This window comes from Pseudomonas sp. PDM03 (genome assembly GCF_014852385.1).
In the GTDB taxonomy this organism is placed as follows: domain Bacteria; phylum Pseudomonadota; class Gammaproteobacteria; order Pseudomonadales; family Pseudomonadaceae; genus Aquipseudomonas; species Aquipseudomonas migulae.
Genome location: NZ_JACVBM010000013.1, coordinates 57,672 through 113,500, shown reverse-complemented (window position 1 = coordinate 113,500; position 55,829 = coordinate 57,672). Strand labels below are relative to the sequence as shown.

Sequence of the window (55,829 nt, the reverse complement as noted above, 5' to 3'; positions counted from 1 at the left end):
GATCCACATGAGGATTCCCCTTCAGTTCGCGCGAGATGGCCAGGGTGCGCGTGACGCAGGTCGCGGCAGAGCCGATGGCGATAATGACCAGCGCAATCAACAGCACGTAGTGAGTGGCATAAACGCTCGCTTCGACGGCATTCAGCAGCAGCCCGACTGTCATGACTGCCATTCGGTGTTGCTTGGCCATCGGGCCGATGAAGCTCTGCTTGAGACCGATCGAACCGCCAAACACCCTGACGTAAGCCGTCAATGCCGCAGCCAGCGCGGCGAACCAGCCAAGGTCAGCGTAGCCGATGGCGTAGCCCAGGCCGACAATCAGCAGGCTGTCGGCAATCCGGTCGGGGAATTCGTTGTAGAGGCTGCCGATGTCGGATTTCTTGCCGCCTTCAATCGCGACCATGCCGTCGAAGAGGTTGCACAACAGGCGCAACTGAATGCCGAGGGCGCAGAGGATCGAGCCGATGACGCCCGTGTCGATATTGAGCGCGACGATGCCAGCGAGTGCGAAGGCGATGCTGGCTACGGAGATCTGATTGGGGGAGAGGTCCCTTTTCACCAACTGGTCGGTGACGTATTTGGCCCATCCCGCAGAACGCGTTTTGATGGGTCTTCTGTTTTCATCCATGTGCAATGTCCATATCAATGATGAGGTGCAGAGCTGTGTACCTAGATTTTGCAAACGACGCAACCTTGTAGGAGCCGGCTTGCTGGCGATGGCATCACCGCGGTGAATCTGACAGACCGCGTTGATGCCATCGTCGGAACGCCGCCCGCAGCAAGCCGGCTCCTACAGGGGTTTGGTGGGGAGTTTTAGCTCTGCGCAGAGTCCGCCGCCTTCGCGGTTGCTCAACGTCAACGACCCGCCGAGGGCCAGCGCCAGTTGCTGGGCAATCGCCAGGCCCAGGCCGGTGCCGCCGGTGCTGCGGTTGCGTGAATTCTCCACGCGGTAGAACGGCTCCATCACGTGGGCGAGTTCTTCTTCCGCAATCCCGGGGCCGCGGTCCATCACCTTCACCGACAAGCTGCCGCCAGGTTTCGATTCCACTTGCAGTTCCGCTGCGCCGGCGAACTTGAGTGCGTTGTCCGTCAGGTTCACCAGCACGCGACGCAAGGCGTGCGGCCGGGTGTCGATGACAGTGTCACTTTTTCCGCTGAGCTGAACATCCTTGCCCATGTCCTGATAGTCGAACACCAGGCTGTCGAGGAACGAATCCAGATCGGTGCGGCGGCTCTCTTCGGTGGCGCCATGGACGCTGCGGGCATAGGCCACGCCTTCGCGCACCAGGTGTTCCATCTCGCCGAGGTCGTTCCACAGTTTGTCTTTTTCGTTGCAGTCGTCCATGAGCTCGGCGCGCAATTTCATCCGAGTGATGGGGGTTTGCAGGTCGTGGGAAATCGCCGCCAGCAATTGCATGCGTTCTTTGAGGTACGCCGCGATGCGCGCCTGCATGGCGTTGAAGGCCATGGCGGCATGGGCGACTTCGGTCGGGCCTGTTTCGTCCAGGTGCACCGGGTGGGTGTTGGGGTCCAGCGTTTCGACGGCCTGTGCGAGGCGGGTGAGGGGGCCAACGGCGATTCTCACCGCCAGCCAGGTGCACAGAATCATCAGCAACAGTTGGCAGAGCAAGACGACCGGCAACCAGGGCGACAACGGCACCATCGACGGGCGCACGTCGATGGTGACCGGGCTGCCATCGGCCAGTTTCAGATGGACCTGGAAGTGTTTGACCGGACCGGGAATGTCCGTAACCGTCATCGGGTAATCCTTGCCGATGGCGTCCTTGATCGAGGTCATCGCGATAGGCGTATCGCTCATCGCCGTGCCGGGCGAACCTTCATCCAGCAAATAGCGGTAGTTGCGGCGATCGAGTTGTTTCAGCCAACTCATGCGTTCTTCAGCCGGCAAGCGGTCGAGTATGGCGATGGATGTTGAAACGTCGGTTTCCAGATTGCCCAGCATGGTGTTTTTCGCGCTTTCGTAGCGCTCGTAGTACTGCGCACCGAAAGACAGGACTTGCGCCAGAATCAGACCGATCAGGAATATCAGCGACAGGCGTGAGGCGAGGGTGCGGGGCCACCGCAGGGAAAGGTTCATGCGGGCGCCCCGAGGACTTCCACCGGCAGCGAAAACACATAGCCTTCGCTGCGCACGGTTTTGATGTAGGCCGGTTCCCGTGCGTCGTCGAGCAAGCGCTGACGCAGGCGGCTGACCAGCAGATCGATGGAGCGGTCGAACAGATCGGCATCGCGGCCCTGGGTCAGGTTCAGCAACTGGTCGCGGTTGAGCACCCGTTGCGGATGATCGAGGAACACCCGCAGCAGTCGATATTCCGCGCCGCTGAGCGCGACCATGGTGCCGTCGTCATCGAGCAGATGGCGGGCCGAGGTGTCCAGGCGCCAGCGACCGAAGGCCAGCAGGCGACCACTTTCGGTGACCACCAGGTTGGGCGGCAGCATCCGCGTACGCCGCAGCACCGCGTTGATCCGCGCCAGCAGTTCACGGGCGGCGAACGGCTTGACGAGGTAATCGTCGGCGCCCATTTCCAGGCCGATGATGCGGTCGGTTTCATCGTTGCGCGCAGTGAGCATCAGCACCGGGGTGGTCTTGTGTTTGCCGGCGCGGATCTCGCGGCACAGCATCAGGCCATCGTCGCCCGGCATCATGATGTCGAGCACGATCAAGTCCACCGGCGTGGTCTCCAGGAACGCGCGCATCTGCCGGCCGTCCGCCACGACGGTGGTGCGCAGGCCGTTCTTCTTCAAGTAGTTGCCTACCAGCTCTCGAATCTCGCGGTCATCGTCCACGATGAGGATGTGATCGACGTGTTCCATGGGGCCAGGCCTCTTCAAATAGGGAATGCGCACAGTCTATCGAGCCTTTGCCCGCTCGCCCGCCACCCTTTGTATTGCAGTGTATCTGGTGTGTCGGCGGATACACATGGACTTAAAAAGCCGGAATTCCAGGGGTTTTGTATCGCTGTGTATCGGCAGGCCCCTTTGATACGTACCGATTTACACGCGCCGCTTCTCGACACAGACGAGATACCTCAGGGCCTTCTAATAGGTTCCATCGAGGCAAACCCAACCGCCTCGGCTCAATTGAACGATCTACCCATTGAAGCCTTGAGGACACCACCATGAACACCAAAGCCATCTACGCCGCTTGCCTGTTTGCCGCCCTGAACATCTGCACCCTGTCGGCCCGTGCCGAAGCCGACGTCAGCACCAGGACCTACAGCTACGGCACGCACCTGGACATCAAGAAAGTGGTGTCGTTGACACAGGACACCACGAACACCTGCGGGATTGTCGATGCCCAGCTGACTTACCTGGACTCCCAGAACAAAACCCAGGTGCTGGATTACCGAAAAATTGCTGACTGCAACGAAGACAACTGAGTCCTTCGCTGACCGATTGCCAATCCCCTTTGATACAGGAATAACGCCATGAACAACGTAACCCGCTTTTTGACCGCCGCTGCCTTCGCCCTTGCCGGCGCCGCCGCTCACGCCAACGCCGCCGTTGAACAAAGCAATTGCGGTAGCAGCACCTGCTTCCAGCTGACCCCGGTGAACGAGCAGGGCGCCAATGACTTCCTGGCACAGGACGGTTCGAGCCGTACGCCGCAAGGGCAGATGGTTGCCGAGAACGGTGGCAGCCGCACGCCACAAGGCCAATTGCTGGATGAGCAAACGGCCTGAAGCCCCCTGTAGGAGCCGGCTTGCTGGCGATAGCGATCTGTCAGTCACCTATAAGTTGCATGTGATGACGCCATCGCCAGCAAGCCGGCTCCTACAGGGGACGTGTTGCCACCCTCGCATTTAATAAGGTGATCCCCATGATTCTCATCGCTTTCCTGGGCGGCATTTTGACCGTCCTCAGTCCCTGCATCCTCCCGGTCGTGCCGTTCCTGTTCGCCGGGGTCGACCGCACTCGCTCCTCGATCCTGCTTACCCTCGGCGGCATGGTCCTGACCTTCGCCCTGATCTCCAGCCTGGCCGTGGTCAGCAGTGAATGGGTGGTGCAAGCCAACAACACCGGTCGCCACGTGGCCCTGATCGTGATGGCGCTGTTTGCCCTGTCGCTGATTTCGGCGCGGGTTGGCGGCTGGCTGGCACGCCCGTTCGTGCTGTTGGGCAATCGCCTCGACCCCGACACCCGCAAAATGTCCGGCCCGTTGGGTTCGGTGATGATCGGTGTCGCCACCGGTTTGCTCTGGGCGCCGTGTGCCGGGCCGATCCTCGGCGTGATCCTCACTGGCGCCATGCTGCAAGGCGCCAACGCGCAGACCAGTCTGTTGCTGGTGGCGTACGGCCTGGGCAGCGCGTTGTCCCTGGGCACCTTGATCTTCGCCGGTCGCGGCCTGGTCAATCGCTTGAAAGCGTCGATTCCAGTGACCGGCTGGTTGCGACGCGGTACCGGGTTTGCGGTACTGGCGGCTGCGGTGGTGATTTCCACCGGCGCCGACAAGACCCTGCTGGCCGGCACTTCTTCCGAGGGCGTCAGCAGTATCGAGAAAGGCGTGCTGGAAAGCGTACCGAAAGTGGTCGATTACCTGGTCAGCAAGGTCAAGGCCGATACAAGCCTGGACAATGCCCAGGGTCCGATGCCGTCGCTGTCCGGCGCCGTCGAATGGATCAACTCGCCAGCACTGACCAATGAGTCGCTCAAAGGCAAAGTGGTGCTGGTGGACTTCTGGACCTACGACTGCATCAACTGCCAGCACACCCTGCCTTATGTGAAGGATTGGGCGAAGAAATACGAGAAGGATGGCTTGGTGGTGATCGGCGTCCACACCCCGGAATACGGCTTCGAACGCATCATCGCCAACGTCAAGGATCAGGTGAAAAAGCTCGGCATTACCTACCCGGTGGCCATCGACAACAACTACGCGATCTGGCGCAACTTCGATAACCAGTACTGGCCCGCTCACTACCTGATCGACGCCAAGGGGCAGGTGCGTTTCACCCACTTCGGTGAAGGTCGCTACGAAACCCAGGAGAAGATGATTCAGCAGTTGCTGGAAGAAGCGAAAGCACCCGCTGCGTAACCCGTCAACTCAATGGCTCACAGGCTCCGCGCCGTGGGCCATTGTTCGTTTCTCCTGTCCTCGCCGCCACGCCGCGGGCGGTGCACCGAACTCCCGCCGAAACGCCCGACTGAACGCCGTATCGGTCTGGTAGCCGACCTCTTCGGCGATGCGCATCAATGAGCTGTTACTGCTGCGTAACAGGTTGGCCGCCAGCAACATGCGCCATTGCGTCAGGTACTGCATCGGCGAAATCCCCACCAGTTGCTGAAAGCGTTCCGCCAATACCGATCTTGAGGTGCCGGCGGTGCGCGCCAGTTCATCCAGTGTCCAGGCATGACAGGGTTTTTTGTGCAGCGCGTTGAGGGCGGCGCCGACGATCCGGTCGCCCACACCCGCCAGCCAACCGGTGCGGCCTTCGCCTTGTTCGTGCATGTACAAACGCAGCACTTCGATGAACAACACCTCGGCCAGCTTGGCCAGTACGCCTTCACCACCGGGCCTTGGCGAGCGAGCCTCGGCCAGCGCATAACGCACCGAAGATTCCAGCCAGATGCCGGCGTTCGAGCCGCGCACATTGACCTTCACCACGGCCGGCAACCCCGTCAACAATATGCCCGCCAGCCGCGTATCGCACGCCAGATAACCGCACACCAGGCGCGTGACCGCGCCGCCACCGCCATAACTCAATTGCCGTGGACGGCGCGCAAGCACGACGTCCAGCCGTGCACCGCTGGCCGGCGTGAGACCGGGTTTGGAGCACATGCGGTGGGCATCGCCCTGCGGAAACACCACCACATCGCCAGCCGTCAGCAATTGCGGAGGATCATCACCGAGTTCGACATAACACTCGCCTTCGGTGATCAAGTGAAAGATCACTACACGTTCGGCGCCGGGCTCGAGAAACGGTGCGGCGGTGTCCGCGCTAGGTGACTGATAACACCAGGGGGCAGTGAACCTGGCGTTGATGAAAATCGCGCCGACCAGGCGGACGACGCGCAGGGTCTGGGACAGGGCGTCCATGGTGGTGTTCCCCTGTGGGCGGGCAGCTTTTGATTGTGAGCCTGTCGCGGCACAACGTGAAACCTCCGGACGATCGGGCAAGGTTCGCCGACGATCGGGCAGGACGCCGATGGTCAGCAGCGCGATAGTTGGCACAGGGTCTGCCGACCCTGTCATCAATAACAAAAATGAGAGGTTGCCATGCCGAAGTTCATCATTGAACGCGAGATTCCGGGTGCTGGAACACTGTCAGAAAGGGATTTGAAAGCGGCTTCGCAAAAGTCCTGCCGAGCGTTGCGCGACTTGCCGGAGGTGCAGTGGCAGCAGAGTTATGTCACCGGTGACAAGCTCTACTGCGTGTACCTCTCGCCCAACGAAGAGTTGATCAGGGAGCATGCCAGGCTGAGTGGTTTTCCGGCCAACCGCATTTCCCGGGTCATGACCGTCATCGACCCCACCACGGCGGAATAAGCCGGGGGCGTTTGAACTCGTAACGGAGCGATTTGATGAGTACTCCCATTGATCTCACTGCCTTGAAAAACCGTCAGATGGCCGCCTGGGCCAGTGGCGACTATGCCGTGATCGGCACCACCTTGCAGATTGTCGGCGAGCAGCTTGCCGAAGCCTGCGACCTGCTTTGCGACGAACGCGTGCTGGACGTCGCCGCCGGCAACGGCAACGCGACATTGGCGGCCGCGCGTCGGGGTGCCCACGTCACGTCCACCGACTACGTCGCCGCGCTGCTGGAGCGCGGCGAAGACCGGGCCCGGGCGGAGCGCCTGGAGGTGACCTTTCAAGTGGCGGATGCCGAGGCGCTGCCGTTCGAGGACGGCAGTTTCGATGCCGTGCTGTCGACCTTCGGCGTGATGTTCGCACCGGACCAGTCCAAGGCTGCCGCCGAGCTGGCGCGGGTCTGTCGTCCGGGCGGCCGGATCGGCCTCGCCAACTGGACGCCCGAAGGTTTCGTCGGCCAGATGTTCAAGACCCTGGGCCGGCACATGCCACCTCCGCCGGGGGCACAACCACCGTCGAACTGGGGTTCCGAGGCCTGGCTGCATAAGCACTTTGATGAGCGCGAGTTTCTGCTTCAGGTGACGCGGCGGTTTTTCAATTTCCGCTACCGTTCGGCCGCGCATTTCATCGACACGTTCCGCACCTGGTATGGCCCGGTCCACAAGGCGTTCGCGGCGCTGCCCCCCGAAGGCGCGCAGGCCCTTGAAGGTGACCTGACCGAGCTGATCAACCGCTTGAACCGCACGGGTGAAAAATCGCTGGTGGTGCCGAGTGAATACCTTGAAGTGGTGATCACCCGACGCTGAAAAGCACCACGCCCCCTTGTAGGAGCTGGCTTGCCGGCGATAGCGTCCGTCCAGTTACCATCGTGTTAACTGGCAGACCGCCATCGCTGGCAAGTCGGGCCACCGTATCGCAGCTCCTACAGGGTTCACGTCGAGTTCCCGGTTTTTCGGCGTGCCGGATTACTCATCCAACCGCTCGCTGTACACCACCCAGACGCTGCACGGCATTTTGTACAGCAGGTGCTCCACCGTGCTGCCGATCAGCCTGCCCAGGCCGCGATGGCCGATGCGGCCCATGACGATCACGTCGATGTCGCAGGCATCGGCGTAGCGGGTCAGGACCTTTACCGGGTTGCCCATGATCATGTGCCGTTGCTGCGGCGCGATGCCGTTGCGTTCGGCCAGTTCGTTGAAGGCGGCTTCCTGGTAGTCGAACAGGGTCCTGGCTTTGCCCGACGAGAAAAACGCCGAACCGTTGTCGAAGCCGAATTCATCGGCGCTGATCGATGACAGGTCATAGGCATAGACCACATCCAGCTCGGCATTACAGGCGCTCGCCAGTTTCGCCGCTTCGTGCAGAATGCGGTCGTTGAAGCTTTTGTAGTGATCATCACGATGGAACGGGTCGACCGCCGCGACGATCTTGCGCGGCAAGGCATGCGCGGCATGGCTGACAAAGTGCAACGGCACCGGGCATTCCCGCAGCAAATGCACGTCGAGTGGCGTGAACATCAGCCTTGAGAGCATCGAATGCGGCTCCAGCGCCTTGATCAGCACGTCCATCGGCTGCTCTTTCAAGTGAATCAGGATTTCCTCCAGCGGCCGTTCGACCCACGTCACTTCAGTGGTGACGTGCACCCCGATCTTGCGCAAGGGCCGCGCCTGGTCCTCAAGCCATTGACGGTGTCGATCGACATAGCCCAGGCGCATCTGCTCCAGGGCCTTTTCATTGACCAGACTGGCGGTCGCCAGACCTTCCAGATAATCGAACGCAACGATGTGCAGCGCCGCGTCTTCGGCCTTGGCCAGCGCTGCGGCCCTGTCGAAGGCGGGGCTGTGTTCCATCAGGGGTGAGGCGACCAGCATGAAACGTGATTGCTCAGACATGACAAACCTCCCGTGGGTAAACGAGCGTCAGGGTCATTCGACAGGCATTCAACCCATTGAGTATTGACCATGATCAACCTGTCGTCTGGTCAGGCGGGAGCGGGGCGGGGGGATAAGGCGATCACACTATGAACATCAACCTTGAGAACGACGCGATCCCTTGTAGGAGCCGGCTTGCTGGCGCTAGCGTCCGTCCAGTGACCATTAGTTTGACTGACAGAACGCCATCGCCAGCAAGCCGGCTCCTACAGGGGATTTGTGGGGTTTTGGAATTTAAATAATCTTGGCGCCGCGTGCTTCCAGCAGTTCGCGCAATACCGAGCGATGGCAGTGCGCTTCATCTTCGCAATAGCAGCCGACGGCCAGCGAGGTTTGATGGGAGAGGGCCGCCAACAGATCCAGCAACTGGCTGGGCGCAGGCTGATTCATTTCAGCCTTGAACTTGCGCTTGAAGCCCTCCCAGGTTTTTTCATCTGCCGCCGCCTTGGCTTCGGCGACTAATTCAGCGCTGGGCGACAGCAGCGGTTGCCACACATCATAAAAATCCCGGCGGGCAAACTCAGCCTTCGGCACGCCACGAGGCGGGCGGCGTACGGTGCCTAACCGAAGGCCTTCATCGGGCAGGCGCGGTGAGCCGAGTCGTACGATATGAATGGGCATGGCTTATGGGTGCCGCGAGCCGTCAAACCATTCCATCGCCGTGCGCCAGATGCAAATCCCCAGGAAGTAGGCCGACATCAGCAACCAGAGCCCCATGACCATCGGGTTGATCACCGGATGATTGATCACCAGCGACAAGCTGCACAGCAACCAGATGGCCGTCACGGCGATGTTGATCGGCATGAACCGGCGCACGCGAAACGGGTGCAGGAATTTCATCCGGGTCACGGTCAGTAACGCCAGGCCGATGACGGTGAGCAGGGTGATCCACGGCGACGGGGCGATGATGTACAGGCACAGCGCAACCACGTTCCACGCGGCGGGGAAGCCCTGGAAGTAGTTGTCTTTGCTTTTCATGTTGACGTTGCAGAAGCAGAACAGCGACGAGACCAGAATCAGCGACACGGTCAGCAGCAGGGTGTAGTCCGGCAACGGGATGTAACGATAGATAAACAGTGCCGGGATAAACACGTACGTCAGGTAATCGATGACGAGGTCAAGGATCGAGCCGTCGAAGCTTGGCAACACCGACTGCACATTGACCTTGCGCGCCAGTGCGCCGTCGAGCCCGTCGACGATCAGTGCGACGCCCAGCCACAGCAGGCAATTGGTGGGCTGGTTTTCCAGCAGGGCGAGGGTGGCGAGGAAGGCTGTGACTACGCCAGTGGCGGTAAAACCATGGGCGCCCCATGCTTTGAGCCTGGCGATGTGTAGGGTGGATATCACGGGGGCGTTCTCCAGAAAGTGAAGCAAGCCAGTCATCACCCTCGTTTATCGGGGGCGGTGGCGAACCGGGTCGGGTTGCAGGTATCGACCGGAAATCCGGGAATAAGGTTCACCGTCTGTAAATCTTAGCTGGGTCGTCAAAAAATACTGTGGTGCTGGGTATGAAATCCTTCACTTAGGAAATGCCTCTGTCGGACTGCGCTTGCGGATGTACTCGGAACCCTTGTGGGAGCGGCGGTGCGACGATTCGACTTGCTCGCGAAGGCTTTGTGTCAGGTGACGGATTTTTTGAGGGTGTACATATCCATTCCAGCGGTAACGGCGGCTATTGGTTTCGCTCTTACAGCGAGTCCCTTTTCCAAACGCCGAAAAGGAACCAAAAGGCTTTGCCCCTGACGTACGGTGGCTCGCTAAGGCTCGCCATGCCCTCGCTCCGGTCCTGCTCCGTGGGCCCGCCGCCATCGGCCATCCGTGGCCGGGGGCGGCTAACCCGGCATCCATGCCGGGTTGCCCACTGCGCAGAACCTGCGCTCGGCCTTCCGACGGGGCAGATCAAGATCAAAAGCCAAAGCAAAAGCCAAAGCGAGGCGGCCTGCCGGCCGACCTGCCCCTTTGATCGTACGCCACCCCTGTAGGAGCCGGCTTGCTGGCGATAGCGGTGATTCAGTCAACGTATGTATTGGCGGGACGGGCGCCATCGCCAGCAAGCCGGCTCCTACAGGGATTGGGTTCACACGATTCAAAATGGTAGGAGCCAGCTTGCTGGCGATGGACGTCAACGATAACGAGGGCTGTCTGAATGAACGCGTCGCCCAAACGCTTTTCGCCGGCAAGCCGGCTCCTACAGGAAATCGCGTACGCTTTCGCTTTTCACCACTCATCAGGCCGAGCGTTAGCTCGCCTTCAGCTTTTGATCTGAGCGCCCCCTCGAGAGGCCGAGTGGAGGTTCTGTGTAGTGGGCAACCCGGCATGGATGCCGGGTTAGCCGCCCCCGGCCATGGATGGCCGATGGCGGCGGGCCCACGGAGCAGGACCGGAGCGAGGGCATGCCGAGCCTAGGCGAGGCACCGAACGAAAGGGGCAAGAGCCCTTGGTTACTTGGGGCTCTTCCAAGTGACTCGCCGTAAGGGCGAAACCGCCAGCCGCCATCACAAAAATAATGGATACCCCCCCAAAACGCTTGAACACCACAGACAGCGAAGTCAGCCAAACGGTAATGGCGCAACGGCGTACGAGGACTATCGTTGCCTGACTGGATAACTCCAACCGATGAGGACGTCGTCATGAACACCAGCGATTTGCTCGAACAACTCTTGCGAGCCGGCCAGGGCTCGATGACGCAGCAAGGTGGCGGCGCACCTCAAGGCGGCATGGGCGGCGGTCTTGGCGGGTTACTCGGTGGCCTGTTGGGCGGCGGTGGCGGTGGCGGTGCAAACGCCGGGTTGGGCGGCTTGCTCGGAGGCTTGCTGGGCGGCGGTTCGGCCATGGGTGGCGCGACCCAGCGTCGCTCGGGTGGGGGCACCAACTACGCGGCGTTGGCGTCTCTGGGGATGATGGCTTTTCAGGCGTATCAGGCCTGGCAAAACAGTCAGGCGGCCGCGCCGCAACAGGCGCCGCGCACCGTGGATCTGCTCTCCGGCCCGGAAGTCGAGGACCACAGCCACGCGGTCCTGCGCGCATTGATCGCGGCGGCGAAGGCCGATGGTCGGATCGACGACGCCGAGAAACAAATGATCAGCACTGAAATCGGCCGCCACACCGATGACCCGGAACTGCAGCAATGGCTGGATGATGAAGTCGCCCGGCCGCTGGATCCCGCGGATGTGGCGCAATCGGCGACGGACCCGGCGATGGCGGCGGAAATGTACCTGGCCAGCGTGATGCTGGTGGACGATCAGCAAGACGCCGAGCGCAGCTACCTGGATGAACTGGCGGCGGCGTTGCAGATAGATCCGGATTTGCAGGTGCATCTGGAGCAGCAGGCCAAGGGTGGCGCGGTTTGACTGATAGCTTTTTGTAGGAGCCAGGCTTGCCGGCGAAGGCGTACTGACAGGCCCTTTCGCCGGCAAGCCTGGCTCCTACAGAGGCTGCGGTGATTTCGGAATCAGAAACGTAACCCCGTGAGCTTCGGCAATCTCCAGGATTCGCGGCAAATCCTCCGGCACCCTCAGCCGGTCCACCGCCGTAAAAAACTGACCGCCGCGCGGATCGGACACCACGCCAATCATCCTCGCGGTCGCGCTGATGTTCTTGTAGGCATGGATCGACCCACCGGGAATATGCACGTAGCCGCCGGCAGAAACGGTGGTGGACTTGCCCTCGACGGTTACTTCGACCTGCCCGTCGGTAACGTAGAAAGCTTCGTCCCACGGATGGAAATGCAGTGGCGGCCCGCCCCCTTGCACGCCTTCCTGAATATGCATTTCAAAGGGTTTGCTCAGATCGCCGCCGGCGAGAACCGTGATCGCCTCACCCACCACATTGACCGGCCCCGGGGTTTTTTCGGGGGTGATGACGTGAACCGTTCGCATGATTGCTCTCCGCAGGATGCGTCCACATCCGCTGAGTATATTCACTTGCTGGCGTGACCAGTGCCCGGTCATCTGTCCGTCTGTCAGGGCAGTTTCAACCCCGATTGAATTTTTTTCCGGGCGTATCGCTCTGCTGCTGTAGAGACGTGCTGATCCAGCGTCCCGCCATTGGCCTTGAACCGAGAGATGCGCACCATGACTGCACTGACACGACTCGAATCCCAGCCTGCCCATGAGCTCGCTATCCCGACCGCCGGCAGCCAGAAGCAGTGCTACGAGCAACTGCTGATGAGCGACGATGGCGAGCAACGCCGTGCGCTCGGCCACGCCTTCCTCGACGTGCAGCTGCAACAGGCCGCCGATCTGCCCGACGAACTGCCGCACGACTTGTCGGCCCTGCAATCTTTCGTTGAACAGCACAGCGCCCACGTGGCTCACCAATACGCCGACTACCTGAAAGCCCGCAAGGACGGCGGGCCACGGCAATTTTTCAGCAACAAGGCGCACGCGCTGTTTTTCCTGCAAGCCGTTGCCCCGACCAAACTAGTGGATGGCGCCTGGTTGTATGGCTTGCTGCGGCACTGGCGCGACCCGCGTTTCGAAGGGCTGGTGTGCACCTATCTGGAGGAGTTGGGCGAGGGCAACCCGACGCAGAATCACGTGGTCATCTATCGCAAACTCCTCGCCGAACACGGTTTGCAGGACCGCGGCGTGATCGCCGACGAGTATTACCTGCAAGGCGCAATACAACTGGCCTTGGGGGAATGCAGCGACGCGTTTTTGCCCGAGGTGATCGGTTACAACCTCGGCTATGAACAACTGCCCCTGCATTTGCTGATCAGCGCCTACGAGCTCAGCGAATTGGGCATCGATCCGTACTACTTCACCCTGCACGTGACCATCGACAACGCCAGCACCGGGCACGCGCAAAAAGCCGTGCAGTCGGTGTTGCAGTTGTTGCCGATCGAGGGTGATCGCGAGGACTTTCTGCGCCGCGTTGCCCTCGGTTACCGGCTCAATGACCTGGGGCAGGGCAGTCGCGCGATCATCGAGTCATTCGACCTCTACGGTGAAGTATTGAGCATGCTGGAGCGCAAACGCCCGTTTGGCCAACACATGCATTCGGACTACTGCCGATTGGACGGCAAGACCGTCAATCAGTGGTTGTGCGCACCGCAGCAGTTGCCCGGCTTTCTCGCTGCCATGGAAAACAAGGGCTGGATCAAGCGCCATCAGGACCCGCAGCACAGCCGCTTCTGGCAGTTGATCGAGGGCGACGGCGCCGCCATGTTTGGGGTGTTCAGCCCGTATGAAAAACAACTGCTGCACGACTGGATCGCCGGGGACTGGAAGCCTGAGCGTTCGGTGGCTGCCGTTCGACGCCGCTCTGGCGCCTCGTCAGAACCTCCCGTGCCAGCCAATGACCCGGACATCCAGAGCCTGCAAGCGGCGCTGCAAGGACTGTCCGCGAACGAGCAGATGCACGCGTTGATTCCATGGCTGTGTGCTCACCGACACGCTCATCCCGCCGGACTGACGGCCACGCGAAGATTTATCGAACTCAGATCCAGCCTGAGATAGGGGAGCGTTTTCATGAATCAGGAAGCTCATCTGAGCGCCGACGATCTGGCCTTGCTGCAACTGGGGCGCCGTTTGCAGGCTGACGGTTACCGCTTTATCACGCCGACGCCGCTGACGCATGAGCGGGTCAATGCTCGCGCCCAAGGACAGCTCGCCGCGAACCTTCGCGATGTTTTCGGCTGGTCCAGGGTATTTGCTCCGGGGCTGTTGTCAGCCGATGAACAGCGTCAGTTGCTACAGGCGGGCATCCTCGAAGAACGCAGCGGTCGGCTGGCAAGCCGGGTGCGCTGGTCAAGCCTGGACGAGCTGTTGTTCGTACATTCGAGCTTCCCTACCGAAGCGGCGGACTCGGTATTCTTCGGCCCCGACACTTACCGGTTTGCTCAACTGATCCACGGCCATCTGCAACAGAGCTTCGCACCGATCAGGCGCGCCGTGGACATCGGCTGCGGTGCCGGTGTCGGCGCGATTGTGATCGCCCGCGCACGCCGCGAAGCCGAAGTTTTGGCGGTCGATATCAACCCGGCGGCGCTGCGCCTGACGGCGGTGAATACCGCGCTCGCCGAAGTGGCCAACGTCAGCATCGAGACCAGCGACGTGCTACAGGATGTCGACGGCACCTTCGACCTGATCGTCGCCAACCCACCGTACATGGCGGACCCGGCTGAGCGCGCGTATCGCCATGGCGGCGGTGCGTTCGGCGCGCAGTTGTCGTTGCGCATCGTCGAGCAGGCGCTGAATCGCCTGGCGCCCGGCGGCTCCCTGGTGCTGTACACCGGCGTCGCGATGGTGGAGGGCCGCGATCCGTTTCTGGAGGCGGTAACCCCCTATCTGGAAGCGGCGCGGTGCGGCTGGACCTATCGCGAAATCGATCCCGACGTGTTCGGCGAAGAGTTGTTGAACCCCGGCTACCAGCGCGTGGAGCGGATTGCGGTGGTTGCGCTGATCGTGACGCGCATCAGTCCGGGCATCGGCGCAAGCGTTGAATCTGCTGCGGGCGGGTGAGCCATGAACAAGAACCTGGACGACTACAATCGCATGCGCGACTTTTCGGCGACCTCTGAACCGGTCGCCAGACGCTCGGGCAAGAAAACCGCAAACGACCACGCCTTGCAGTTCTGTATCCAGAAGCACGACGCCTCGCGCCTGCATTATGACTTTCGCCTGGAGCTCGATGGCGCGCTGAAAAGCTGGGCGGTGCCGAAAGGACCGTCGCTGGACCCCAAGGTCAAGCGCCTGGCGGTGCATGTCGAAGATCATCCGATTGACTATGCGACCTTCGAGGGCAACATTCCCGAAGGTCACTACGGCGCCGGTGACGTGATCGTCTGGGACCGTGGCGTGTGGATTCCGCAGGAAGATCCGGCCACGGCCTACGCCAAGGGCAAACTCAAGTTCGAGTTGCAGGGCGAGAAGCTCGGCGGCCTGTGGAACCTCGTTCGCACGCACATGCCGGGCAAGCAGGAACAATGGTTTCTGATAAAGCATCAGGACAGCGCGGCCAAACCCGAAAGCGATTACGACGTGGTCGCTGCCGAGCCGGACAGTGTGCTCAGCGACCGGACGCTGATCCCGAAAAAGTCGAAAACCGCGGACAAGCCTACGCCCATCAAAAAGCCGGCACGCAAAGCCGGGGCTAAACAACAGTCGGCGCAGCTAACCGGAGCGCACAAAGCGAAACTGCCCGACCTGATCAAACCCGAACTGGCGACGCTGGTCGAAAAAGCCCCGGATGGCCAATGGAGCTATGAGATCAAGTTCGACGGCTATCGGATCCTGGCTCGCATCGACCATGGCGAGGTCAGACTCTTCACTCGCAATGGTCACGACTGGACCCACAAACTGCCGAAACAAGCCGAGGCGCTGGCTTCGCTGCAATTGGAATCAGCGTGGCTCGACGGTGAGATGGTGGTTGCCGACGAGCAGGGCGTGCCGGACTTTCAAGCGCTGCAAAACGCCTTCGACTCAGGGCGTAGCGACAACATTCTTTACTACCTGTTTGACATGCCTTACCTCAACGGCGTGGACCTGCGCGAGGTGCCGGTTGAAGAACGTCGGGTCGCGCTGGCGACGGTGCTCAAACCGAACGAAGACCCTTTGCTGCGTTTCTCCGATGCGTTCGCCGAAGAACCCGATGCCTTGCTCAACAGCGCCTGCCAGATGCAGATGGAAGGGCTGATCGGCAAACGCCTGGGTTCACCCTACGTGTCGCGCCGCAGCAGTGACTGGATCAAGCTCAAGTGCAAACATCGGCAAGAGTTTGTGGTGGTTGGCTACACCGATCCGAAAGGGTCGCGCAATGCGTTTGGCGCTTTGTTGCTGGGGTTGCATGACCGTGACAGCGGTGAGTTGCGTTATGCCGGCAAGGTCGGCACCGGCTTCAACGAGACAACGCTTAAAAGCATTTACGAACAACTGAAACCGTTGCAGGCGAAGAAGCCATCGGTGGTCAATCCACCGACCGGTTTTGACGTCAAAGGTGTGCATTGGCTCAAACCCACGTTGCTGGCGGAAATAGCCTTCGCCGAAATGACCAGGGAAGGTTCGGTGCGCCATGCCGTGTTCCATGGTTTGCGCGACGACAAACCGGCCCGGGGCATCACCGAGGAGCGTCCCAAAGTGGTGAAGAAAAGCACGGCAGAAAAACCTGTTGCCCGCCAAAAGAAAGCCCCGGAAAAAAATGCGTCCGCGCCCTCACAACTTGGCTTGGGCGAAGGCAAGGTGCGCATCACTCATCCGGATCGGGTGATCGATGCCAGCAGTGGCACCACCAAAGTGCAACTGGCGGAGTATTACGCCAGCGTCGCCGAATGGATTCTGCCCGAACTGAAAGACCGACCCGTGGCGCTGGTCCGTGCACCGGACGGCATTGCCGGTGAATTGTTCTTTCAGAAGAACGCCGAGCACCTGGCGATTCCAGGTATTGCCACTCTGGACAAAGCACTCACCGGCCAGCCGATCATGATCATCAACAGCGCCGAAGCGCTGATCGGCGCGGTGCAGATGAGTACCGTGGAGCTGCACACCTGGAACGCGACTTGCGACAAACTGGACAAGCCGGACCGCTTTGTACTTGACCTTGATCCGGACCCGGCTCTGCCGTGGAAAAGCATGGTCGAGGCGACCCAACTGACGCTGTCGGTGCTCGATGAATTGGGGCTCAAATCCTTTCTCAAGACCAGCGGCGGCAAGGGCATTCACATTGTGGTGCCGCTGACCCGCAAACTCGGTTGGGAAGAGGTCAAGGATTTCAGTCACGCGATCGTCAGTCACATGGCCAAGTTGTTGCCGGAGCGCTTTTCAGCGGTGTCGGGGCCGAAGAACCGGGTCGGGCGGATTTTCATCGATTACCTGCGCAACGGCCTCGGCGCCACCACCATTTGCGCCTACGCCGTGCGCACCCGCGAAGGGTTGCCGGTGTCGATGCCGATTTTTCGCGAGGAGGTGGCCGGGCTCAGGGGCGGCAATCAGTGGAATGTGCACACAGTGCATGAACGACTGGCCGAGGTGGGCAATGAACCTTGGGCTGATCTGAAGAAAACAAAACAGGCAATCACCGCCGAGATGCGGCGGCGGGTGGGAATGAAGAAGTAGAACCTGGAACTGTCCAAACTGTGCGCTATTCAGAGTGCTGGAAGCGCTGACAAGGTGCCGGGGCGGCGAGCAGCACTCGCCGCCCCGGGGCGACTATTACTTGCCGACAGCCGCCGCCAGCAGCGGCCCAGCCTGATCATCGGTGAGTGCCGCATGAACCTCCATGCTCATCAGGTCACTCCATTGCAGTACCCATTTTTGAATCTGTACGACATCGTCGGTTTCCGCGATGCCAAAACCGCTCGAGCCACCGACGGCATGCCAGCGCCCGAGCATCTTGACGCCGGGGGGCGGGGCACCTTGGGTCTCGAGAAAGCGCTTGATCACGCTGTTGCGGTTTTGCGGACTGATTGACCAACTGACCATGAATAACATCTGCCACCTCCTGACAGGGATTGGCACCTGTTGCTCTTCGCGCACCTGGCTGGCGCCGGGACCACGGTCACGCCTGTTTCGCGCTTCATCCTGACGGGCTTGAATGTCTTTCTCCCTTTGAGAAGGCATAGCAGCGCGCCGGGATTCGCGTACGACCGCTGATCCTCTTTCGTGGCATTCGGGATTGTTGGGGGGCATTCAGCCGTCAAGTGTCGCGCAACAGGTCGTTGGCGTTGAGCAGTTCGTAGGCGATTTCCGGCCGTTTCTCCAGCCCGCGACGAATCGCGGCCGGGATCGCCTGGCGGGTTTTGCGGCACAGCCCCGGCAATTCGTCGATGGAGATGACGATGCCGCGCATGGTGCGGACTTCGTTGAAGCCGGGGGCGATTTCGACCCGGATGCCCAGTTGTTCGAACATCCGCTGTTGCAGCCGTTCGAGGTCGCTCAGGCTCTGGAGATTTTCCAGGCGGTCGAGCAGGCGTTTTTCCTCGGTGCGGGTCAGGAACAGGATGCGCAGGTCCGCGCCCGCTTTTTCCAGCAGCGGTTCACGCTCGCAGTTGCAGGCACCGGGCGGGCAGGGTTGGCGGATCGGCATCGACGTGGTCATAGGGTTCAATCATAGAGCGCCCTTTGCGTGTTTGCCCATATGCCCCGACTCTTGCGGATGTACCCGGCCCCTGTAGGAGCTGGCTTGCCGGCGATAGCGGTCTATCCGACGACTATTTTCTTACAGGTGTACATATCCATTTCTGCGGTTATGGCCGCTATTGGTTTCGCCCTTACGGCGAGTCACTTGGAAGAGCCCCAAGTAACCAAGGGCTCTTGCCCCTTTCGTTCGGTGCCTCGCTAATGCTCGGCATGCCCTCGCTCCGGTCCTGCTCCGTGGGCCCGCCGCCATCGGCCATCCCTGGCCGGGGGCGGCTAACCCGGCATCCATGCCGGGTTGCCCACTACGCAGAACCTGCGCTCGGCCTCTCGAGGGGGCGCTCAGATCAAAAGCTGAAGGCGAGCTAACGCTCGGCCTGATGAGTGGTGAAAATCAAAAGCGTATGCCGCCCCCCTGTAGGAGCGAGCCTGCTCGCGAAAAGCGTGTAGGCACCGCGTTCATTCAGACAGCCCGCGTTATCGTTGACGTCCATCGCCAGCCAGCGGGCTCCTACAAGGGAAATGCATAGGTGTCTGGATAAATAAGATCAACTGTAGGAGCCGGCTTGCTGGCGAAAAACGACCGGACAACACGTTCATTCAGACAGCCCGCATTATCGTTGACGTCCATCGCCGGCAAGCCAGCTCCTACAAGGGAAATGCATAGGTGTCTGGATAAATAAGATCAACTGTAGGAGCCGGCTTGCTGGCGAAAAACGTCCGGACAACACGTTCATTCAGACAGCCCGCATTATCGTTGACGTCCATCGCCGGCAAGCCAGCTCCTACAAGGGGAATGCATCGGTGTCTGGATAAATAAGATCAACTGTAGGAGCCGGCTTGCTGGCGAAAAACGTCCGAACAACGCGTTTATTCAGACAGCCCGCATTATCGTTGACGTCCATCGCCAGCCAGCCAGCTCCTACAAGGGAAATGCATAGGTGTCTGGATAAATAAGATCAACTGTAGGAGCCGGCTTGCTGGCGAAAAACGTCCGAACAACGCGTTTATTCAGACAGCCCGCATTATCGTTGACGTCCATCGCCAGCAAGCCGGCTCCTACAGGGGAATGCGTACGAGCAAAGAAACAGGTCGGTTGGCAGGCCGCCTCGTTTTGGTTTTTGATCTTGATCTGCCCCGTCGGAAGGCCGAGAGGAGGTTCTGCGCAGTGGGCAACCCGGCATGGATGCCGGGTTAGCCGCCCCCGGCCATGGATGGCCGATGGCGGCGGGCCCACGGAGCAGGACCGGAGTGAGGGCATGGCGAGCATTAGCGAGCCACCGTACGTCAGGGGCGCAGGCGCTTGGTTACTTGGCGCTTTTCCAAGTAACCCGCTGTAAAAGCGGAACCATTAGCCGCCGTTACCACAACAACGGATATGTACACCCCCAAAAAAATCACCGGCCTCAAGCAAGCATCGACATCAACCCCCCCTGACGATCAAGTTTGGCCAGCTCGTCAAACCCACCAACATGCACATCACCGATAAAAATCTGCGGCACGCTGCGGCGACCGCTACGGCTGAGCATCTCCTCGAACTTCCCAGGTTCCGATTGAACGTTTATTTCCTGTGCCGCAATGCCTCGGCTGGCCAGCAAAATCTTGGCGTTGCGGCAATACGGGCAAGTGTCAGTGGTATAGAGCGTCACGGTGTTCATCAGCGGTTCTCCCGAATAGACAGTCGTTCAAGCATCGATGGCCGGAAAATCAATCTCGGTCAGGGCGACGTTGTTGAGGTAATTGGTCAAGGTCTGCGAGGCCACGTGAGCGATCACTTCGACGATCTTGCTGTCGTTGATCCCGGCTGCCCGTGCCGCTGCGATCTGCTCGCTGCCCAGGTGGCCACGGCTTTCGGTGATCTGCCGGGCGAGGGTGGCAAAGGCATTGAGCTGGCCGCTGCGGGCGCTGAGGATGTCTTGCGCGGATAACCCGGCCTTGCCGGCAAACAATGTGTGGGCCGCGAGGCAGTAGTCGCACCCATTCACCTGGGACGTGGCGAGGAAGATCGCTTCTTTCTCGGTGGCGCTCAGTGACGTTTTACCGAGGGTCGCAGACTGTTGCAGATAAGAGGACAGCACGGCGGGAGCATGCGCCAGGGTCTTGAAGACATTGGGCAAAAAACCGATTTTTTTCTGCACGCCTTCCAGCAGCGGGCGAGTGGTGTCGGTGGCGTGTTCGAGGCTCAGGGTGTTGATGCGGCTCATGGAAGATCTCCGTAGATGACGGCGCGGTGTGCGCTGGGTACGGGGTCCATGCTAATGACGAGTGCTGGTCTATTGGCTGCAAATCGTCGAGGATATGCGACTGATCGTCCAAATATGCCGCCAGGAGCCTGCCCATGGATCGCTTGTCCACCTTGCTCAGCCATTTCGGCGTCAGCGCCGGTACCTTCCACAGCGGGACCTTTTGCGGCACCACCGGTTTTGATGGTGATCAGGCCTGCGGGCACCTCCATCTGCTGCAATCCGGCGAGCTGACCCTGAAACTGGCCGATGAGCGCGCGATTGAGCTCAACACACCCACCTTGATTTTCTTCCCTCGGCCTTACCGCCACCGATTGATTGCCGCTGACACGTCCGACACGCAACTGGTGTGCGCCTCGCTGACGTTCGATGGCGGTGCGGGGAATGCGCTCGCGGCGGCGTTGCCCGATTACCTGGTGCTTGATCTCGATGAAGTGCCGACCATGGCCGGTACGCTGGATTGGCTGTTCAACGAAGCCTTCGGTGGCATTTGCGGTCGCGAAGCGATGATGGACCGCTTGTTCGAAGTGCTGGTGATCCAGTTGCTGCGGCACATTCTGACCAATCGCGAACAAAGCCCCGGCATGATGGCCGGTCTCGCCGACCCCCGCCTGGCACGCTCGTTAAGCCTGATGCACGACACGCCCGGCAAGTCCTGGACCGTGGCTGAGTTGTCGACGGCAGCCAACATGTCCCGGGCCAGTTTTGCCGAACACTTTCGTCAGGTGGTGGGGCAGACCCCGGTGGATTACCTGGTGAGCTGGCGCATCAGCCTGGCCCAGAAACGCTTGCGTGAAGGCAAATCCATTGCCCTGATTGCCGATGAAGTGGGGTATGAAAGCCCTTCGGCGCTCGCCCGGGCATTTCGGCGCAAGACCGGCGTCAGTCCACGAGAGTGGATGCATGGCGGACAGCGTCGATAGTTTTTTGTCGCGGGTGTTTCGGCGGGGGAAAAGCAAAGCGTTCAGGACCGTTTTCGGTAGGGCTGATGCCCATGTTTGAGTCGTTTCAAGGAGATAGAGGCCCTTGTTGTGAAGAGGACTAACTGTCGATTTATTGACGCCATTCTGCCTTGATTTTTATTTTAATTTATTGTTGTGACAGACCATTGACGTGCTGGCTATGTGCTTATAGGCTCCAATCAGCTGGGTAACGAATCCTTCATTCGATATCAGGAAAACCCTGTGTGCAGGGAGGCGGGCTTCAATGCGTTCATCACTGGTTCTCAAATCCGTTTTGTTCTGCGTGCTCTTTAATGGTGCGGCCATTGCCACCGCACAAGCGGCCAATTTGACCCGTGAAATTAACCGCATGGGCGATACTTGCCAAGCGTATGGTCCAAAAGCGGGCATGACTGCCGCCGAGCAGGGTGGTGCCCCTTCAGCGGTAGCAAACGGTCCTGGCGCGGCAGCTTCGCCCAGCGATACCAGCTTCGCTGATACAGCAAAAAATCAAATCAACAGCCTTATAGAATCCGCCACCAAGGTGGGCGCTACCGTCAATAGTTCTTCCTGTGACGGATTAATGGCGCAACTTGCCATTGACAAGTTAACAGCAGATTCAGGTACGCAAAGTAAAGTTTTGAGTGGCGGGGATGATGCCCCCAGCAATCAATCGAATGCAGTTCCGTTAGCTGCTGCCGCCTGGTTGTTTTCATCCGCGTTATTCGGTTTTGTCATGGTCGCCAACCGGCGGAAGGTGTAGCTAGCTTTTTGTTTTTGCTGCGATTGTGTGGCGCATTGACACTAGTGATTGATATCAATTTGATCTACTAGTGGGTTTGGCGATGTATTAGCTGAATGACTGGCTCTATTAAACAGAGTGCTATTAATTTGGCAGGCAGACATCGAGGTCGATATGTTTAACGACAACTTATTGTTAAATAAAAAACTTCCTTCGCCAGCTGTTTCCCGGCAGGCAATAGAGGCGTCAGGCCGACGAAAACCGCACGGCGTCGAGCGCAAAAAACTGCCCCTTGATCGTTTCCTTGACCTAAAAATGAGCAAGAGTGATTTACCCCGGATTTTATGCAAGACTCTTGGCAAGGCTACTTAGGCGGAGGGATCCCGATGTCGCGTTTCTGGTTACCTGTGGTCTGCGCGCTGGCAGTTATGCCCAGCATTTCCAATGCCGTCGCAAACGATGCGGCATACCTGTTGAGTCCGGGAGACAAGCTCAATGTTTCTGTTTGGGGCGAAGACAAGCTCAAACAGGATGTGATCGTTCTTCCCAATGGAAGCATCACCTTCCCGCTGGCGGGGCAGGTCGATGTCGCGGGTCTCGATACCACCGCAGTCGAAGAAAAAATAGCCGCCAAGCTTGTAAAGTTCATACCCGATCCGCAGGTGAGCGTTGTCGTCACCAGCACGGATGGCAATCTCGTGTACGTGCAGGGCAAAGTGTTGAAGCCAGGCAGTGTCCATTTATCAGGTCAAACGTCAGTGCTGCAGGTTTTGAGCGTGGCGGGCGGGCTCGACAAGTTTGCCGACAAGGATGACATCAAGGTCGTGCGACTCAATGGATCCAAACAACAGATCCTGCCAGTCAATTACAGCGATCTGATGTCCGGGCGTGACATGTCCACCAATATTCTCCTCCAGGCCGGCGATACGTTGGTCGTGCCTTAGACTTGCGCGATGCATTAAGGATTAACTTGCTTGCTCTTCGAACTACCGGGGTTGCCACTGCAACCCTGATCCTGTCGTGTTCCGGTGTGGCCCATGCGGCGACCTGGCAATCATCAATCGCGGTGCCTTCGACTGTCGAGTACGACAGCAATCCACTGTTGCTCACAAGTGGCGAGCAAGGTGTGACCCGCACCATCATCGCCCCCGAGTACGGCCTTGTCGGTACTTCCGGTCGGGATGAGTTTCAATTCGGACTCGGTGTATACGTCGTGCGTTCTTCCGATACCGACATCGTGACGGACCGTGAAGACCCCCGATTGAAACTGGGGTGGCAGCGGGAAACCGAAACGGGCGGTTTTGGGCTCAAGGCCAGGTATGAAGAGAGTTCAACGCTCTCCACTGCCGTTCAGGAAACCGGCGTGGTGGCGACCGACGGCACGCAAAAGCTGTATACCCTGGGCGGCAACTGGCATACGGCTCTCAGCGAGCGAAGTACCTTGCTCAACGAGACTGACTACACTCATGTCACTTACGACATTCCGACCCTGATCAACTATGACGAACTGGCCACCCGCTTTACGTGGAGCTACGCGTGGAGCGAGCAGACCGAGGTGTTCACCCGTTTGGGCGTCAGGCGCTATGAGCCTGAGAAGGGCTCTGCAGTGGCGTCCTCCTCAAACAGCTATACACCCACGGTCGGCGTGAACTTCCAGCTCTCCGAGCAGTTCAAGGGTACGGTGTACGCGGGCGTCAATCAGGTTTCCGGTTCGGGTGAAGGCCCCAAGGGCCAGGGCGGATTGACCTTGCAATACACCGGCGAGCGGTTCGATGCAATCGTCGACGCCGGTCGCAGTACGGTCGCCAGCGGTGACGGCGGGTTCGTCGAGGCGGATAACCTGAAGGGAACATTCAGTTACGCCATCGATGAGATCCGACGCACCGGTTTTGATGCCTCCTGGCAGGACACCAAAGGCCAGACGCCAAACACTTTGCTTAATTACAGTGCCTGGATCAGTCAAGAACTCTCGCCTTTTTGGATTGCGCGCCTATCCTTCACGTACAAGGAGCGTCAGCAGGACGGCTTGCCGGATGCCAGCGCAAATATTGTCGGGATGACGCTGATTTACAGTTACCCCGGTCTCTGAAATTCAGTTGTGTGAGAAATATGGCCTCTGAATACGAAATGTCGGTCAACGACTACATCGCCATCGTCAAACACCACGCCGTGCTGTTGATCGTGAGTTGCGCAGCCATACTTGGCGTGAGCATCGCGGTCGCGATGTCGCTGCCGCCCACGTTCGAGTCCTCCGGCACGATCCTGATCGAGTCGCAGCAGATCTCGCCTGAACTGGTCGCGACAAACAACGGCACCTTTGCCGATGAGCGCATCGAGGTCATTCGCCAGCGTGTGATGACCCGGGAGAATCTTTTAGCGATCATCGACAAATACAACTTGTTCTCTTCGCAAGGCCGGCAGTTGAGCGTTTCCGAGAAAATCGATGAAATGCGCAATACGATCGGGGTCACCCTGGTCAGCGCCGCGATCAAGGGGCGCGGGGAAGTGACGATTGCGTTTCGTCTTTCCTTTGAGCACCGCCAACCAGAGATTGCCAACAAAGTGGCCAATGAACTGGTCACGCTGTTCCTGAATGAAAACATCCGGCAGCGCACCGAGCGCGCCAATGAAAACACAGAGTTCGCAAAGCAGGAGGCGGACAAGCTCGAGGTTGCCCTGAATGCCCAGGACAGTCGCGTGGCGAAATACAAGGAGGAGCACAGCAAATCGCTGCCCGAGAATCGGGAATTGCTCACGAACATGTTGACCCGCGCCGAAAACGACCTCAAGGAAGTCGATCGTGACTACAAGGCTGCCCGTGAGGATTTGCGCTTCAATGAGTTGGAGCTTGTCGCCGCTAATGCCGGCGTAGCGACCAAGCCTGGCGTGGCAGGTGCAGCCGCTGACAAACCGCAGGATCTGGGCAGCCTCAAGGCGGAATACGTCCGTTTGCTGACGCTGTATACCGAAGCCCACCCTGATGTGCGTGCCGTGAAACGCAGGATTGCGGCACTTGAGGCGAACAGGTCGGTGGCGGGGAGTTCGGTAGTGTCCGTCAGTATGGATGTAGCGAAGGCTCAGGCGCGGATCGCGGCCACCGACGCACGTATCAAGTCGCTGGCCGATCAGAAGCAGCAGACGCAGCAGAAAATAGCCGAATACGAAGCGCAGATTATTGAAATGCCACAAGTCGAGCGCGGCCTGATCACGCTGATGCGTGACCATGACAACGCGAAAAAGAAATACGAGGAAATGCGCGCCAAGGAGATGAATGCGAGAATTTCCGAAAGCCTGGAACAGGAAAACAAAGCCGAGCGTTTTGTTCTCCTGGAGTCGCCGCTGATGCCTGAAAAACCGGTACGGCCGAACCGCAAGAAAGTGGTTGCCATGGGCTTCGTGCTCGCCCCTGTGGGCGCTGGCGCATTGGTGATGCTCCTGGAAATGCTGACTCAGCGCGTGCGCGGAGCTGAAGCCCTGGGTAGCGTGTTGGGGCGGCGTGTACTGGTTGCCATTCCCTACATTCACACCAAGGCGGAGCTGGCGAATCGCAAGAGGTGGCGAACGCGCTTGATCATCTGTGGGATAGTGGCAATCGTGATCTTTCTGGTGCTCGTGCACTTCCTCTACATGCCACTGGATCTTTTGATTTTTAAAGCTTTGGGCCGGTTTGCATAAGGAATACAGCCATGGAATTTAACAAGACCGATACCGAAGATGATGAAAAACAGTCATCCTCGGCCCTCGTGGCCACGCCAAAAGCCATGACCGCAACCGGGCACTCTGCAGGTCTGAATGCGCTCAGTTATGTGCAAACCAAAGTTGTGCCTTTGCGCCCGGATCATCTCGAGCGTAACCGCATTGTGGCGTACAACAAGAACTCGAACATGGGCGGGGCGTTCGACCTGCTGCGCACGCAAGTTCTGAAAATCATGGAAGAAAACGGCTGGCGTACGCTTGCCATCACCTCGCCGACGCCGGAGGCAGGCAAGACGGTCCTGGCGATCAACCTGGCAATGAGCATCGCCCATCACACCACCAAGACTGCATTGCTGGTGGATTTTGACCTGCGCCGTCCGACAGTGGGTGCCTGTCTGGGTCTGCCGATGGATAAATCGCTCAATGAGTACCTGGCCGACGAAGCGGAACTGCAAGAGGTTCTGGTCAACCCGACCTTGCCGCGTTTTGTCGTCCTGCCGACCCGTAAGCCGATTCCTCTCTCCACCGAGGTGTTGTCATCGCCCGCAGTGACCCATTTGATCAGTGATCTGCGTGAACGCTACAACTCGCGTATCGTGATTTTCGACTTGCCGCCAATCCTCAGCTCGGACGATGTGATTACCGTCCTGCCGAAATTCGACTGCGTCCTGCTCGTGGTCGCCAACGGCATGAACAGCAAGAAAGAGATCGAGGAAAGCCTGCATCACCTGGGCTCAGCCAATCTGATTGGCACGGTGCTGAACAAAGCCGAACCACAAAACCGCTCTTACTACTAGCGCGTCACCCTTCGGCGCGCGGCGCGTTATGCGCCAGCGCCGACTGTCAGTGCCAAGGGTTCTTCTGCTCCCACTTCCAGGCGTGCGTCACGATGTCTTCAAGCGAGGCAAATTGAGTTTGCCAGCCCAGTATTGCGTTGGCCTTTCGAGGGTCGGCCACCAGCCGTGGCGGGTCGCCGGCACGGCGGGGCGCGTCACTGACGCAGAAGTCCTGGCCGGTGACGCGACGCACAGTGTCTATCACTTCCTGAACTGAAAACCCTTGGCCGTTACCGAGGTTGAACGCCGTGCTTGCGCCGCCGGCCAGCAGATAATCCACGGCAAGTGCGTGAGCGGCAACGAGATCGACCACGTGGACGTAGTCGCGAATACAGGTGCCGTCCGGCGTGTCGTAATCCCGACCAAACACGGTGATGGATTCGCGTCGGCCCGAGGCCGCTTGCAGGATCAGTGGCAGCAGGTGGGTTTCCGGTTCATGGCGTTCACCCAGCTGTCCTTCAGGGTCGGCGCCGGCGGCATTGAAGTAGCGCAGGCACACCGATTTAAGACCGTAGGCGCGGTCGAAGTCTTCCAGTATCTGCTCCACCATCCACTTGCTGCGGCCATAAGGGTTGATGGCGGCCTTGGGATGTTCTTCGTCGATGGGCACGTATACCGGGTCGCCATAGACGGCGGCGGTCGAGGAAAAAACCAAGTGTTTGACCTTCGCGCGCACCATGGCTTGTAGCAGCGTCAGCGTAGCGGCGAGGTTGTTCCGGTAATACTTGGCTGGCTCGTTGACGGATTCGCCGACCTGGATAAATGAAGCGAAGTGGAACACCGCATCAAAATGTTCAGCAGCAAAAACATCGTCCAGGGCTTGCGCGTCTGCGATGTCCAGTTCGACCAGTTTTCCGCCCGACAACGCGCTGCGGTAGCCAGTGGAAAAGTTGTCTGCCACCACCAGCTCGTGACCCGCACGCAGCAATTGTTTCACCATGTGCGAGCCGATGTAGCCTGCGCCGCCAATCACCAAAAATTTCATCCTGACCTCCTGGAAACTGTTCCTGTGCCAGCGGATTGCAGCGTCAACGAGTGGCGTTTTTTCTCAAAAACAACCAATTGGACGCCTGCAGGTCGTCGAACTTGATCGCATAGCGTCCATCAACATAGGTTGCGGGCAGTTTCTTCATTTGTGCGAGCGTGCCGTTAGTAAAGAGCGTCAGGCCAGGCGGTGCCTGGAGGCTCAGCGTGCCCTCCAGAGGCTCCACATAAAATGGTGTTTTGTCGTCTTCCTTGGGGATGGCGCGGGTGCCCAGCGAAATCAGCAAATCCTTCGATTGTGCGACGGGTGCGTTGTCCAGACTCTGCACCACCACACTGGCATTCGCCGTTTTCACTTGCACCTTGATGTTGCCGAGGCTGATCGATTCGCCGCCGATCCAGCCGGTGACAGCCTGGGTACGGGGTGTATCGATGGTGTAGATGCCTTGTTTCCAGTTGCGCTTGAGCTCGCCCGTATCCGTCGTGGACTCGCTGGCATTGGCGTCCAGCAACGACTGGTCAGGGTCATGAAACACCTTGGCAGTGCTCGGGATAATGCCCGGCTGCAACCAGGCCAATTCCGGCGTTTGTGGCATGGCGATTTGCAGCTTGCCTATCTCCATCGCCGTGCGCAGCAGTGCAGAATTGGCCGGTGACACGGGTTTGTTGAACAGGGTGTCGGGCGTCGGTGCGAAGACGTACGTCGTGTTGGCTTCGCTGACGTCGCCGCGACGATAGAGCAAGGCGGCGGCGGGCAGGGTGGCCAGCATGGCGGGGTCGTTGTAGGCGTGCCAGTTATCGGCCGTTACCCAGTCGCCGTCGAATGATTGCTGGCTGTAGGCATATTGCATCAGCGCGTCCCAGCCTTGGTGGCTGGCGGTGCCGGCGACATAGAGTGGCAACGAGTGGCGGTCGGGTGTCGGGAATGGTTCGTTGTTCCACTCGGTGACGGTCAGGGGTTTGCCTGTCACCTGGCCGGCGGCGATCCAGTCGATGATGCCGGCGGAGGTGAGTGGGTTTTTCTCCAGCTGGCCCGCGCCGCCGTAGCTGTGAACGTCGATGACATCACCGCTGGTCAAGGCCGGCAATGCGCTCAGGCCGTCACCTCCCCAACTGCTGGTGGTGGCAATGGGCACCTTCACGCCGAGGTCGCGCAGATGCTGAATCATCTCTACGTTGAAACGCTGTTCCAGATCGTTAAGGAACAGTTTGGAGGGGCCATGCTCCCACGAACGCCAGGTCAGTCCTTGCGATAGATTGTGCTGGCTGGCAAAGACATCGGCCTGGTTTTTGTAGAGCTTCCAGTGCTTGGGAACTCCCTTGTCTCGCAACAGGGCATTGCCGAAGTGTTGAGTGACGTCGTTTTCGTTGGTGATCAGGACGGCGGCGATTGCCGGCTCGTCTTTGTAGGCGAGGCCGGTAAAGGGATTTACGTGGGTCATGTAGGCTTCGGTGAAGCGTTTCATGGCCTGCTGAATGGTGATGTTTACATACGCGTAACCCTTGAGGCTGGCGTTGTTCTGCTCATTTTTTGGCAGCTCATCGAAGGCAAAAATGTTGTCCTTCGGCATAAGGGCTCGCTCGACGTGCATGTCGAGCCAGACATAAATGCCTTCGTCTTTCAGGCACTTGATCCACCAGTCGATTTTTTTCAGCGACTGCGCGCTGAGTTGCTGAGTGTCATGCGTGAGGTCGCGCTCGCCAAAAATGTTCGGGCTGACCCAGGGTGAGTCATGGTGGTGCAGCCGCACGAGGTTGAAACCGAGTGCCGACAGGCGTTTGGCTTGCTGCTTGATTGCATCGTCGGACGTTCGGAACAGCGCGTAGGACGTGATGTTGGTGCCCCAGAAGCGCGCCGGGGTGTTGTCGGCGAACACCAGTTGCTCGCTGGACGCTTTGACGAAACCGCGCTTGCCCGCAGGTTTTTCGTCAGCATTGAGAAACGACAGATCGACCGGTGAGGTTTTTATGTCGATGTTGTCGTTCGGCCAACGTGTCGGGTCCGTCAGGCCAAAGCGCTCGGTCAGGGTCGGGCCGAGTGTCACGTCACCCGAGACGCTCAAGGTGGCTTTGATGTTTTGCTGGCCGGGCCTGATCGTGTTTTTGTAGAAAAAAGCGCGCACCTCGGATCGGTCGCCGGGTTCAAAATAGACACTCGCCAGTGCCGGCTCAAAACGCATCTCGATGCGTCGTCCTTGTGCGTTTTCCCAGGCCCAGCCGCTGTTGTCGGGGAGCAGCACCGGTTCGCCCATCTCTTCAGCGAACAGTGCCGGGTCAAACTTGAAGACGATGCCCCCGCCCATTACACCCGACTTCGTGCTGTGCGCATCGAGGGCAAAGTTCCAGGTCAGCTTTTGCTCGCCGTCCTTTTGAATCTGCGCCGTCAAGTCGAAGTCCAGGTCTTTGTTCTGGCCCTCCAGGGAGTAACTGTTGGGGGCGTTTGCCTTGAACCGGGACGCAAAATACAACCACTCCCAGTTGCTTCCCCAGAAAGTGAATGTCGACGCTACGACGGGGTTGCCGCCACGTGTCAGCATCGGCAGACCGCTGCGCTCATCCACGCTCGCGACCCAGTCCGACGCCCAGCTCCTGAACGGCCAGATGGCAACGCACAAGAGCGCGATGAACAGCAGAGGTGTGCGGCGAAACAAGCTGGGCATAGGCATTACCGGAGTTGAGGATGGGCACTTACAGCGGTTGCACGTGAGGTTTGCCTGAGTTTGCGAACCATCTGGACATAGGCAACGCCCAGCCCGGCCACCGACCAATACACCACGGGGATTACCGTGATGCTGCTGACGGTAACGATGGTCACCAATATGCCCGCCAGGGTCGCGAAGAGCGCACGCCCCAGTCGGCGCGTCTCATCGTCCTTGTCGGAGAAAGAACGCATTGCCTTGCGCAGACCGAAGAGCACCGTGGCGAAAAAAGCCACGAACAGTGTCAGCCCGATCAACCCGACCTGCAGCGCCACGTTGATGTAGGTGTTCACGATATCGATGATGCCCTGGCCCTGAATCATGGACTGCATTTCCGGCGTGTTGCGGAAGTCGAAAGCGCCGAACCAGGGGTTGCGCTGGATCACGATCATTGCGTTATCGATCAAGCGTTGCCGGTACGTGATGTTCTCTACTTCGATCGTGCCGAAGAACGGTAGCAGGTCCAGCAGTTTTTGCCCGCCAGGCACGACCGTCAGCAAGGACAGGGCGAGCACGCCGGCCAACGCCAGCAGGATCAGGCGTTTGAAAGCGCTGCGGCCGGTGGCGATGAAGGTTGCGATCATGACGGCGGCCCCGATCCACGGGCCGCGCGACAGCGGTGCAAACAACCCGCCGGCCAGCAACAGTGCGCCGAGGCGGCGCTGGAACTTGCTGCGCACGTTTTCCTGCAGATACATATAAAAGCCGATGGCTGTGCTGATCACGAAGCCCAGCGCAATCGCCTGGCCGGTCGTGGCGCTGGCGCGCAATGAACCGCCACGGTTCAGGTATCCGGACATTTCCCATTGTATGCCCAAGGCATCGATCAACGCGCTGTACAGCAGCCAGCTGCGGGCAAATTCGAACAGGCCAATAATCGACAACACCATGGAGGCGAGGACAAAGGCCAACAGTGCGTCCTTGAAGTCACTGAGGTTTTTCAGTGCCCGGCTGGCCACGTAGTAGGGCAGAAAAACTTCGATGAACATGTAGAGCGCTTGGCGCAAGGTGTCGGTGGGCGTGGTTTCGCGCAGCAACAGCAGGCTCGCCAGCAGGATGTTGGCGGCCAACAGTTTGTCAGGCCAGGTCCGCCCGAATGCCAGCGTGTCTGCACGCTGGCGCAGCACAAAAAACGCCGGCAGCAAAACGCACAAGGACAGCAGGCGAATATGGTTGAGATCGAAAAAGTAGTTGATCACGCCCAAGCCTGGAATCTGCGCCGAGGCCGGCGGGACCAAAAACAGCAGAAAGAAGAACAGCGCGATGGGGTTGCGCTCGCGTTTTCCCGCGACGGTCATGATGACGGCGGCAACGGCTGCATACACCCAGAAGCTGTGCGAGACGAAGACCAGGAGCGTCAACACGAACCACAGATTACGGCGACGCGTGAAGTCGCTGTAGGGGATTAGGTCCGCTGCAGCCCGGCGTGAAAGGGTAAAAACGATGCCGGCCAGAACCAGAATGACGGTTAACGCGCGTAAGTGCTCAGGCATGAGTTTTTAAACTTATTGAGTGGTGAGCGAAGCATAGTGGATTGCCTGATTGCGGCTATAGTAACGTTCGTGCCACAGAGTCCGGGATTGATGTTATGCCTTCAGTTGATATATCGCCATCGTTGAGCCTGCGCAAGCGAGCGATATTCGCCGGAGCATGGAATCTCGGAGCACTTGTCACCTCTCAAGCCGTGCGCCTGGGCGGCAACCTGATCATGGCTCGCCTGCTGATGCCGGAGATGTTCGGCATCATGATTATCGCTACCACCGTTTCGGTCGTTATCCATTTGCTTTCCGATGTGGGCTTGCGCCAGAACATCATCCAGAGCCCGCGTGGCGACGATCCGGTATTTCTCAATACTGTCTGGACCGTGCAGATCGTGCGCGGTTTTATCCTTTTTGCCTTGACACTTCTGATCGCAGGCCTGGCCTGGTTTGCGCAGGTCATCAATCTGTGGTCGCCTGAATCCACCTATGCTGCACCGGAGTTGCCGCTGGTGTTGGCCGTTACTGGTTTGTCCGCGCTCATCTATGGTTTTCAGTCGACAAAAGTCGACGTGGCCGTTCGTGCTTTCCAGCAAAAGAAAGTCGTGCTCTCTGAGTTTGCGTCCCAGATTTCGGGCCTGCTGGTGATGTTGGTTATCGGCTACTTCACCCGGTCTATCTGGTCGCTGGTGGGGGCGGGGCTGGTTTCCGCCCTGGTCAGTCTGCTTCTGGGGCATTTCTGGTTTAAGGGCCCGCATAACCATCTGCAGTGGGATCGCAGTGCGCTCCAGGAGCTGGTCGTCTTCGGCCGATGGATATTGTTGTCGTCGGCGGTGGGCGTATTGGCCATGAATGGTGATCGCATCTGGTTCGGCGGCAGCATGTCGGCCGCCGAACTGGGTGTTTATTCCATTGCCGTGCTGATTCTGGGGGCTATTACTCTCGGCGCGCAGAGGCTGGTTGGCGCCGTGGCGTTGCCAGCTTTCAGCGAGGCGGCAAGAAGCAATGACACCGTACGGCTGCGCGCTTTGTATGACCGCTTCAGACTGATTATCGACATCGCCTTGCTGTTTATTTGCGGGCTGTTGTGGGTCATCAGCCCTCTCATCATTCACTGGTTATATGATGAGCGTTATGCCGAGGCCGGCAACATGATGGCCGTGCTCTCACTGTCTTTCTTCATCTTGCGCTATGGCGTGGCGCATCAAGCCTGGCTTGCCTTGGGGCTCACGAAGTACCAGGCCATGGATAACATTATTCGCGCCATCTCGTTATGGGTGTTACTGCCGCTGCTGCTGGCCGTTGGCGGCGTGAAATATGCAATTTGGGGTGTCGCGCTGCATACGTTTCCTACACTTGTGCTAATTGTTTATGTGAACCGTCGTGTGGGGCTGTTCAATCTCAAACGAGAGCTGGCTGTACTGCCAATGGTGCTGGTAGGCGTCGGGTTTGGGGAGTTAGTGTTGGGCCTTGCCAATTGGCTTTGACTTGATTCAAGTCTTTTGCAGTCTTCAATTTCAATGTCGGGGAGCTTGAAGCATGAGTGAACTTGATTTGAATACCTCCGCGATGGGGCGCAGAGAACTCCTCCAGGCGTTCGCTCTATTAAGTCTGGGGGGGATGACATTTGGACTGCCCTCGCTCCTTGCTTCGCCTTCTTCTGAAAAAAGCGGGTTTGTCGTCGTCAACGGCTGGGTGTTGCCGGCCCACTATTTTCGGCAAACGCGAACATGATCAAAGATTACCAATCGCAGAAAGAACTCCGCGATCATTATGACTTCTGCATCATCGGGGCCGGGCCGGCGGGCATCACGCTGGCGTTGCGCCTGGCCGGGAATGGTCGGCACGTGTTGCTGATCGAGGGCGGGGGGCACGAGTATTCGCAGCCCTCGCAAACCCTTTATGACTGCCCCTCGACAGGCCTGGATGTCTACGCACACGAAACACGCCTGCGCTTTCTCGGCGGCACGTCCAACCACTGGGCGGGGCGTTGCCGTCCCTTCGAGAAGTCAGACTTCGAAATGGCTCCTCCGGTCAAACTGCCCGGCTGGCCCATAGCGTTTTCCGAGATCGAGCGTTATCTGCCAGCGGCCATGGCTATTGTGGATCTTCCGACGGATTCCGGGTTCAAGGCCATTAATGCGTCCATGGATGGCAACGACTTTGACGCGGATCGTTTCCTGCTGAGCCCGCCGACACGATTTGCACAAAAATACGCCAAGGAACTTCAAGAGACCGAGGGGCTTGATGTCTTCATCAATTGCAACTGTGTCGATCTTGAGTTCGATGCCAAGACCGGCCGCATAGCCACCATCGTTGTGTCCGATTACGAGAAGCACCGGGAACGAGTGAAGGCAAAGCAATTCATTCTGGCGACGGGCGCCATCGAGAATGCCCGGCAGCTGATGAACAGCGAGTCCCTGGCATCCGCCGGCATTGTCAGCAAGGACGGTTTCGTCGGCAGATGTTTCATGGAGCACCTGAACCTCGAACTGGGCACCTTCATTCTGGGGGAGAGGCAGAGTACCGAGCCTCGGCAGTATTTCACCACCGATGCGTTTGTCGCGCACTTTCAGTCAGGTAAAGGGAACGTTTCTGCTGCGCTGCTGGCGGAGGTCAAAGCCTATGGGCGAACAGCGGCCATCAAGGGTTTTCTGGAGACCCTCGTCTGCGACGTCGGATTGGGGCACAAGATCGATTTCATTACGAATTTCAATTGCCCTGGCGACGGGGTGATTACCACGCTCATCGAACAATTTCCCAACCTTAACAGCCGCGTCAATTTGCTCGAAGCGCGAGATGCCTTGGGGATGCGCAAGGTCAACATCAACTGGGAGCTGGTCCTCGAAGACAGGCATACCATCAAATCTATAGGGTTGGAGGTGGCGAAGTGTTTTGCCGAAACGGGGTTGGGCTTCGTCAAGCTGCATGAGTACGTGTATGACGTCTCTGTGCCACTGAAAGTGACGCCCCATGCTCATCATATGGGGACTACACGGATGGCCTCGGCGCCTGAGTCCGGCGTGGTCGACGAGAACTGCAAAGTGTTCGGCACCGAGAATCTTTACGTGGCGGGCAGCAGTGTCTTTCCTACAGCCGGTGCGAGCAATCCGACCATGCCACTTTTACAGCTTGCCCTGAGGCTGGCAGATCATCTCAATCATCAAGCAGGCCCGGCGGGCAGATATTCCTGATACTACAATCAAAAAAACCGGGGTGTACCTGGCTCTGGCACGGATGAACATCGCAGGATTTGTGAGGCTGACAGGATGATAGGGCTGGCAAGACGTGCTGTAAGTTATTACGTCAACAAAACGGGGCGGGGACGCTGGCTCTTTAAACGGTTTTGTAATCCTGACGGGTTCGAGTGGGCTCGATATCTGGCGCGCTGGGGATCGCTGCATTCCGTCGGCAGCAATGTGTGGATCAATGTCGGGTGCAATATCGCTGACCCTTCGCTGGTGCGCCTCGGCAACAACATCGCTTTAGCGGATTGCACGCTGTTCTGCCACGATGGAGCCGTTTTCTTCTCCACTATCTACAACGTAAAACTCGATTCTGTCGGACCTGTCGACATCCGTGACAACTGCTTTGTCGGGCATGCTGCGATCATCATGCCGAGCGTGACCGTAGGTCCGGGTTCAATTGTCGCCGCAGGTGCTGTTGTCAGGAAAGATGTTCCGCCTGGTGTCGTGGTCGCGGGCAATCCAGCGAGGGTCATTTGTACCGTTGACGAGCTGATGAAAAAATTCGAGACGCGCTGCAACGACTATCCGTGGATGGACCTGATCAGAGAACGCAACGGTGCCTATGATCCAGACGTGGAGCCGGCGCTGATGGCCATGCGAGTGCAGTACTTTTTTGGCGAGTCACCAAAATGATCAATGCTCCCCTTGATGTGCTGGTCGTCAACTACAACACAGCGAAGCTGTTGCAGCCGATGTTTGATGCATTGCGCCAGTCAAACAGTGCGGATCTGACGCGCTACTTGATGGTGGACAATGCCTCTGCCGACAATTCGCTGGAGTGTCTGGCCTCCATTTGCCCGGAGGCGTTGCTGCTGGCCAATGACAGTAATGTGGGTTTTGGTCGTGCCAATAATCAATTGGTTGAACACTTGCAGGGCAAGTACGCGTTACTCCTCAATACCGATGCCTTCGTTGCCGCCGACACCCTGAACAAAACCCTGGAATACATGGAGGCTCATCCTGATTGCGGCGTGCTTGGCGTTCGGCTGGTCGGGCGCGAAGGTGACTTGCAACCCTCCTGCCGCTATTTCCCCACACCGTTGAATGTCTTCCTTTCCCGTGCAGGGCTTGAACGCTTTTTCCCGGTGGTGAAGCGGGTCGACGACATGGAATGGGATCACGCCTCGGTCCGTGAATGCGACTGGGTGCCCGGCTGCTATTACCTGATTCGCCGGGAAGTCATCGACCAGGTGGGCTTGTTCGACCCGCGCTACTTCCTTTACTACGAGGAAGTTGACCACTGCAAACGCGTCAAACAGGCCGGTTGGAAGGTGGTTTTTTACCCGCATACCACGGTGGTGCATATCGGTGGTGAAAGCGCCAAAACAGTGGTTGAACTCAACGCGGTCAGTCGGCAAATACCCAGGATGCAAATCGAAAGCGAGCTATTGTACTTCCGCAAGCACCACGGTCTGCTGGGGTTGGGCTGGCATATGTTCCTGGTTTGCCTGGGGGATCTGATTCTGGCGCTCAAGGCGCTGCTCAAAGGTCGTGGCCGAGCCGCCATCGCGGCGTGCTGGCAGCATACGCGTGCCACTTGGGCGCTGCTGCGTGAAACCCGACTCGCTACCCAACCCACACGGTAGGTCAATCAATGTTCGAGAATATAAGGGCGGACTTGCGTGCCTATGGTGGTGATTGGGGCGCTCAGGGATTCTGGGTCATGCTGGTTTATCGCTTCGGGCGCTGGCGCTACGGTGTGCGCCCGGCACTGCTGCGTAAATTGCTCTCCTTTATCTATAAAGTGCTCTTCAAACTGGTGCAGATCGTGACGGGCATCGAGTTGCCCTGTGAAGTCGTGGTCGGGCGCAACTTCGTCATCGATCATTTCGGCGGCATTGTGATCAGTGGCTATGCGCAGTTTGGCGATGATTGCCGGATCCGCAATGGCGTCGTCGTAGGCCTGAAGAATGTGAACGAGCCGATTGCCCCGGTGATTGGCAATAATGTGGATATCGGCACCGGGGCCAAGGTATTGGGCAACATCCGCATTGGTAACAATGTCGTAATCGGCGCCAACGCCGTGGTACTGACCGACGTACCCGACGACTCGGTGGCCGTGGGTGTGCCCGCGACCATCAAGAAAAGGAAGTCAGTAGAAACAGAGGAATACTCATGAGTTATCCGAAGGCCTGTTTCGATGGCGGCGCTGAGTGAGCGTCATGACTACCGGCATGGGTGTTGTTGTGATCGGTCGTAATGAAGGACTGCGGTTGCAGCGTTGCCTGGCGTCGCTGGTAGATGCCGCGCAGCAGGTCGTTTATGTCGACTCCGGCTCAACCGATGGTTCGGTGCCAATGGCGCAGGCGCTTGGTGTCGAGGTGGTCGAACTGGATATGAGCATTCCCTTTACCGCTGCACGCGCGCGCAATGAAGGATTTGCCTGCGTGCAACGCGTGTTGCCTTCGCTGCGTCATGTGCAGTTCGTCGATGGTGATTGCGAGGTCGTCGGTGGCTGGCTGTCAAAGGCGCAAGCCTTTCTGGACGCGCATCCTGAGGTGGCGGTGGTGTGTGGGCGGCGCCGTGAACGCTTTCCTCAGCATTCGATTTACAACCTGTTGTGCGATCTCGAATGGGACACGCCGATAGGCGAGGCCAAGGCTTGCGGGGGCGATGCGTTGATGCGGGCCGACGCCTTCGCCGAAGTGTCGGGGTTTCGCCCGGATCTGATTGCCGGGGAAGAGCCCGAGTTGTGTGTGCGGCTGCGTGCCAAGGGCTGGAAAGTCTGGCGGCTGCCTGAGGAAATGACCCTGCACGATGCGACCATGACCCGGTTCGGCCAATGGTGGAAGCGAACCCTGCGCGGCGGCTACGCTTTTGCCGAAGGTGCTTATTTGCATGGGGCGGCCCCCGAGCAGCATTGGTTGCGTGAGTCACGCCGCGCCTGGTTCTGGGGCCTGGGCATTCCGCTGGCAACGGTTCTCGCCAGCCTGGTGCTGGGAGGGGCTGGCTTGCTGTTGTTGCTGGTCTACCCATTGCAGGTCGTGCGCCTGGCCCGTCGGGGGTCGGGGTCAGCGCGGGAAAACTGGCTGCAGGCATTCTTTCTGGTGCTGGGGAAATTTCCCGAGATGCTGGGGCAATTGAAGTTTCTTTTGAACAGGTTCGGCGCTCGCAAGTCCGCGTTGATCGAATACAAGTGAGACTTAAATGAATAACTGGCAACTGCTGAAAAACGCGTTTTCTTTACACGCTGGTTATTCATTGAGAGCCGTGAAAAACAAGCTCGAATTAATGATTTTAGTGGCGAAGAACTGGGCTGACCTCAAGCTGTTCACCGGGCGCATGTCGAACGCTTTGGGCAGCGCCGGTTTTGCGAAGTTGGGCGGGGATTGTGTGGGAGTCGTTCATTGGCCCTACATCAGCAAAAGCTGGAACCCTCAGGACCGACTGAGTGTGTTGGCCTCGCACTATGAGGTGGTGACGAAAAGCTGCCCGCAGCTATTGCTGTTTGGTCGAAGTGAAAGTCTGGTGTTGAGTGACTTGTCGGCCTTCGCTGCCGATTGTTCCCTGGTGCTGGATCGACCCATTTGGTTTATGCGTGAAGGCGAGCTGGTGTTGAACCTGTTTCAGGGTGATTTACGCATTGCATCGATTGCGTTCACCTTGTGTTGCACCGAGGGTGAACTGTGTATTTTCATCGGTGCCGTGCAAGGGATTCACAAAGGGGTGGAGAGCGAACGCTCCCTGGACATTTACCGGGAGCTGACAAAAAGTTTCGAAGGTCTTCGGCCACGAAGCTTTCTGATTGAAGTCATCAAATACATCGCGACCCGGATTGGCGTTGAAAAAATCTACGCAGTAAGCGACGGGTTCCGTCATCACCGGCACGCCTATTTTGGTGCTGAAAAATCCCAGGACCTGGCGGCCAATTACGATGTGATCTGGCTGGAGCACGGCGCGACGCCGTCAGCGCGGGAAGACTTCTTTGAAATCCCCATGGCCCCGTCGAGCAAACCGCTTGAGAGTATCGCTTCGAAAAAACGCGCCATGTACCGCAGGCGTTATGAGTTGCTGGAGGACACGTTCAAAAAGATAGACGGTGTGTTGATTGGCAGTTATCGCCACCCGCGTGGGGCTGACTGACGTTCCAGGCCACTGAACTACTGTGGGATGCCCCGCTGTAATCATTCACCGCAACGACAGCCAAGCTTGGTGCTTATGCGTATCGCTTATTTCATCAATCAATACCCCAAAGTCAGCCATAGCTTCATTCGTCGCGAGATTCTGGCATTGGAGCGTCAGGGCTTTGAAGTGCAGCGCATTGCCCTGCGCGGCTGGGATGCGCAGTTGGTGGATGCCGAGGACGTGTCCGAACAAGCCCAGACCCACTATGTGTTGCAGGGCGGAGTCAAAGCGCTGGCAGGGCCGGTGCTGCAAGTGCTGCGCGCGCAGCCACGACGCTTTTTTTCGACGCTGTGGCTGGCGTTGCGCATGGGCCTGCGTGCCGATCGGCCGTGGCCGTATCATGTGATCTATTTGTTCGAGGCGTGCCGGTTGTTGTCCTGGTTGCAAGCGTTCGGCGCCAGGCATGTGCATGCGCATTTCGGCACCAACTCAACCGAGGTGGTGATGTTGGCCCATGCGCTCGGCGGGCCTGCGTACAGCTTTACCGTGCACGGCCCGGAGGAATTCGACAAACCACAATTTATCCATCTGGGCGAGAAAGTCCGGCGCGCGGCGTTTGTCGCGGCGATCAGTTCCTATGGGCGCAGCCAGTTGTTTCGCTGGGTGGAGCATGCGCATTGGGAAAAGGTCAAGGTGGTCCACTGCGGCCTGGAGCGGGCGTTTCATGAGGTGCCGGCTGTCGCTGTGCCGTCTGTGCCACGGTTGGTGTGCGTGGGGCGCTTGTGTGAGCAGAAGGGGCAACTGTTGTTGCTTGAAGCGGCGCGAAAACTGGTGGCGCAAGGCGTGGCGTTCGAGATCGTACTGGCTGGCGACGGGGAAATGCGTGCAGAGATCGAAACCCTGATTACGCGGCATGGCTTGCAGGCGCAGGTGCGCATTACCGGCTGGATCAGCAGCGATCAGGTGCGGGAGGAAATCCTGGCGGCGCGGGCCCTGGTGTTGCCGAGTTTCGCCGAGGGCTTGCCGGTGGTCATCATGGAAGCCATGGCCTTGCGCCGGCCTGTGCTGACGACCTGCGTGGCGGGCATTCCCGAACTGGTGCGTCAGGGTGAGAACGGCTGGTTATTTCCCGCAGGTGCCGTGGATGAGTTGGCGGTGGCGCTGGCCGACTGCCTCGCGCAACCTGTCGAGGTGTTGCAGCGGATGGGCGATGCCGCGTATCAGCGGGTGCTGGAGCGGCACGATATCGATACCGAAGCAGCCAAGCTGGCTGAATTGTTCAAGGCGCACGCATGATCACGTTACTGGGTTGGCTGTTCAGTGCACTGCTGATACTCATCGTCCTGCCGGTGTGGGTGTTGTTCGTGCAGGTGCTGCTGGCCAGCCTGCCGGTGCGATCGCTTGCACCGGCGCAAGGATCGCGACCGAGGGTGGCGGTGCTGGTGCCGGCTCACAATGAGTCCTCGCTGATCGTCGCGACGTTGAACAGCATTCTGCCGCAACTGCTGGCGGGCGATCGCCTGGTGGTTGTCGCGGACAACTGTACTGACGACACGGCCGCGCTGGCCCGCGCCGCGGGTGCCGAGGTGGTGGAACGCAGCAATGCTCAGCAGCGAGGCAAGGGTTATGCACTGGACTTCGGGGTGCGTTACCTGGCCAACGATGCACCGGACGTGATGATTGTTGTCGATGCCGATTCGCGGGTGGGTGAAGGCTCGATTGAGCGTTTGGCACTGTGCTGCATCGACTCCGGGCGTCCAGCACAGGCCCTGTACTTGATGCATGCGCCTGCAGGCTCCGGGTTGAAAGTGCAAATTGCCGAATTCGCCTGGTGCGTGAAGAATCAGGTGCGAGCGCAGGGTTGGGCCCGACTGGGGTTGCCTTGTTCGTTGATGGGTTCGGGAATGGCGTTCGTCTGGCGGGATCTGGCGTTGATCGAGTTAGCCAGTGGCCACATCGTCGAAGACTTGAAGATGGGCCTGGATTTCTGCCGAAGCGGCAAACCGCCCCTGTTTTGCCCCGATGCGTTGGTCAGCAGTGATTTTCCGCGCAGCGACGAAGGCCTGAGCATCCAGCGTACACGCTGGGAGCATGGTCATCTCGGGGTCATCCTCAGCGATGCGCCAAGGTTGCTGTTAGAGGCTATCCGCAAAGGCAACTTGAACCTTCTGGCAATGACTGCGGATTTACTGGTCCCGCCGCTGGCTTTGCTGACGTTGCTGCTGGTGGTCGCCTTCAGCCTTTCATGGCTGGTGGTGTTGCTCGGCGGCGCGTTGGCGCCAGCCTTGATCGCGTCTTTCGGGCTCGCACTGTTGGGCGTGACTGTCTTGCTGGCATGGAGTCGGTTCGGTCGCGGGATCATCGCGTTTTCAGCCTTGTTGTATGCGCCGTTCTACGCGTTGAAGAAAATCCCGCTGTACATTGGTTTTGTGCTCAAGCGCCAGGTCGACTGGGTGCGTTCGAAGCGAGATGACACCTGATGAGCCCCTTATCCTGGCAGCACAACTGGCAAACCATCCTGCGCAAACTCAGGGTGGTTCGTGATGCCGGTGACGAACAACAATTGATTGATGCGTTGTCCCGGTCCGAGGGGACGACAGTGCTTGGATTCGTCAATGCCCATGCCATGAACCTGGTGACGGCCAACCCCGCTTATTACGACGCGCTATCGGCGGCCGACGTGTTGTTACGGGATGGCTCCGGCATGGCCATCCTGTATCGCCGACTCGGTCTCGAGCCGGGTCTGAATATGAACGGCACCGATTTCATCCCCAAATTACTGGCCGCCTACAAGGGCCGGCGCGTGGCGTTCTGGGGGACTGAAGAGACCTTCCTGGCCAACGCGGTGCGCCATTGCGAAGCGGTGTTTGCGGTCAATGTCGTCTCTGCTCACCATGGTTTTGCAGGGGTGGATGATTACGTCAACCTTGCCCGTCAGTCACTGCCGGAACTGGTGGTGCTGGGGATGGGCATGCCCAAGCAGGAAGTCGTTGCCGCGAGACTGGCCGCCAGTGGCGTGCCATGCCTGGTGGTATGCGGTGGGGCGATCCTGGATTTTCTCGGCGGCAAGGTGACGCGTGCTCCGCAATGGGTGCGTCGCCTCGGTTGTGAATGGGTGTTCCGGCTGCTCAGTGAGCCAAAGCGATTATTCACTCGCTATATCGTGGGTAACCCCAAGTTTTTGTTACGCACACTCATCTGTCGAAGTTCCTGACGTAACAGGAATTTGACGTCAGTTTTAATATTCGGGCTGCCTGAAAAGCACGTCTGAAATATCTTGCAAAACTCTGCGCCAGCATCTTTACTCAGCCTTGTATTACCGACTCGGCGGATGAGCTGGAGCGTTTTTTTGTTAAGGTTGGAGACGAATAAATGACGTCAGAAATTCTTGATTACAGAGAGTGAGTGGCGAGTTTCTCGCAAGAAAGACAGCTGGGCGTACATTCAAAAAACAGCGCGCATCATATTAGTAGTTATGGTTTGCCGCATATTTTGAAAAGCGTGGTGAGCTATCGACTCTCATTTCGAGTGTTTGATCTATTGGTTTGAAAACTCAAATGAACGCTTCTTGATGTGTGCTAATAAGCAAATGAACGCATATATATCAAAACTGATACACAAGTTAATGTCGCCTTCCATGCGATTTGAGCTAAGAAAAGCGCTCGCCTGGTTACGTGACATAGCCGCGCGCGCCTGTGTTTGGCGCTGGGAAATCGCCAGGTTCAAACTGCGGGAAGACAGCCGCTACGACATTCTTTACGTGGGCAGAAAATCCCAGCGGGAATTTGTGAAGGTGCTCCTGGGGGCTGAGACTCAGGGGGTTGATAACCTGTCGAAATCAGACCGCACGGTCGTTGTCAGTGACATGCCGACCTGGGGTGCATTGTATGTGCCGCAATACCTGAGTGCTGTCGTGCCACTGCGCAGATCCATTGATGAGATTACGGCGCGATACAACACCGAGTTACGGCGCAATTTACGCAAGAACCGGTTGCGCTACGGCATGAAGCAAGCACTGAACGATGATGAGATTGAAACGGCGGATCGGGAAATGCTTCAACCCTACGCCAGGGCCCGTCATGGCGCAGCCGCCTCGCAAATCGCATCACATGAAGTTCAACGGGTGGCAAAAAATGCCGGACGCCTCGATCTGGTGGTGTTGGAAGACCAGGTTGTTGCCTGCCATCTGGGGTGCGTCGTCACCCGCGCGGGCAAGCGCTACTGGAGCACCGTGCGTTTTGGCTACCCTGACGAGGTGTTTTCAGATGCCAGGAAATTACGTGAAGTCAATTCCATCACCACGTTCATGGCGCTTGAGTGGGCGATAGAAAACGGATTTGATTACTACGATATCGGGACGTGTCTGGCACGTCCGGACGACGGGCTTCTTGAGTGGAAAAGAAGGCGCGGCGGTGATGTCGATACGCTGGGAAACCATGGCTACGTGTTTGTTCGGCTGCCCAGGACCGGCGCTGCGCAGTTTCTGTGGGAGACACCGCTTTTTGCTGTTGAAGGCAAACATTTGACACTTCATCTTGGAATACCCGACGGGCCAAGTGATGAAGAAGTTGCAAATCGATATCGTGAAATGGGCTTTGGGGGGCTATCCAAACTGTATCTCCATTGTTCCAGGGAACCGGACGCCACGCTGCTCGATAACTTGCGTAGTCGCTACGCTCATTTGAAGTCTCCGCCCATTCTGCAAACTATTCTCTGCACTTGAGATATTGAGAAGTAGTTGGCTGTAAATGCTGTGTAATCATATTGCGCCGGGGTGTCTATGTCGGAATTCAACGCGTTGGCAAGTAGCGGCCCGGCGAAGTGGAGCCTGGCGGCTTATAAACACCTCTTTAAAACACGCCTTGCCCGGAAACCAGCGTTAACGCTGCAAAGTATGGCGGTGAAAACCTGGGATATTGCGCCGGGTGAAGTCGCGTTTGCTCAACCTGCCTTCTTTCTTCCCAATCAACTTGAACGTGTGACGGGATGGGAAGAGCAACTTTTTTATCCCCATGAACATCCTCGTCGCACAATGGAAGGTGTCGGTCGTGTTGAACATGGACCGACCCGGGGTTATTTGCTCAAAGATGTCTGGATGATCGATGGCGCGCTCTACAAAGGAAGCGCCAAATCCTGGTTGACGCCAGGCGTTGGCCGGCTGCCCGGGGTTCGCGTCGAAAACGAAATCGAGCGCGGCGCGTTGTATTGCACGGCGGGGGGCAACAAGTGGTTTGGCAGTTGGCTGACGGACGATTGCCTGACCTATTCACTGGCCTGCAACGAAGGCGTTCCAGTGACCACGGCTCCCTCCGCCAACATTGTTTCCACCACCAGGAACGGCATCCTTCACACCCCCGGTTATGAGGACTGGCTTGGCATGAAGCCGGTTCGTTTACGTAATGCGTTTTTTCGTGAACTCGTGATCTTTGACGACATAAGTCAAAATCGCCACAAGCATCTGCGCTTCCGTGCAATGGGCGAAAAGTTGCTGTCCCACGTCAACACGAGCGCTCATCCAGGCGTGTTTATCCTGAGAGGTGGTCGCGGCGATTTACGCTTGTTGCGTAACGAAATGGAGTTGGCTGAGCGTCTGCGTGATCGTCGAGGCTTTCGTATTCTCGACCCGGCGCTGTGCGATGTTGCGACCATTGTCGCGACCTGTGCCGGTGCAAGAACCGTGATAGGGGTCGAGGGCAGTCAATTGATCCATGGGGTTAATGTATTGCCGCCGGGTGGGTCGCTGCTGGTGTTGCAACCTCCTGAGCGTTTCATCTGCTATTTCAAGTACCTGACCGATCGTGACCATCAACACTTTGGTTTTGTCGTCGGTACTCCCGCGGGCAATGGTTTTACTATCGACCCTGATGAGGTCGAGCGCACGCTGGACCTGTTTCCGTCATCGACCGGCTGCTCCTACAGTTTCACTACGGATTAATAGGCCTGTTTGCCGGAGAAGGCAGATACCGTTCGTAAAAGAATGATGAAGTCGAGCCAGAGCGACCAGTTGTTGATGTACTCGATGTCTGAGTCAACCCGGCGAATCATTTGTTCTACATCTTTCGTTTCACCGCGAAGGCCCCGCACCTGCGCCAGCCCGGTGATACCCGGTTTAATGTTATGTCGCGCAAAGTAGCCCGAGACATCGGGCGAGTACTGCACGTCGTGTTGAATCGCGTGCGGGCGAGGCCCCACCAGCGACATTTCGCCCATCAACACGTTGAACAATTGCGGCAGTTCATCGAGGCTGGTTTTGCGAATAAAGGCGCCCACCCTGGTCACGCGTGGATCATTCTTTTGTGCCTGCTTGACGGTGCCGTCCGACGGCTGATGGACCACCATGCTTCTGAACTTCCAGATACTGAAAACTTCGCCGCTCCACCCCATGCGTTGCTGACGAAAGAACACGGGGCCGGGGCTATCGATCTTGATCGCAAGGGCAACTAACGCCAGCACTGGTGCCGCAAAAAGCAGGATCAGAAAAGCGCCGACCTTGTCTTCGAGATTCTTCAGGAACAGTCGCATCCCCATCAGCGGAGTTTCGGACAAGGTCAGCACGGGAATGCCGGCAATCTCGCGAACGCTGTGGTTGATCAACTTCAAGGCGAAAATGTCAGGCACCCAGTTAACCCTGACGTGTTTGTCGAACAGGCTTAAATAAACCTTCTGGATAACTTCGGAGCCACCCACAGGGGTCACAAAATAGACGGTACGAATGGCGTGTTTGACAACCAACTCATCAAGATCAGAGATGTTGCCCAGTATCGACAGGCGTGGTGCGCCTTCCACGCCTTCCTTTGCCCAGTCATCGTCCGCGCCAATCAACACACAGCCAACGATGCGTTCGCCGAGCCAGGGGTTGTTACTGATTTTCTTGTGGAGGTAGCTCGCCAGCTCGCCCGAGCCAATGATCAGCGAATTTTCCAGTTGCGTCGGGTGGGCCAGGAATTTCTTCTGCATTTCCCGTGAGGCGAGGTGCAAAAACAACTGGGCGAAATAGCCAAGAACAAATAACTCCCCAACCAATAGCCGCGAATACCGTTCGCTGGTTTTGGTCAGGAAAGCCATGGCAACGAGAAAACCAAAAGTCGCGGTCCATGCCTTCAGAAGCTTGAAGGCTTTGACAGTGAACCCGACATTGCTGCGGTAAATGGCATAGTGGTCGTACACGACGGCCAGCGCGCCAAGCAGCAGCAAGAGCATGATGACGTAGTCTTGCGAGATGAAGCCGATGTGATAATTGATCAAGAACCACGCAACACCGGTTACCGCAACGCAATCGAGACCGGCCTGAACAACGATACTGGTACTGCTTCTTCGCTGGAGAACGGAACGGGTACTGTTAGGCTCAAATATCATCTTTAGACCTCATTTGCTTTCCCTTGCGCTCGGTGATGACGAGATTCAGGTCAACACAGCCCTCATTTGAGAGCCTCAGCGTCACCGACAAGCTGCTCATACTTGTGACAGGTTTGCACCCTCAAATGCGTAAATCCGGTGAGACGAAGACAGGTGCTGTCACTTTAGCACCACTGTGCACACATTCACTCTATAGCTACGGATTCTGACAACATCCATATATAAAAATGCACTCGGACACAAGGTGCCGGGCAAACCATGGTGAGACACCTGCACGGCGTTTGCCGCAAGGTCGTCTTGTTATCGCAGAGGAGAGTTGGCGCAGCGGAAGGGCGGGGGAACGGGCCCCCGTTTTTGCAATGACGGCTTTGGTTCAAGCCGTTGTCAGTTGTTCATCCCGTCTTCAATTGCGATGCCTTGCGCACGCATTTGCTGGATCAGACCGGCGCGGGTGCCGGGGAGGTTGAGCATGGTTTCTGCGCGCAGTGCCGCCACTTCGTCGGCGCTGTAAGGCTGATAGTCGGCCGGCGTGCTTTTGCCCGCCATCCCGTCGGCACGGATCAACCAGTTGAGCAGATCGGCCAGTTGCGCGTTGTCCAGCGCGGACTGCGACATTCCCGGCACGCGCACGAGAAACTCGCGGCCGCCCGGCACTTTCAGAAAGTTGCCGACAAACCCTGCCATCCGGGGCGTGTCATTCGCGGCAGAACCCATGCCATTGCCCAAGTGGCAACCGGCGCATTGCAGTTGGTAGTTCACGCCAACGCTGTAACCGGCCTGGGCAATCGGTTTTTGCAGGGCTTCATTGCCCGGCGCATGCCGTTGCGCCGGGTCCGGGATGGCCCTGGCATGAACGAGCGGGGCGGTCATGGCGCAGACAAGACCGAGGATGAGCAACCTACCCATAAGCAGCACCTCCACCTGTGCAGGAGAAATCGGACCTGTAGGAGCCGCCCGCAGTAAGCCGGCTCCTACAAAAAGCCATCGTTTGCGCGAACAAACGACGGTAAATGCGCGTTAAACCGCGACGCCACGAATGATCGAAACGGTGCAGTGGTAGATGTGCGATTTGGCGGCCAGGCACCAGTTCACATCGTTGTTGTTGAACGGGCGATAGGCCGGTTCTTCACTGTCGTTACGGGTGCAGGCGCACTGCGCACAGCTCTGCTTACCGCAGCAGTCGTTGTACGAAATGATGTAATCCTTGCCATCGGCCGGGTTGCGGCAGGTGCCGATCCAGGTCACTTGCGACACTTCCGTGCCCGGCGGACAGGACGTCACCGACCCTCCGCAGCAGCTGCACAAAAAGCCATCGATGGAGCAGTAGCGCCAATAGTCGCAGGTGTTCGGATCACCCGGGTCACCGGCTTTCGGGTTATCGGCGGCCAGGGCTTTGCTGGTGCGATCCAGCGGCAACAGCAGCGGCAACGCGGCGCCGGCAACCATCAGAGAACCCATGCGCGACAGCAGTTTGCGTCGCGAGGTTGTGTCGGCAACACGACGAGTCGAACGCTCAAACAACAGATCCAGCAGTTTCATGAAAGTCTCCTGCCTTATCAGTGGCTATGGCCGTGGCTGTGGTCGTGTGCATGCGGCTGGCTGTTGAGGTATTCCTGCAGCGTCGCGCTTTTCAGGTGTTCGACTTCGAACAGGCTGTCCAGGTGCTCGCGGGAATTGACCAGGCCTTTGGCGCGCAGGGTGCCGCTCTTGTCGATCAGCGCGGCGTACGGCAGCTTGCCGATCTGGTAGGTCATGCCCACTTCAGGCCCGACCACATAAGTGGCGTCTTCCAGTTTGTGTTCGGTGATCAGCTTTTGCTGGGCGTCCATGTCGCCATCGCTGATGAACACCACGTCGAGGCGATCGGCCTGTTCCTTGGCGATGGATTTGATCGCCGGCAGCAGAGACTTGCAGATCGGGCAGGTTGGCGAGAGGAAGAACAGCAGTTGCGATTTCTCGCCGGCATAGCCGAAGTTGACCGGGCGCCCTTTGCGGTCGGAGGCGGTGACCTGTGGCGCGGCTTCATTGACCGCCACGCCCTTGTCCATCATCAACGCACCGGCCGGGGCCAGACGGCCGTGCAGCACACCAATCTGCCGGACCAGGCCCATGACGGCAAACGCCACGGCCACCAGCAGTACCCAGAGCAGAACGTTGGAAACGATTAAGCCTTCCATTGATCACCTACCAATCAGTTTGAGCAGAAGAGGGGAGTTCGCCAGCAAGCCATCGGCTGCGGCGTAAATCAGCAGCGCGACGGCGCTGGCGGCGACAGTCACGAAGCCGTCGAAAAAACCCAGGTCACGAACCACCGGCGAGACGCTGGCCAGCAACGCCAGCGCCACCAGCGCGCTGTTGCGCAGCAGCAGAACCGGGCGCAGCGGTTGGGCCTGGTCCGGGCCGGCACAGCCGCAGTCGATATCGCGACGACCGCGCCACAGGTTGATGCCAATGGCCGCGGCATACAGTGCGATCAGGCTGGCGGCGCCCAACGCTGCCCAGGCACGGCTGACCGGTACCAGCAGCGCAAAGGCGATGGCCAGTTCAACCAGCGGAATGACGCGTGCGACGGGGCGTACGGCCACGTCGGGCAGCAATTGGTAGTCCGCCAGTTGCCGGGCAAAACGTGCCGGCGCGCTCACCTTGTGGGTCGCGGCACTGGCCAGCAACACCGCGATGGCGAGGGCGCTGGCAATGATGAAGATCGGATCTAAGTGCATGGCCGAACCTCGGTTAGTAGCTCATGACCTGAGTCGCGGTTTTCGCGACCTTCGCCATGCTGCCGGTGAGCGTATTGGTCTTCAGGTCGAAGATCTGCAAACCGCCTGCAACGTCGGCGCCCAGCAGCAGCGGCTTGTCGTCGCCGGTCGCCTGCATGCTCCACACCGGAACCGGTGCCTCCAGCGTGGCGACCTTCTTGTGGGTTTTCAGATCAAACGCCCAGATCAGCGGGCTTGGGTCTTCCCACTTCATCGGTTCGTGCGCGTCGTGCATCAGCACGTACAAGCGGTTCAGCTTCGGCGCGACGGCCATCAGCTGCCAGCCGCCAGGTGCCCAGCCTGCCTTCTTTTCCTCGTCGCTGGTCAGCGACCAGGACGGCAGGATTTTCGGTGCGTCGGCCGAGAAATCCACTGGGCGCACGGTGCCCGTGGTGGTGGTGAAGTAATAGGTGTCGCCGACGTTCACCGCGCGCTCCACCAGCTTCTCCGCGTTCGGGTCGAAGAACGGCGTGCGGCTGCGTGCGGTTTCCTGGCCCTGATCGTTCAGCGTGATCACTTGCAAACTGCCGTCGCCGCACAGCGAGGCGAAGCGGCGATTGCCGATCGGGTAGTTGAGTACGCAACCGGGAATCGCCAGTTCGGCGGTGACGGCTTTGGCCTGGGTGTCGACCACGGTCACCGAGGTCGACGGGGTGAAGTTGTAGACGTAGACAAAGCGGTCATCACCGCTGGTCTTCAAGCCGTAGCGCTGGGTCAGCGACTCGGCGCGCTTGGTCGGAATCAACAGCTCCCAGGCCGGCGACAGGGTGGAACTGTCCCAGGCGGTCAGCACGTCGGTGCGGGTGCCACGAGTGCCGCGCGAATAAAAGATGTCGGCGCTGTAGAGGGTTTTCTGATCGTGGCTGAGCGTCGAGGGCGCAGCAAAACCAGTCGGCACCATGCCGAGCACGCGCTTTTTATCGGGGTCGACCACGGTGACACGGCCCGCCACGAAACTTTCGAATTCGACGTCGACGATAAAGGCCCGATGAACTTCCGGCGGAAATGCCAGAACGGTCTGGCCGATCGTGTCAGCGGGCAGATCCGCGCTGGCATTGTTCAAACCCAGTACCAGCAGGCTGAGACTCAGCGCTGACTGTACGGTGATCCTGGTGGCTCGCATTAGGGGGAACTCCCTGAATTATTGTTCGTGCAAATCGCAAGTGCATTGGCAGATTTTTGCAGTTCGATTCTGCCTCGCTGGCAGAAGGGGGGAATTGCTGTGGCTGCCAAGCGTTTGTGTGTCTGTGCCAGTCTCGAAAACCAGGCTGCAAACACCGCAATTGCAAGCCAAAACCACTGACCTGTAGGAGCCAGGCTTGCCGGCGAAGGCGTCCTTGAGTACGCCATCGCCGGCAAGCCGGCTCCTACAGGTCAGTGGTTTGATTCAGGTTCTTCGGGGGTTTCAGGCGGGAGTTGCGAGGGGAAGGGTGAAGGTGAAAACAGCACCGCAGGGCTCAAGGTTTTGCGCCCAGATATCGCCGCGATGGCGGCCGATGATGTTTTTGCACAGCGCCAGGCCAATGCCGTTGCCGCTGACCTTGGACGAGAAGAAACCGTCGAACAGCTTCTCTTGCGCCTGGGCCTGAATGCCGCGACCGCAGTCTTCGATGCGCACCAACGCCACGTCGTTTTCGCGGCTGGCGTGAATGCGCAGCACCCGTCGTTCAACAGGCAGATCGCTCATTTCTTCAATCGCGTTGAACGCCAGATTAAGAATGACCTGACCGATCAGCACCTTCTCGCAGCTCACCCACAGCGGCGCGGGACTGGCGACAATCTCGACGCGGACCAGGCTCGGATCGGCGCGCAGGCTGATGAAATAGCGGGTTTCGCGCAGCAGTTCGTTGAGGTCGATCAGCTCTTCGGCCTGCTCCAGTTTGACCACGTAATCACGCACGCTTTTGATGATCAGCGACGCATGCTCGATTTGCCGCACGGCGTTTTGCAAACCCCAGGCGACCCCCTGATCCGTGGCGGACTCCTTGCCCAGGCGAATCACCGCGCCTTCGATGAAGTTGCGGGTGGCGGCCAGCGGTTGGCTCAGCTCATGAGCAATGGCCACGGCCATTTCGCCCATGGCGTTGTAGCGCGCCAGGTATTCGAGTTTCTGCTCGCTGACCCGCCGTGCTTCTTCGGCGCGCACATGTTCGGTGACGTCGCGAAACAGCAGCAGGTGGCCGACCAGGTCGTCTTCGATTTCGATAAAACGACACGTCGCCTCATGCCAGCGCCACTCGCCGTCGCGGCGTTGCAGGTGGTAGTGCACGCGGAACGGCGCATGTTCCGGGGGCTCGCTGGCCAGCTGTTGCAGCAGTCGGCGACGCGAATCGTCGTCGCACCATGACAGGAAGTTTTCGCCGATCAGCGTGTGTTCTTCGCTGTTGAGCAGGTGCGCGCCGGAGTCGCTGATAAAGCGGATATCACCTTCAGGGCCGAGCACCGCAACACCTTCGGCGAGGTCCTGCATGAATGCCTTGAGCCGGCTTTCGAAACGCTTGAGGTCGCGCTTGACCTTGTCCTCCCTGGAGATGTCGCGGAACTGCACCATCAGCACATCACGACCGTCCAGATGCACCAGCGTCGCGACCGCCTCGGAGAGGATTTCCACGCCTTGCTTGGAGCGATAACACCACTCGATGGCGCGCTGGCCCGTGCGCGCTGCGCCTTCCAGCCAGCGCAGGCCGACCGAGCGCCGGTACTTGGGCGCGTCACGGGTCATGTCCGGGGCTTTCAGCGGCGTCAGTTCTTCGAGGGTAAAACCCAGCGCGTCGAGGGCGGCGGTGTTGGCCCATAGAATCTCCTTGCTCTGTGCATCGTGAAGAATGATGCACAGCGGCATGGCTTCGATGAGGGTGAAAAAGTCGTGCGGTTTTGGCAGGTACATCGCGCAGTCCTGAAGAACCGGTGAAGGGAAAGTATGGCTTTTTATACCCGCTTGCGCGTGGGGATGCGCTCAGAGGTAACCGGGGGCGGGCTAGGGGATTCCTTTAGTGAAGAGGCTGCACGCACCAATAGTGGCGACCCGACGCGGTTTTTACACTGGACCTCAATGCAAGGGCAACGACCTCACAGCCAACAATCTTCCCGTGTGAACACAAACCTTGTAGGAGCCGGCTTGCTGGCGATGAGGCCCGAAAGATCGACGGCGTTGTTGAGGCCGCCATCGCCAGCAAGCCGGCTCCTACAGGAATCGCGTCGGTCGTTACCCGTGCCACATAACGCTCGCCACGCCTCCCGGCAGGCTGCGGCTAATAACAATTAAACGGAGAGAAGCCCATGCTGCGTTCAGCTGTCGCGGAGAAAGACCCTCTGCCAGGCGTCGACGGCAACACCGTCCACCACCAGGCCTTTGAGCAGGTGCTGGCGGAAGTGCGCCAGCGTCGCGATGAATTCGACGCCGGTTCCCACGTGCCACGGGACATGATCGAGCGCTTCAAGCACGTGGGCATCTACCGCGCTGCCACGCCGAAATGCTTCGGCGGTGACGCCCTGGCGCCGGCGCTGTTCCTGCAAATGATCGAGCGTATTTCCGAAGCCGACGGCTCTGCGGGCTGGGTCGCCAGTTTCGGTAGCGCCGGGGTCTACCTCGCGGCATTGCCACCGGAAACCCTCGCCGAAATCTACGCCCAAAGCCCGGATCTGGTGTTCGCCGGCGGCCTGTTCCCGCTGCAACCGGCTGAAGCTGTCGAGGGCGGCTGGCAGGTCAGCGGCACCTGGAAATTCGCCAGCGGCTGCAAGGGCGCCGACTTGCTCGGCGTCGGCATCGGTGCTGCCGGCGGCAAGCCGCGCACCGCGGTGTTCCGTGCGGACCAGGTCGAGATCATCGAAAACTGGGACGTGGTCGGGCTCAAAGGCACCGGCAGTCACGACCTGCGCGTCAGCGACAAACACGTCGACGAACGCTGGACCTTCATCCGTGGCGGTGCCTCGACCATCGATGAGCCGCTGTTCCGTTACCCGTCGATTGCCTACGCCGCGCAAGTGCTGGCCGTGGTCAACCTTGGCCTGGCCCGTGCCGCCCTCGACGAAGTCAGTCGCATGGCCGCCGGCAGCGGCATCACCGGCGCACCGAAAATGGCCGACCGCGCCTACGTGCGCATCGAGATCGCCAAGGCCGAAGCACAACTGGCCGCTGCCCGTGGCTTCTTCTACAACGCCACCGAGCAGGTGTGGAATTCGATCCTCGCCGGCAACCCGGTCACCGCCGAGCAAACCAGCCTGTTGCGCTTGTCCGCGATTCACGTGTCCCAGGCGGGCGCCGCCGTGGTGCAGAGCGCGTACAGCCTCGCCGGCACCACCGCGATTTACCTGCGCCATCCGCTGCAGCGTTACCTGCGCGATTCGATGGTGGTCACCCAGCACGCGTTCCTCAGCGAAGGCCTGTACGACGGCGCCGGCTCCGTGTTCCTCGGCGTGCCGCCGTTCCCTGGCTACATCTGAACCCACTCTTCAAGGATCAATATTCATGTCCCAGACCACCCAAGAACCGCTGCGCGTCGTCTTCTGCATCGGCATCACCCAGAACTTTTTCGACCTGCCCACCGGCGAAGGCCTGAGCGTCTGGAAAGGCTTCAGCCAGATGATGGGCTCGCTCGGCGCCATGCCCGGCATCACCGTGCTCGGCGCGATGGACGATGACCGATTGATGGTCGGTCCTTCCACTACGTCGCCGTGGACCGTCTACATCATGGCCGACGTCGACTGCCACCAGTCGGTGATCGATGCCTGCAACCTGTTCCGCACCACGCCGGTGAACGAGTACAGCCTGTGGCGTTACGCTAAGGTCGAAGCGCGCATCGGTCGTCCACTGACCATCCCTGATGCCGCCAGGGTGTAAGCCATGAACGAGGCCTTGTTGCAGCGTCTGGCGACGCTCGAAGGGGAGAGCCAGGTGCGCCGCTTGATGGCGCGCTACATGGACCTGTGCGACGTGCCGAGGGCGATCACCCACGTCAGCGAGCTGGCGCAATTGTTCTGCATCGACGCCGTGTGGGAAGGCGTCGGCAGCGTCACCGCGCAGACCTTCGGCCAGCACCGCGGGCGTGAGGCGATTGCGGCGTTTGTCGGCGGCTACTTGCCGCCCTCGGAGCACTTTCACCTGAACCTGCATTACCTCACCAGCGAGTCGATCCTGGTCGACGGCAACACCGCGCAGGGGCAGTGGATCATGCAGCAGGTGTCCACCTACGCCGATGGGCGCAGCGAGTTGTTCGGCACGCGCTTGAACATCGATTTTCGCTGTGTCGAGGGTGTCTGGCTGATCGCACATTTTCGTACGCAACGCTTGTTCAATTCGGACCTCTTCACCTCGGAGTCGGGCGCATGAGCACGTTTATCAGCGAATTTTTACTCGGTGGCGACGGCAAGCGGGTCGCGATCAAGGACTCGATCGACATCGCCGGGCATCCGACGCGCTCGGGCAGTCGTGCGTTTGCCGATGCTGAACCGGCGCTGCGCAACGCCGACGTGGTGGACGCGATCCTCGACGCAGGCTGGCAAATCGTTGGCAAAACCAATATGCACGAGTTGGCGTTTGGCGTGACCGGGATCAACGACTGGACCGGCACGCCGATCAACCCGCAAGCACCGGACCGCGTGCCGGGCGGCTCTTCCAGCGGTTCGGCGGCAGCGGTTGCCGCCGGTCTGGCGGACATCGCCATCGGCACTGACACCGGCGGCTCGGTTCGCGTACCGGCGGCGTGCTGCGGCATCGCCGGGTTGAAGCCGACTTATGGGCGTGTCAGCCGGGTCGGTGCGCATCCAGCGGCGTCCAGCCTCGATTGCGTCGGGCCGTTTGCCGCCGACATGGCAGACCTGATCGCGGCGATGCAAGTGATTTGCCCAGGCTTCCAGGTGCAGGGTTTGCCCTCTGGCAACGCGTCGGTGGGTTTTCTTGAAGTCGACTGCGAACCGCATCTGCAAATAAGCCTCGGTGCAGCCGCCGACCGTGCAGGCTGGCACCGCAGCCACCTGCACCTGAGCGAATTCGAAGCTGCATTCGCTGCCGGCCTCACCGTGATCAATTTCGAAAACTGGGCCGCGTTCGGCCACCTCACGGGTAAAGGCCTGATCGGCGCGGACGTTGAGCAACGCCTGCTGGCCGCGAGTCGCACCAGCGCGGCGGACCTGGCGCAAGCGGAGAAAGTCCGCGCGCGTTTCAGCCAGCAAGTGGACGCAGCGCTGGAAGAGTTCGCGGTGCTGCTGTTGCCGACGATGCCCAGCCTGCCA

General features: G+C 59.0%; 56 protein-coding genes (3 of these 56 running past the window's edge). 33 read left to right on the top strand and 23 right to left on the bottom strand.

All coding sequences use genetic code 11. From position 1 onward, the window contains the following. Positions 1-9 carry the start of a lysophospholipid acyltransferase family protein gene (locus IB254_RS18485; protein ID WP_192418602.1) on the bottom strand. Its footprint begins 591 nt before the window's first position, so the window shows 9 of its 600 coding nt (coding positions 1-9); the start codon lies at positions 7-9; its stop codon lies off the left edge, out of view. Next, on the bottom strand, positions 1-628 hold the 5' portion of the coding sequence (locus IB254_RS18480; RefSeq protein ID WP_192418600.1) for a CDP-alcohol phosphatidyltransferase family protein. Its footprint begins 5 nt before the window's first position; the window shows 628 of its 633 coding nt (coding positions 1-628); it begins with the start codon at positions 626-628; the stop codon falls past the left edge of the window. The genes IB254_RS18485 and IB254_RS18480 overlap by 14 nt, the downstream gene beginning before the upstream one ends. A gap of 162 nt (positions 629-790) precedes the next feature. Continuing rightward, entirely contained in the window at positions 791-2,098 is a 1,308-nt protein-coding gene (locus IB254_RS18475; RefSeq protein ID WP_192418598.1) for a sensor histidine kinase, read from the bottom strand. Then, entirely contained in the window at positions 2,095-2,835 is a 741-nt protein-coding gene (locus tag IB254_RS18470; RefSeq protein ID WP_008028195.1) for a response regulator, read from the bottom strand. The genes IB254_RS18475 and IB254_RS18470 overlap by 4 nt, the downstream gene beginning before the upstream one ends. Positions 2,836-3,140: 305 nt before the next feature. On the opposite strand from IB254_RS18470, the gene IB254_RS18465 reads away from it, so the two are divergent. From IB254_RS18465 to IB254_RS18455, 3 genes are all read left to right on the top strand, one after another. After that, complete coding sequence (locus tag IB254_RS18465) at positions 3,141-3,401, top strand: DUF2790 domain-containing protein (RefSeq protein WP_192418596.1); 261 nt, start codon at positions 3,141-3,143, stop codon at positions 3,399-3,401. A gap of 48 nt (positions 3,402-3,449) precedes the next feature. Then, positions 3,450-3,704 carry a hypothetical protein gene (locus tag IB254_RS18460; protein ID WP_192418594.1) on the top strand — a complete coding sequence of 85 codons (255 nt, stop codon included), beginning with the start codon at positions 3,450-3,452 and terminating at the stop codon, positions 3,702-3,704. A gap of 137 nt (positions 3,705-3,841) precedes the next feature. Beyond that, a complete protein-coding gene (locus IB254_RS18455; RefSeq protein WP_192418592.1) occupies positions 3,842-5,053 on the top strand; it encodes a cytochrome c biogenesis protein DipZ in 1,212 nt (403 codons plus the stop codon). Positions 5,054-5,062: 9 nt separating this feature from the next. On the opposite strand, the gene IB254_RS18450 is transcribed toward IB254_RS18455, so the two are convergent. Beyond that, positions 5,063-6,055, bottom strand: coding sequence for an AraC family transcriptional regulator (locus IB254_RS18450; RefSeq protein ID WP_192418590.1), 993 nt, complete (start codon positions 6,053-6,055; stop codon positions 5,063-5,065). 180 nt (positions 6,056-6,235) lie between these two features. Here IB254_RS18450 and IB254_RS18445 point away from each other — a divergent pair, with 180 nt between their 5' ends. Together IB254_RS18445 and IB254_RS18440 are read left to right on the top strand one after the other, a co-directional pair. After that, the gene (locus tag IB254_RS18445; RefSeq protein ID WP_008028186.1) at positions 6,236-6,505 is read left to right on the top strand and encodes a DUF4242 domain-containing protein; all 270 of its coding nucleotides are present in this window, start codon (positions 6,236-6,238) and stop codon (positions 6,503-6,505) included. Positions 6,506-6,540: 35 nt separating this feature from the next. Then, positions 6,541-7,353 carry a class I SAM-dependent methyltransferase gene (locus IB254_RS18440; protein WP_192418588.1) on the top strand — a complete coding sequence of 271 codons (813 nt, stop codon included), beginning with the start codon at positions 6,541-6,543 and terminating at the stop codon, positions 7,351-7,353. Positions 7,354-7,512: 159 nt separating this feature from the next. Here the strand turns inward: IB254_RS18440 and IB254_RS18435 are convergent, their stop codons facing one another. The 3 genes from IB254_RS18435 to pcsA all read right to left on the bottom strand — a co-directional run bounded on the left by IB254_RS18435 (position 7,513) and on the right by pcsA (position 9,825). Continuing rightward, entirely contained in the window at positions 7,513-8,439 is a 927-nt protein-coding gene (locus tag IB254_RS18435) for a universal stress protein (protein WP_008043281.1), read from the bottom strand. A gap of 273 nt (positions 8,440-8,712) precedes the next feature. Then, the gene (locus IB254_RS18430; RefSeq protein ID WP_192418586.1) at positions 8,713-9,099 is read right to left on the bottom strand and encodes a DUF488 domain-containing protein; all 387 of its coding nucleotides are present in this window, start codon (positions 9,097-9,099) and stop codon (positions 8,713-8,715) included. Positions 9,100-9,102: 3 nt separating this feature from the next. Continuing rightward, positions 9,103-9,825: a phosphatidylcholine synthase gene (gene pcsA, locus IB254_RS18425; protein WP_008028178.1), complete on the bottom strand. Its 723-nt coding sequence runs from the start codon at positions 9,823-9,825 to the stop codon at positions 9,103-9,105. Positions 9,826-11,108: 1,283 nt separating this feature from the next. Here pcsA and IB254_RS18420 point away from each other — a divergent pair. Beyond that, positions 11,109-11,828 (top strand): tellurite resistance TerB family protein, encoded by a 720-nt coding sequence (locus IB254_RS18420; RefSeq protein ID WP_192418584.1) that lies wholly within the window; start codon positions 11,109-11,111, stop codon positions 11,826-11,828. Between the two features lie 75 nt (positions 11,829-11,903). Here the strand turns inward: IB254_RS18420 and IB254_RS18415 are convergent, their stop codons facing one another. Then, the gene (locus tag IB254_RS18415; protein ID WP_008034751.1) at positions 11,904-12,356 is read right to left on the bottom strand and encodes a cupin domain-containing protein; all 453 of its coding nucleotides are present in this window, start codon (positions 12,354-12,356) and stop codon (positions 11,904-11,906) included. A gap of 195 nt (positions 12,357-12,551) precedes the next feature. Between IB254_RS18415 and IB254_RS18410 the strand changes: the two genes are divergently transcribed. From IB254_RS18410 to ligD, 3 genes are read left to right on the top strand one after another with little or no spacing between them, the layout of a single operon-like run. Then, on the top strand, positions 12,552-13,937 hold the full coding sequence (locus IB254_RS18410; RefSeq protein WP_192418582.1) for an iron-containing redox enzyme family protein: 1,386 nt from the start codon (positions 12,552-12,554) through the stop codon (positions 13,935-13,937). Between the two features lie 12 nt (positions 13,938-13,949). Then, positions 13,950-14,942: a methyltransferase gene (locus IB254_RS18405; RefSeq protein ID WP_192418580.1), complete on the top strand. Its 993-nt coding sequence runs from the start codon at positions 13,950-13,952 to the stop codon at positions 14,940-14,942. A gap of 3 nt (positions 14,943-14,945) precedes the next feature. After that, positions 14,946-17,531: a DNA ligase D gene (gene ligD, locus IB254_RS18400; protein ID WP_192418578.1), complete on the top strand. Its 2,586-nt coding sequence runs from the start codon at positions 14,946-14,948 to the stop codon at positions 17,529-17,531. Positions 17,532-17,627: 96 nt separating this feature from the next. On the opposite strand, the gene IB254_RS18395 is transcribed toward ligD, so the two are convergent. The 4 genes from IB254_RS18395 to IB254_RS18380 all read right to left on the bottom strand — a co-directional run bounded on the left by IB254_RS18395 (position 17,628) and on the right by IB254_RS18380 (position 20,755). Beyond that, the gene (locus IB254_RS18395; RefSeq protein WP_192418576.1) at positions 17,628-17,906 is read right to left on the bottom strand and encodes a DUF3303 domain-containing protein; all 279 of its coding nucleotides are present in this window, start codon (positions 17,904-17,906) and stop codon (positions 17,628-17,630) included. Between the two features lie 205 nt (positions 17,907-18,111). Then, positions 18,112-18,513 carry a hypothetical protein gene (locus tag IB254_RS18390; protein WP_192418574.1) on the bottom strand — a complete coding sequence of 134 codons (402 nt, stop codon included), beginning with the start codon at positions 18,511-18,513 and terminating at the stop codon, positions 18,112-18,114. A 1,444-nt stretch (positions 18,514-19,957) separates the two neighbouring features. After that, a complete protein-coding gene (grxC, locus tag IB254_RS18385; protein ID WP_008033960.1) occupies positions 19,958-20,209 on the bottom strand; it encodes a glutaredoxin 3 in 252 nt (83 codons plus the stop codon). 27 nt (positions 20,210-20,236) lie between these two features. Beyond that, complete coding sequence (locus IB254_RS18380; RefSeq protein WP_008041063.1) at positions 20,237-20,755, bottom strand: carboxymuconolactone decarboxylase family protein; 519 nt, start codon at positions 20,753-20,755, stop codon at positions 20,237-20,239. Between the two features lie 134 nt (positions 20,756-20,889). Here IB254_RS18380 and IB254_RS18375 point away from each other — a divergent pair, with 134 nt between their 5' ends. From IB254_RS18375 to IB254_RS18345, 7 genes are all read left to right on the top strand, one after another. Continuing rightward, positions 20,890-21,717, top strand: a complete 828-nt coding sequence (locus IB254_RS18375; RefSeq protein WP_008033956.1) for an AraC family transcriptional regulator — start codon at positions 20,890-20,892, stop codon at positions 21,715-21,717. Positions 21,718-22,000: 283 nt separating this feature from the next. Further along, positions 22,001-22,498 (top strand): hypothetical protein, encoded by a 498-nt coding sequence (locus IB254_RS18370; protein ID WP_192418572.1) that lies wholly within the window; start codon positions 22,001-22,003, stop codon positions 22,496-22,498. Between the two features lie 153 nt (positions 22,499-22,651). After that, positions 22,652-22,849, top strand: coding sequence for a hypothetical protein (locus IB254_RS18365; protein WP_192418570.1), 198 nt, complete (start codon positions 22,652-22,654; stop codon positions 22,847-22,849). A 14-nt stretch (positions 22,850-22,863) separates the two neighbouring features. Further along, positions 22,864-23,421, top strand: coding sequence for a polysaccharide biosynthesis/export family protein (locus IB254_RS18360; protein ID WP_192418567.1), 558 nt, complete (start codon positions 22,864-22,866; stop codon positions 23,419-23,421). A gap of 26 nt (positions 23,422-23,447) precedes the next feature. Beyond that, positions 23,448-24,566: a hypothetical protein gene (locus IB254_RS18355; RefSeq protein WP_192418752.1), complete on the top strand. Its 1,119-nt coding sequence runs from the start codon at positions 23,448-23,450 to the stop codon at positions 24,564-24,566. A gap of 20 nt (positions 24,567-24,586) precedes the next feature. Beyond that, entirely contained in the window at positions 24,587-26,152 is a 1,566-nt protein-coding gene (locus tag IB254_RS18350; protein ID WP_192418565.1) for a GumC family protein, read from the top strand. An 86-nt stretch (positions 26,153-26,238) separates the two neighbouring features. Continuing rightward, positions 26,239-26,970 (top strand): CpsD/CapB family tyrosine-protein kinase, encoded by a 732-nt coding sequence (locus IB254_RS18345; RefSeq protein WP_223437084.1) that lies wholly within the window; start codon positions 26,239-26,241, stop codon positions 26,968-26,970. A gap of 46 nt (positions 26,971-27,016) precedes the next feature. Here the strand turns inward: IB254_RS18345 and galE are convergent, their stop codons facing one another. Genes galE through IB254_RS18330 form a run of 3 tightly spaced genes read right to left on the bottom strand, consistent with a single transcriptional unit; the run spans position 27,017 to position 32,185 of the window. Then, a complete protein-coding gene (gene galE, locus IB254_RS18340; RefSeq protein ID WP_192418563.1) occupies positions 27,017-27,994 on the bottom strand; it encodes a UDP-glucose 4-epimerase GalE in 978 nt (325 codons plus the stop codon). A gap of 43 nt (positions 27,995-28,037) precedes the next feature. After that, positions 28,038-30,653 (bottom strand): cellulase family glycosylhydrolase, encoded by a 2,616-nt coding sequence (locus tag IB254_RS18335; RefSeq protein WP_192418561.1) that lies wholly within the window; start codon positions 30,651-30,653, stop codon positions 28,038-28,040. Positions 30,654-30,658: 5 nt separating this feature from the next. Continuing rightward, a complete protein-coding gene (locus tag IB254_RS18330; RefSeq protein WP_192418559.1) occupies positions 30,659-32,185 on the bottom strand; it encodes an O-antigen ligase family protein in 1,527 nt (508 codons plus the stop codon). 95 nt (positions 32,186-32,280) lie between these two features. On the opposite strand from IB254_RS18330, the gene IB254_RS18325 reads away from it, so the two are divergent. The 13 genes from IB254_RS18325 to IB254_RS18265 all read left to right on the top strand — a co-directional run bounded on the left by IB254_RS18325 (position 32,281) and on the right by IB254_RS18265 (position 45,418). Beyond that, positions 32,281-33,657 carry an oligosaccharide flippase family protein gene (locus IB254_RS18325; protein WP_192418557.1) on the top strand — a complete coding sequence of 459 codons (1,377 nt, stop codon included), beginning with the start codon at positions 32,281-32,283 and terminating at the stop codon, positions 33,655-33,657. 52 nt (positions 33,658-33,709) lie between these two features. Next, positions 33,710-33,904: a hypothetical protein gene (locus tag IB254_RS18320; protein ID WP_192418555.1), complete on the top strand. Its 195-nt coding sequence runs from the start codon at positions 33,710-33,712 to the stop codon at positions 33,902-33,904. After that, complete coding sequence (locus IB254_RS18315; RefSeq protein ID WP_192418552.1) at positions 33,901-35,364, top strand: GMC oxidoreductase; 1,464 nt, start codon at positions 33,901-33,903, stop codon at positions 35,362-35,364. Before IB254_RS18320 ends, IB254_RS18315 begins: the two co-directional genes overlap by 4 nt. Before the next feature lie 75 nt (positions 35,365-35,439). Then, the gene (locus tag IB254_RS18310) at positions 35,440-36,051 is read left to right on the top strand and encodes an acyltransferase (protein WP_192418550.1); all 612 of its coding nucleotides are present in this window, start codon (positions 35,440-35,442) and stop codon (positions 36,049-36,051) included. Then, a complete protein-coding gene (locus tag IB254_RS18305; RefSeq protein WP_192418548.1) occupies positions 36,048-37,004 on the top strand; it encodes a glycosyltransferase family 2 protein in 957 nt (318 codons plus the stop codon). Before IB254_RS18310 ends, IB254_RS18305 begins: the two co-directional genes overlap by 4 nt. An 8-nt stretch (positions 37,005-37,012) precedes the next feature. Continuing rightward, a complete protein-coding gene (locus IB254_RS18300) occupies positions 37,013-37,537 on the top strand; it encodes a serine O-acetyltransferase (protein WP_192418546.1) in 525 nt (174 codons plus the stop codon). Between the two features lie 43 nt (positions 37,538-37,580). Continuing rightward, complete coding sequence (locus IB254_RS18295; RefSeq protein WP_192418750.1) at positions 37,581-38,558, top strand: glycosyltransferase family 2 protein; 978 nt, start codon at positions 37,581-37,583, stop codon at positions 38,556-38,558. A 7-nt stretch (positions 38,559-38,565) separates the two neighbouring features. Continuing rightward, positions 38,566-39,501, top strand: coding sequence for a DUF535 family protein (locus IB254_RS18290; protein ID WP_192418544.1), 936 nt, complete (start codon positions 38,566-38,568; stop codon positions 39,499-39,501). 75 nt (positions 39,502-39,576) lie between these two features. Further along, the gene (locus tag IB254_RS18285) at positions 39,577-40,779 is read left to right on the top strand and encodes a glycosyltransferase (RefSeq protein ID WP_192418542.1); all 1,203 of its coding nucleotides are present in this window, start codon (positions 39,577-39,579) and stop codon (positions 40,777-40,779) included. Next, complete coding sequence (locus IB254_RS18280) at positions 40,776-41,963, top strand: glycosyltransferase family 2 protein (RefSeq protein ID WP_192418541.1); 1,188 nt, start codon at positions 40,776-40,778, stop codon at positions 41,961-41,963. Before IB254_RS18285 ends, IB254_RS18280 begins: the two co-directional genes overlap by 4 nt. Further along, a complete protein-coding gene (locus IB254_RS18275) occupies positions 41,963-42,697 on the top strand; it encodes a WecB/TagA/CpsF family glycosyltransferase (RefSeq protein WP_192229049.1) in 735 nt (244 codons plus the stop codon). The genes IB254_RS18280 and IB254_RS18275 overlap by 1 nt, the downstream gene beginning before the upstream one ends. A gap of 375 nt (positions 42,698-43,072) precedes the next feature. Continuing rightward, on the top strand, positions 43,073-44,206 hold the full coding sequence (locus IB254_RS18270; protein ID WP_192418748.1) for a GNAT family N-acetyltransferase: 1,134 nt from the start codon (positions 43,073-43,075) through the stop codon (positions 44,204-44,206). 57 nt (positions 44,207-44,263) lie between these two features. Continuing rightward, on the top strand, positions 44,264-45,418 hold the full coding sequence (locus IB254_RS18265) for a glycosyltransferase 61 family protein (protein WP_192418540.1): 1,155 nt from the start codon (positions 44,264-44,266) through the stop codon (positions 45,416-45,418). On the opposite strand, the gene IB254_RS18260 is transcribed toward IB254_RS18265, so the two are convergent. From IB254_RS18260 to IB254_RS18230, 7 genes are all read right to left on the bottom strand, one after another. Further along, positions 45,415-46,839, bottom strand: a complete 1,425-nt coding sequence (locus IB254_RS18260) for an undecaprenyl-phosphate glucose phosphotransferase (protein ID WP_008041091.1) — start codon at positions 46,837-46,839, stop codon at positions 45,415-45,417. The two genes, IB254_RS18265 and IB254_RS18260, sit on opposite strands and share 4 nt — an antisense overlap. Before the next feature lie 384 nt (positions 46,840-47,223). After that, complete coding sequence (locus IB254_RS18255) at positions 47,224-47,745, bottom strand: hypothetical protein (protein ID WP_008041092.1); 522 nt, start codon at positions 47,743-47,745, stop codon at positions 47,224-47,226. A 111-nt stretch (positions 47,746-47,856) separates the two neighbouring features. Further along, positions 47,857-48,378 (bottom strand): methylamine dehydrogenase light chain, encoded by a 522-nt coding sequence (locus tag IB254_RS18250; protein WP_008033908.1) that lies wholly within the window; start codon positions 48,376-48,378, stop codon positions 47,857-47,859. A gap of 17 nt (positions 48,379-48,395) precedes the next feature. Next, entirely contained in the window at positions 48,396-49,016 is a 621-nt protein-coding gene (gene mauD / locus IB254_RS18245) for a methylamine dehydrogenase accessory protein MauD (protein ID WP_008041094.1), read from the bottom strand. Positions 49,017-49,019: 3 nt separating this feature from the next. After that, entirely contained in the window at positions 49,020-49,559 is a 540-nt protein-coding gene (locus tag IB254_RS18240) for a MauE/DoxX family redox-associated membrane protein (protein WP_192418539.1), read from the bottom strand. 13 nt (positions 49,560-49,572) lie between these two features. After that, entirely contained in the window at positions 49,573-50,721 is a 1,149-nt protein-coding gene (locus IB254_RS18235; protein WP_192229052.1) for an amine dehydrogenase large subunit, read from the bottom strand. 282 nt (positions 50,722-51,003) lie between these two features. Then, positions 51,004-52,485 carry a sensor histidine kinase gene (locus tag IB254_RS18230; protein ID WP_192418538.1) on the bottom strand — a complete coding sequence of 494 codons (1,482 nt, stop codon included), beginning with the start codon at positions 52,483-52,485 and terminating at the stop codon, positions 51,004-51,006. Between the two features lie 392 nt (positions 52,486-52,877). On the opposite strand from IB254_RS18230, the gene IB254_RS18225 reads away from it, so the two are divergent. The 4 genes in view from IB254_RS18225 to IB254_RS18210 are tightly spaced (at most 25 nt apart) and all read left to right on the top strand, a layout consistent with a single transcriptional unit that may run on beyond the window. Continuing rightward, positions 52,878-54,041 carry an acyl-CoA dehydrogenase family protein gene (locus tag IB254_RS18225; protein WP_192418537.1) on the top strand — a complete coding sequence of 388 codons (1,164 nt, stop codon included), beginning with the start codon at positions 52,878-52,880 and terminating at the stop codon, positions 54,039-54,041. A gap of 25 nt (positions 54,042-54,066) precedes the next feature. Beyond that, on the top strand, positions 54,067-54,438 hold the full coding sequence (locus IB254_RS18220; RefSeq protein WP_008033901.1) for a hypothetical protein: 372 nt from the start codon (positions 54,067-54,069) through the stop codon (positions 54,436-54,438). 3 nt (positions 54,439-54,441) lie between these two features. After that, the gene (locus tag IB254_RS18215) at positions 54,442-54,927 is read left to right on the top strand and encodes a nuclear transport factor 2 family protein (protein ID WP_192418536.1); all 486 of its coding nucleotides are present in this window, start codon (positions 54,442-54,444) and stop codon (positions 54,925-54,927) included. Continuing rightward, positions 54,924-55,829, top strand: partial view of an amidase gene (locus IB254_RS18210; RefSeq protein WP_192418535.1) — the 5' portion only. 243 nt of this gene lie beyond the right edge of the window; the window shows 906 of its 1,149 coding nt (coding positions 1-906); its start codon is at positions 54,924-54,926; the stop codon falls past the right edge of the window. The genes IB254_RS18215 and IB254_RS18210 overlap by 4 nt, the downstream gene beginning before the upstream one ends.

Bases quoted from the DNA above. Each gene is read 5' to 3' on its own strand.
- IB254_RS18320 (WP_192418555.1), top strand. From the start codon at position 33,710: ATGAGTGAACTTGATTTGAATACCTCCGCGATGGGGCGCAGAGAACTC.
- IB254_RS18375 (WP_008033956.1), top strand. From the start codon at position 20,890: ATGGATCGCTTGTCCACCTTGCTCAGCCATTTCGGCGTCAGCGCCGGT.
- IB254_RS18325 (WP_192418557.1), top strand. From the start codon at position 32,281: ATGCCTTCAGTTGATATATCGCCATCGTTGAGCCTGCGCAAGCGAGCG.
- IB254_RS18455 (WP_192418592.1), top strand. From the start codon at position 3,842: ATGATTCTCATCGCTTTCCTGGGCGGCATTTTGACCGTCCTCAGTCCC.
- IB254_RS18300 (WP_192418546.1), top strand. From the start codon at position 37,013: ATGTTCGAGAATATAAGGGCGGACTTGCGTGCCTATGGTGGTGATTGG.
- IB254_RS18345 (WP_223437084.1), top strand. From the start codon at position 26,239: ATGACCGCAACCGGGCACTCTGCAGGTCTGAATGCGCTCAGTTATGTG.
- IB254_RS18395 (WP_192418576.1), bottom strand. From the start codon at position 17,906: ATGTTATTCATGGTCAGTTGGTCAATCAGTCCGCAAAACCGCAACAGC.
- IB254_RS18330 (WP_192418559.1), bottom strand. From the start codon at position 32,185: ATGCCTGAGCACTTACGCGCGTTAACCGTCATTCTGGTTCTGGCCGGC.
- IB254_RS18440 (WP_192418588.1), top strand. From the start codon at position 6,541: ATGAGTACTCCCATTGATCTCACTGCCTTGAAAAACCGTCAGATGGCC.
- IB254_RS18460 (WP_192418594.1), top strand. From the start codon at position 3,450: ATGAACAACGTAACCCGCTTTTTGACCGCCGCTGCCTTCGCCCTTGCC.
- IB254_RS18470 (WP_008028195.1), bottom strand. From the start codon at position 2,835: ATGGAACACGTCGATCACATCCTCATCGTGGACGATGACCGCGAGATT.
- IB254_RS18380 (WP_008041063.1), bottom strand. From the start codon at position 20,755: ATGAGCCGCATCAACACCCTGAGCCTCGAACACGCCACCGACACCACT.
- IB254_RS18465 (WP_192418596.1), top strand. From the start codon at position 3,141: ATGAACACCAAAGCCATCTACGCCGCTTGCCTGTTTGCCGCCCTGAAC.
- IB254_RS18410 (WP_192418582.1), top strand. From the start codon at position 12,552: ATGACTGCACTGACACGACTCGAATCCCAGCCTGCCCATGAGCTCGCT.
- grxC (WP_008033960.1), bottom strand. From the start codon at position 20,209: ATGAACACCGTGACGCTCTATACCACTGACACTTGCCCGTATTGCCGC.
- IB254_RS18225 (WP_192418537.1), top strand. From the start codon at position 52,878: ATGCTGCGTTCAGCTGTCGCGGAGAAAGACCCTCTGCCAGGCGTCGAC.
- IB254_RS18405 (WP_192418580.1), top strand. From the start codon at position 13,950: ATGAATCAGGAAGCTCATCTGAGCGCCGACGATCTGGCCTTGCTGCAA.
- IB254_RS18255 (WP_008041092.1), bottom strand. From the start codon at position 47,745: ATGGGTAGGTTGCTCATCCTCGGTCTTGTCTGCGCCATGACCGCCCCG.
- IB254_RS18265 (WP_192418540.1), top strand. From the start codon at position 44,264: ATGTCGGAATTCAACGCGTTGGCAAGTAGCGGCCCGGCGAAGTGGAGC.
- IB254_RS18275 (WP_192229049.1), top strand. From the start codon at position 41,963: ATGAGCCCCTTATCCTGGCAGCACAACTGGCAAACCATCCTGCGCAAA.
- IB254_RS18235 (WP_192229052.1), bottom strand. From the start codon at position 50,721: ATGCGAGCCACCAGGATCACCGTACAGTCAGCGCTGAGTCTCAGCCTG.
- IB254_RS18445 (WP_008028186.1), top strand. From the start codon at position 6,236: ATGCCGAAGTTCATCATTGAACGCGAGATTCCGGGTGCTGGAACACTG.
- IB254_RS18420 (WP_192418584.1), top strand. From the start codon at position 11,109: ATGAACACCAGCGATTTGCTCGAACAACTCTTGCGAGCCGGCCAGGGC.
- IB254_RS18435 (WP_008043281.1), bottom strand. From the start codon at position 8,439: ATGTCTGAGCAATCACGTTTCATGCTGGTCGCCTCACCCCTGATGGAA.
- IB254_RS18215 (WP_192418536.1), top strand. From the start codon at position 54,442: ATGAACGAGGCCTTGTTGCAGCGTCTGGCGACGCTCGAAGGGGAGAGC.
- IB254_RS18335 (WP_192418561.1), bottom strand. From the start codon at position 30,653: ATGCCCAGCTTGTTTCGCCGCACACCTCTGCTGTTCATCGCGCTCTTG.
- IB254_RS18360 (WP_192418567.1), top strand. From the start codon at position 22,864: ATGTCGCGTTTCTGGTTACCTGTGGTCTGCGCGCTGGCAGTTATGCCC.
- IB254_RS18280 (WP_192418541.1), top strand. From the start codon at position 40,776: ATGATCACGTTACTGGGTTGGCTGTTCAGTGCACTGCTGATACTCATC.
- IB254_RS18310 (WP_192418550.1), top strand. From the start codon at position 35,440: ATGATAGGGCTGGCAAGACGTGCTGTAAGTTATTACGTCAACAAAACG.
- IB254_RS18370 (WP_192418572.1), top strand. From the start codon at position 22,001: ATGCGTTCATCACTGGTTCTCAAATCCGTTTTGTTCTGCGTGCTCTTT.
- IB254_RS18350 (WP_192418565.1), top strand. From the start codon at position 24,587: ATGGCCTCTGAATACGAAATGTCGGTCAACGACTACATCGCCATCGTC.
- IB254_RS18450 (WP_192418590.1), bottom strand. From the start codon at position 6,055: ATGGACGCCCTGTCCCAGACCCTGCGCGTCGTCCGCCTGGTCGGCGCG.
- IB254_RS18270 (WP_192418748.1), top strand. From the start codon at position 43,073: ATGAACGCATATATATCAAAACTGATACACAAGTTAATGTCGCCTTCC.
- ligD (WP_192418578.1), top strand. From the start codon at position 14,946: ATGAACAAGAACCTGGACGACTACAATCGCATGCGCGACTTTTCGGCG.
- IB254_RS18390 (WP_192418574.1), bottom strand. From the start codon at position 18,513: ATGACCACGTCGATGCCGATCCGCCAACCCTGCCCGCCCGGTGCCTGC.
- IB254_RS18315 (WP_192418552.1), top strand. From the start codon at position 33,901: ATGATCAAAGATTACCAATCGCAGAAAGAACTCCGCGATCATTATGAC.
- galE (WP_192418563.1), bottom strand. From the start codon at position 27,994: ATGAAATTTTTGGTGATTGGCGGCGCAGGCTACATCGGCTCGCACATG.
- IB254_RS18305 (WP_192418548.1), top strand. From the start codon at position 36,048: ATGATCAATGCTCCCCTTGATGTGCTGGTCGTCAACTACAACACAGCG.
- IB254_RS18250 (WP_008033908.1), bottom strand. From the start codon at position 48,378: ATGAAACTGCTGGATCTGTTGTTTGAGCGTTCGACTCGTCGTGTTGCC.
- IB254_RS18290 (WP_192418544.1), top strand. From the start codon at position 38,566: ATGAATAACTGGCAACTGCTGAAAAACGCGTTTTCTTTACACGCTGGT.
- IB254_RS18240 (WP_192418539.1), bottom strand. From the start codon at position 49,559: ATGCACTTAGATCCGATCTTCATCATTGCCAGCGCCCTCGCCATCGCG.
- IB254_RS18230 (WP_192418538.1), bottom strand. From the start codon at position 52,485: ATGTACCTGCCAAAACCGCACGACTTTTTCACCCTCATCGAAGCCATG.
- IB254_RS18415 (WP_008034751.1), bottom strand. From the start codon at position 12,356: ATGCGAACGGTTCACGTCATCACCCCCGAAAAAACCCCGGGGCCGGTC.
- IB254_RS18260 (WP_008041091.1), bottom strand. From the start codon at position 46,839: ATGATATTTGAGCCTAACAGTACCCGTTCCGTTCTCCAGCGAAGAAGC.
- IB254_RS18430 (WP_192418586.1), bottom strand. From the start codon at position 9,099: ATGCCCATTCATATCGTACGACTCGGCTCACCGCGCCTGCCCGATGAA.
- mauD (WP_008041094.1), bottom strand. From the start codon at position 49,016: ATGGAAGGCTTAATCGTTTCCAACGTTCTGCTCTGGGTACTGCTGGTG.
- IB254_RS18475 (WP_192418598.1), bottom strand. From the start codon at position 2,098: ATGAACCTTTCCCTGCGGTGGCCCCGCACCCTCGCCTCACGCCTGTCG.
- IB254_RS18220 (WP_008033901.1), top strand. From the start codon at position 54,067: ATGTCCCAGACCACCCAAGAACCGCTGCGCGTCGTCTTCTGCATCGGC.
- IB254_RS18365 (WP_192418570.1), top strand. From the start codon at position 22,652: ATGTTTAACGACAACTTATTGTTAAATAAAAAACTTCCTTCGCCAGCT.
- IB254_RS18285 (WP_192418542.1), top strand. From the start codon at position 39,577: ATGCGTATCGCTTATTTCATCAATCAATACCCCAAAGTCAGCCATAGC.
- IB254_RS18295 (WP_192418750.1), top strand. From the start codon at position 37,581: ATGACTACCGGCATGGGTGTTGTTGTGATCGGTCGTAATGAAGGACTG.